Here is a 47,040-nt window from a genome sequence, read left to right on the forward strand (position 1 = left end):
TTGTTGAACCTGCCGAAACTACTCCGTTTTTTGTGTCTTGAAATATTTTTGTTTGTCTTTTTTTAATATTTGTAACAGGTTGTAATAGTCTTGAAAATCTTGAAGAAAAATCACTTACATCATATGGTACTGTATCATCATTAAGCAACGCTAAATTATCATCTATTTTTTTGAGGTTATCATAATTATTTTTAAAAGATTTATCATTGTTGTCATGTTCTTTAGCAAGATCTAATATTTTATCTTTGTTCTCATTTTTTATAACATAATCATTAATTTTTTTTGATCATTCTTTGTAAGCGTCCTCTAGTGGTTTTTCTGAGTTAGTTCTTAATGCTTCTTGAAAATCAAAATCCCTTGGTAATTCATTTCCTAAACCAACAATATTTTTAGATGAATCTCCATCTCTAAAATATGTAACAGTATTTAAATCTTTGATAACATCTTTGTATATTTCATGTTTTGACCAATTGAATTCATCTCTCTGAACATCTTTGGATGCTATTTGCTCTTTATTATACATAAAACGGGCAATCCTCTTTTGCAAGATTGTCATGCTTACATCATCTTTTTCTCCATAATTATTAATATCATTTGAAAACTCTTTACCAGTCTTACTATCAAAAATTGCTTTTTTAGAATCGTAGTTTCAATTATCTCCACCATTAGAACATGCAATGACTAACCCAATAGGTGCCACCATAACAATACTTGCTCCTAATCCTATAACTGACTTTTTCTTATTTATTTTCATACTTCCCCATTTCGTATTGAATTATATCAAAATACTTGTATTAGTATATTCTAAAAATTGTATAATTTAATTATGGAAATGAACAAAACAAAAATATTAAACTTAATAAAAGAATTTATAGAAATATGTGGAAAAGAAAAAGTTTGATTTTCAGCCGGAAAATCATCAATCTTAGGAATGGTAAGGCATGGTGGTTTCATTCCTTGAAATAATAAGTTTGAAGTAATAATAAAACCAGATGGTTATAAAAAGTTAATGAGACTATACCCGGATAATATTGTTGACTCTTCGACTAATAGAAAATATAAAAAACTACAATCAGCATGAGTTAGAAATAATAAAAATATTGATGAGAAACAGCCGTTTATTGAAATTGTCTTGTTGGTTCCAACAACTTTAAAGAAGATAAAACATTATCGTTCAATAAATTCAATGATATACAACTTCCTAACATTTAGAAGGGACAATATCAAACATGCCATTGATGATTTGCACGTCAGGAAACACGAGGGTTTCTTTATTATTAATTCCAGAAGATCAAGTGTTGTAAAATATTGAATACACAATATCACTTTTGAAACAGTTAATTTGAAGCTATTAGAAATCCTTATTCCTGTTTTTAAAGAATATAAAACTTTATTAGTAAATTGATATGGTGATGATTACCTACAAACAACCATACCATCAAAGTATATTGAATATATTTCGCCAACTCGACATGAAAAAGTGATTTTATAATGTCTATTGGTGATGTTGTTAATGGTGAAATTGTAAAAATTGATAAAACTCATTTAATTGTAAAGTTCAATAACAATGAATCTGCTATTTTGCATATTTCTGAAATATCAGATTATTTTGTGAAGTCTATGGAATCAATGTTTGAAGTTGGTGAAACATATAATTTTTTGGTTATTAACACTAAGCACGGCAATAAATTATCATGAAAACAACTAGTTGCAAGATATATTAAGAACCCCTTTAAATTCGAAATCAAAGAAGTGGGTAGTGGATTTAAAAAATTATTAGCAAATACATTGAAGGAGATGGAAAATGATTAAAGTAGATTTATCCCATGCAGTAACTGAGGAGTCAATAAAAAAATATCAAAAGAAAGTTAAAGCATTAGCTTCCAAAATGGAAAATTTAAAATCGGATGGATACCAATATTTAGGGTGAAAAGATCTTCCTGTTAATTATGACAAGTTAGAGATTAATAGAATTAAAAAAGAAGTTAAAAGATTGATAAAAGAAAGAGTAAACATTCTTGTTGTTATAGGTATTGGTGGTTCATATGCTGGTGCTAAAGCTGGAATTGAAATGATTAATGGCGAGTATCCAATCGACCAACAAACAGAGGTTATTTATGTTGGAGAATCTCTTTCATCAACTAATCTTGCTCAAAAATTAGCTTATGTGGAAAATAAGAACTTTGCAATTAATGTAATTTCTAAGTCAGGGACGACAACTGAACCAGCAATCGCATTTAGATTATTTAAAAAGTTACTTGAAGAAAAAGTAGGGCTTAATAATGCTAATAGATTTATTATTGCCACAACTGATGCTAACCACGGATCACTTTTAACAAATGCCAAAGAAAATGAATTAACAACTTTTATTATTCCCAGTAATGTTGGAGGAAGATTTTCTGTTCTAACTCCGGTCGGTTTATTTCCACTTGCTTTTGCTGGAATTAATATTGATAAAGTTATGAATGGAGCTCTTGCTGCTCATAAAAAATATTCTCCAGATACCGTTCTTAAAAATGATGCTTATAGATATGCTGTAGCCAGACAAATTCTAAGTTCTAAATTTTCAATTGAATTATTAGTTCAATATGAACCTCAAATGAAGGCATTTAATGAATGGTGAAAACAATTAGCTGGTGAATCAGAAGGAAAAAATCAAAAAGGCATCTTTCCTGCTTCGGCTGTGTTTTCAACAGACCTGCATTCTCTAGGACAATTTATTCAAGATGGATCTAAAATTTTATTTGAAACAATTATCACATGTGAAATACCAAACATTGATGTTCAAATTATTGAGGAGAAGAAAAATCTTGATAATCTAAATTATTTAATTGATAAGACTGTTCACAATATTAATGAGGTTACATTTAAAGCTACAACTGAAGCTCATGTAATGGTTGGTAAAGTCCCTAATATTCATATCCAAATTGGAAAACTTGATGCTAAACATTTTGGTGAATTAGTTATCTTCTTTGAGAGAGCAGTTGCAATGACAGCATACTTGCAAGGTGTTAATCCATTTAATCAACCCGGTGTTGAAGTATATAAACAAAACATGTTTAGAATGCTCGGAAAGACTAAATAAAAAAATAATTTTATACATAGAAATTTAATGTTTTTTATTTGTAATCAATTATGTGAAAAAAGATCAAAAAATAAAAATAACAATTCTAAAATAGAAGCATCAGAAATTGTAAATCTTGCTAATACATTTTAAAATGCCATTGGATTAGAATTCATGAAAGAGGGAACTGAATGGGTTTGCGTTGGTGCTTTTATGGTATGTTTGATGGCATTCCTGAATATTCCGGAGGAACAACCATTGCTATTTTAGGATTTTTCAGAAGGTTAGTTTTAATTACAAAATCCCTTTTTAGTCTCGATACTAACATATGAAGGAACATAGCAAACTGAAAACATATTATCAGCGTTATTTTAGCGGTAGGATTGGCGATCTCTGCGACATATATTATTAGGTATGAAAGTACGTAAAAAAGTCTCAAATGTAAAAGTTAAAAAATTACAATAGTAATTTTTTATTTATAATAAAAATATGTTTGACACTATTGTAGCAATATCATCTGGCTTAATCAACCAACCTATATCAATTATTAGACTTTCTGGTCCTGAAGCTTTTACCATGGTCAAGAAAATTTTTAAAGGAAAAATAGGAAAAGACAAAACCATAACATATGGTCATATTGTTGATCATAATGTAGAAGTTGATGAGGTATTGGTATCGTGGTTTAAAGCACCAAACACATTCACCGGTGAAGATATTGTAGAAATTAATGCTCATGGTGGGGTTGTTAATTCTAATAATATCCTAAAACTTCTTTTGATAAATGGTGCCAGAATGGCAGAAAGAGGAGAATTTTCAAGAAGAGCATTCCTTAATGGAAAGATGGATATTATAAAGGCAGAAGCGATTCATGATTTGATCTTTGCCAAAACAGATGAGCAAGCAAAGATCTCTGCTTACAAGTTTAAGGGTGAGACATCAGACCTAATCAAAAACTTAAAATTCAAATTATTAACTATCATAGCTACATGCGAAACAAATATTGATTATCCTGAATATGATGATGTCGCCATCCTGACCACCAAAGAGTTAATTCCAGCACTAACTGATGTACAAAATGATATAGAAAACATACTTGATGTTTCCAAATCATCAAGATATATCTTTGATGGTGTAATGGTGGCCATTGTTGGTAAACCAAATGCGGGTAAATCATCCTTGTTAAATGCCCTTTTAAATGAAGATAAGGCTATAGTGAGTAATATTCCAGGAACAACCAGAGATGTTGTAGAGGGTTCTATTCAAATCGGTCAAATATTATTAAACTTTAAAGACACTGCAGGAATTCACACTACAAATGATTCAGTAGAACAAATGGGGATCAAAAAATCATTAAACCAGATTAAGGACGCAGATTTAGTTATTCATGTTATTGATCCGATGGTTAATGAAGATCAAGATGACTTAAAAATAAAAAAAGCTTCTAGTATAAAAACATATATTAGAGTACTTAATAAATCAGATCTTAAAAAAGAAATGGGCATTTCTATATCGGCAAAGAATGGTAATATTAAGGAATTAATTAATGAAATAAAAAAAGTATTTAAGAAAATCGATATTTATGACACAAAGATTATCAATAACACTAGGCAATTATCTTTGATTGAGTCTGCAAATAAGGCGATTAAAAATGCTATTAGTGAATTACAATCAGGTGAAACACCCGATGTTGTAATCATAGATATACAAAGAGCTTGAGAGGATTTATCAAACATTTTAGGCCGAGCAGAACAAGCAGATTTACTTGATAATATGTTTTCTCATTTTTGTTTAGGTAAGTAAATTTTCCTCTCTTAATATCTTTGCTAATTAATTTATTTAAAAAAAATGAATTTTTGTAATTTTTAATTTTATCTCTATATAATATATTTATAAATAAAGGAGAGAACACATGACAGGAACAGTTAAATTTTTCAATGAATCTAAAGGTTTTGGATTTATCGGTGTCGAAGGTAGAGAAGAAGATGTATTCGTACATTTCTCAGCTATCTCAGGCGATGGATTCAGAACACTTAATCAAAATGATCAAGTAGAATTTGAAGTTGAAACAGTTGATGGTAAAGAGAGAGCAACAGACGTTAAAGTTATTGCTTAATCAAATATCAATCATAAAACCCATTTGAGGGTTTTTATTTAATAATTTTACAAAAAATAATTTATGCATTCTAATTTTATGCAGATAAATCGACCTTTTCTTTATAATTTATTTATGAAATTACTTATTGATACCTCATTAAAAACATTATTCATGTCTATTATTGATGGTGGTGAAACATTAACCTTCATAAAAGAGATGGTTAAAAAGAAAGCTGACCGGCTACCGGGCGCATTTAGTGAGTTGCTCTTAAAGGCTCGTATTAAGACTAAAGACATAAAGGAAATATATGTTACAAATGGGCCGGGGTCTTTCATGGGTGTGCGAACAGCTTTAACATTTGTAAGAACAATCGCCCAAATTAATGGCACAAAAATTTTTGTTGCTGACACTCTTTCTTTCATAAGTGGTGGGACAAAAGGCACTTATTACATTGATGCAAGATCCGATAAGTCTTATAAAGGTGTGCTTGATAGCAAAATGTCTATAACATTAATCAGTTTTCGTGATGATTCAGTAGTGGATTACAATGAAATTATCAACAAACCAAACAAGTATCTAGATGTTTTTAAGGAAAGAAATGTTCTAGAAGTAAAACCTAATTACATCAAATCACCAAGAATCGGAAGGGAATAATGAAAATACTTGCAATTGAAAGTTCACATGATGATACTTCCGTTGTTTTATTTGAGGATAAAAAAATTATATTTGATGTTTCCTTTGCCCAAACAGACTTCCACAAGTCATATGGAGGAACTGTTCCTGAGTATGCTGCTAGAAAGCATTGTGACATATTGCCTATTATTCTGGATAGGTTCATCAAAGAGCAAAATTTAAGCGATATTGATCATATTGCCTATACAAATGAACCAGGCTTAATTGGGTCGCTACAAATGGGTCGCTTATTTGCTTATGGTCTTGGATTTTCTTTAAATATACCCGTTAAGCCTATTAATCATATATTTGCCCATATTTATGCAGTGGAGTTTGATCATGAAATTAAATATCCTGCTCTTGCGTTAATAGTTAGCGGAGGGCATACACAACTATGAAATGTTAAGGGTATTAATGACATTAAACTTTTAGGAGAAACAAGAGATGATGCAGCCGGAGAAGCCTTTGATAAAATTTCTCGTAAATTAGGAGCCGGTTTTCCTGGTGGACCAGCTATTTCAAAACTTGCAGAAAAAGGCCTAAATAACATTAATTTTAAAATCCAAATGACATCAGGAAACGATTTTTCTTTTTCTGGTCTAAAAACAAAAGTGATTAATTATATTCATAATCTAGAACAGAAAAATGAACTGATAAATAACGAAAATATTGCATGTTCATTTCAAGATGCTATTGTATCAAATTTAATTGACAAAACAAAGCAAGCCTTCATGAAAGGTGATTACAAATCAATAATTATTGGCGGGGGAGTGTCGGCAAATAATTTATTACGAAGAAGAATCTTGGATGAATTTGCCTCTTTAGCCTTAATTCCATCAAAGAAATTCACAACAGATAATGCGGCTATGATTGCAATCAGAAGTTTCATAAAAGAACAATAACATTATAATAATGCATTGAAAATATTTATAAATTAATTTGAACTTCCAACTAATTTGATGTACAATATTATAATTGATTAAAAAAAGAGATGTATATGGCAATGAAAAAAATAACTATTTTTGGTAGTATTGGTTTAGTTTCTGTTGCAGTTGGAGCCGAATGAGATATTTATAATTTTTTAAACAATTATTGTTGATTCAAAAGAAAGTAAGCGGAAATATCATCATTATAAATTAAATAGCCTTATCTAACCATTTATATTTCTTATAAAAAATATATGTTGGTGGTATTTTAACTAATTTTATTAGTCTGGATATTCAATACAATTGTCAAAATGAAATACCAATATGAGCAACATATGCGTCAATAAGATAAAGCGTTAAAGGAATCCCAAATTCAAATATAACTGAAAAAACTCCATTTGACATGACCGCTTCCTTACCCATACCAGCTGCTTTAAAAGTCAATAACATACTTTTAGAAATTGCTGCAAAAGGATATGTACACGCCACTGCAAGCAATACAAGAGTAGCATGCAATTGTATATCATGTGAAATATTTCCTCACATTAAGGGAATGGGTAAAGCAACTGCAGCTAGAATAGTTCCTTCAACAAGTGCTGTTATGAATGTATACATATTAAGTTTCTTATCATTAATGTACGCTTGCTCTCTATCGCCTTTTCCAATATAGTATCCAACAAAAATCCCTTTTGTTCTCCCAACACCATTGAAAGCCAAATAGAACATCATTAGAATTGGTTGCACAATTGCTAAGACATTCGATGCACCATCGCCATATCATCGTGAATAAATAATCATTACGCCAATTGATGCAAGTGAAAATGTTATATTTTGAATAAATAATCCACTCCTTTTTAATCCAAGCAACAATATTGTTTTATCAATTTGAAATATCTTGAGAGGATTAAAGAACATAACCGGATCAATTTTACTAAATCAAATATAACCCCCAATAGCTATCACTAAGAAACATTCAACTGTGACCGTCGATCATGCAACTCCTACAAGTCCCAGACTAAATACTCGATAAAACAAGTAATTACCAAAAGCATTAATAACAACAATCATTAAAGATAGAGGTATGATAATTTTTTGTTTTTTATTAGCGGTAAGCCACTGCATATAGCTTGAGGAAAGCATGAGTGGAATAATCTTTCAAATAATAACTTTTGTATAGTCTTGAGCTTCCCCTGATGCAGTTGAAGTATTTGCCATGTTAGTTCCTTGAAAGAAACGCATAATCTCATCTGTGGCAAAATATGCACATAGGATAAAAATAGCACTAAAAGCAAATATACCAATAGTTATTATTTTATAAACTGATTTGATTTTTTTATGATTATTAGCACCTTTGTATTGCATTACTAGGAAAGAAAACATGGCAATAAAAGCGCCAATGACAATAACGGCAATACCAGAATATTTATTGCCAAGAGAAACCGCGGCCATTTCAGATGAACCTGGTGTTTGGAAATTTCCCACCATAATTCCATCAATGAGTGACATTAATGAGTCAATAATTGCTAAAACAATAAAAGGTGCTGCAACCTTAAGTATTTTCAGAATAAATTTTTTATCTCAATACTTTACTTTTAAATTCATTAATTAATTATAAGTAAAAAAAACTCAGATTTAAGTTTATTCATTAATAACTTGATAAAGGTCACCATTTATTCAAAGCGTTGATCCGACACTTACTTTTGATCCTCTACCTTCTGGAACTTTCCCATTTATTTTTACACTATTATTTTCTAGAAAATATTTAGCTTCCCCACCTGTCGAAATGACATTTATCTTTTTTAATAGTTGATTGATCTTAATACTTTTATCTCTAATGACTATTTTCATTAGATTGTCTCTTTTATTTTCTTATAAAGATCTGATATTGATGTTCCTTCTCCAGTTGCTAGTATTGTAGATGCTATAAATTTATCAAGAGATGCAATAAGCAATTTTTTCGATTTTATTTCATAAACTTTTTCAATCGAATCAGTAATAATGACTTGATCGATATGTTTTGCTTCATCAAAGTGATCAAAACCCTTAGAGAATATACCATGTGTGGCTGCAACAATAATTTTTTTAGCACCTTTTTCTTTAAGTGATTTAGCAGCCTTAATAATCGTGTTACCTGTATCAATCATATCATCAATAATTACAATGTTCCTGTCTTTTACATCACCCAAAATCCCAATAACTTCAGACTGATTAGCGGCTGTTCTTCTTTTATCAATAATTGCGATTTGAATATCGGGTGAAATAAGTTCTGCTAGTACCCTTGCTCGCACTGTTCCACCATGGTCAGGTGAAACAACTGTAAATTTTCCAGTTTTTTTAATTTCTTTTGCAATTATATATTGTCCTTTTAAATCATCCAGGGGAATATTAAAGAATCCTTGAATCGAAGGATTATGTAAATCAACAGTAATTATTTTGGTTGCTCCAGCAGTTTGAAGTAAATCTGCAATTAACCTTGCACTAATGGGTTGTCTTCCTTTTGCCTTTCTATCTTGACGGGAATATCCATAATATGTCAGAACAACAGTAATGGTTTTGGCAGATGCTCTTTTAAGCGAATCAATGAATATCAATAATTCCATGATGTTACTATTTGTTGGAGTAGATGTTGAAGCAACTATGTATGTATGCATATTTCTTACATAGTCATCTGATTGTACAAGAATTTCACCATCAGCAAATACTGTTCTATTTATTTTAGATAAAGATATACCTAAAATTTTAGAAATTTTGTTACCCAGTTTTTGAGCATTATGTAAAGCAAATAATCTGGTGTTTTTCTGATCCATATCTATATTTTATCATAATGTTTATTTAAGAATAATTTTAATATTTTTATTTTTAATATTTTTAAATAAAATTTTAAATGTTGATCCATCTAATTCTTGTGGTCTAGCATTTATTTTAATATTTGATTCTAAAATAATGCTCTTCAGCAGTTCTGTGTCATCTGATAATATTTTCATATTATTTAATAAAGTTTTTCTTCTTTGACTAAACATTAACCTGAAAAACAAAGCGATTTCCTTGTGGTTTTCTATTATATCGTCTCTTGTCTCAAAAGACATAACTACTGAATTAATTTTTGGGAAAGGAACAAATGATTTAGGATTAACAATTAATTCTCTTTTAATGTTTTTAACATACAAGTTTGCAGTTAAAGTTAGCTTTCCATATTGTTTAGATCCAACTTTAGCGACTAAACGAGATCCAACTTCATCTTGCATCATAATGATGCATTTGTTAAATTTGTGTGCATTATCAAAAACTTTGAATAAAATATGTGATGTAATGTAATAGGGTATATTGGCAACAAGAGTTTTTTGTCCAGATCAATTTAAATTATCTTTCAAGAAATCTCCTTCTATTAAATTAAAATTACTTTTCCTAATTTCGCCTTGAAGAACTCTTATCATATCTCTATCTATTTCATAACAAGTAACAGTATTGGCGTCTTGTAAAAGCATCGTGGTTAACGATCCTAAACCCGGACCAATTTCAACCACATCTTTATTTTTGATTTTACTTAATTTAAGAATTTCATCCAAAACGTTTTGATCAATTAAAAAATTTTGTCCAAATCTCTTTGAAGCACTTACATCATATTTTTTATATAAATTCTTAATTGCGGATAAGTTATTCATAATGAAATTATATATTGAATACCTTTATTGCGTTTTCATAAATATTTTTAACCACTTCATCATCTTTTTCGTTTCTAATGGCTGCGATAAAATCTACAACATATTTAACATTTTTAGGTTCATTGGGCATTTTTCCACGATATGGGGTTGGTGTTAAAAAGGGAGAATCTGTTTCTGACAAAATTTTATTCAACGGAATATTTTTAACAACTTCTTGAACATCCTTTGCGTTTTTGAATGTAACAATCCCGGAAAAAGAGATGTAAGCACCCAGTTTGATAAACTTTTGTGCTCATTCCAAATTTCCTGTGTAAGAGTGCATGATGAATGTTATCCCTTTAAATTCATCACTTGCAATAATGTTATACACTTGCTGAAATGAATCCCGTGCATGAATTTCGATAGGAAGATTGTGATCTTTAGCTTTAATAAGATGTTTTCTAAATGAAGTTACTTGGTTCTCTAATGACGGATTATTATCATGATAAAGATCAATACCTGTTTCACCAATGAATTTAATGTCATTGTAATCAATTTCATCTAGGATGGATGTATCATTTTTATCCACTTCACATGGGTGAATGCCAACACCTGCAAAAACATTTGGATGTTTTTTAGCTACTTCAATCGCGTTAAGTGAATCTTTTTTAGTTGTTCCAGGAACAAAAATATAGGAAATATAATTCATGGTGGCGTTGTCTACCAATTTATTAGTTTCATTTTCTTTAAAAAATTCACTACCGATATGAGCATGAGTGTCGATATATTTCATAAATAAATTATATAAAAAAAGATACTACTTAACAATATCTTTTCATGGTCTTGGATATCCTTGTAGGTGTAGTGATTTTTTAGTATACGTAATCAAATTAACTTCTTTGTCTTTAATGGTTTTAACTGGAACTATCTTTGGTGAAACATTTAGGATTTTAATTATCTTTTTGGCTGCTTTTATTTCTTCTTTAGCCATTGGGCCTTTGATAAATGCATATTCAGAAAATTTCTTCCCGATATGAATCGATGCTTCACAAAGATATCGAAATTCTGCAACTGCCCTTGCTGTAATATAGTCAAAGTAGTTAAACATTTTAGCATCTTCTACTCTTGTCATTTGGACTCTAGCATTTAGTTTTAGTTTGACGCATGTTTCCATTAGAAAAATCATTCTTTTCTCTTGCGGTTCAAACATTATTAGTTCCAATTCAGGGTGACTTATGACAAATGGAATCGAAGGAAATCCAACACCAGCTCCAATATCCAATAGTTTTTTTTCTATAAAATCTTCTGTGTGAGGAAACGCTGCTTCAAGTGTTAAGATAGATTCAAGAATTCCTTCTTTTCATAAAACATCACCTTTGAAACCCGTTAAGTTCATAACCTTATTTTGTGATTCAATAATTTCAACATATTCTTCTAATTTTGCAAAAATTAACTCATCATTAATATGTTCTCTTGTTAACTCTTTGTAGTTCATAATGAAATTATACCTTTATTATTAAAAAAAGATATTTTTACCTTTTTCTAAACGTTATTTTCAGTTTGTTATTTTTTGCTATGTTTTTTAACATCATTAATTATTTCACTTAATGAGGCATCTTTTTCGCTTTTTTTAACGATTTTTTTTGCAGGAAGTCTTTTAAGATTTTCATGAATATAATCTATTTCTTCTTTAACAATTGTTTCTTTTTCTAATAACTCATCAGCAATTAATTTTAACAATTTTTTATTTTCTTTTATGACAGAAAGAGCTTTTGTTTCAGCACCAACCACTAATTCTCTAATGGCATCATCAATTTTTTCAGCAAGTGCATCTGAATAATCTTTACTTGTCTGGTTTGGCCCTAAGAATCCATTTGGATTTATTTTCTCATAAGCAATTGGACCAAGGATTGACATACCAAATTGTGTGACCATTGAACGAGCAATGTTTGTTGCTCTTTCAATATCGTTATGAGCGCCTGTTGACACTTCGCCTTTACCGTAAATTATTTGCTCGGCAGCTCTACCACCCATGTAAGAAATAATTTTAGCTTCAAGTTCTGATTTTTTATAGTTATATGTTTCTTTTCTTGGGGTCATTAATGTATATCCACCTGCATCGCCACGTGGAATGATGGTAATTTTTTGAACTATTTCTGCATCTGATATTTTTAGTCCAATAATAGCATGACCAGCTTCATGGTAAGCAACCATCATCATTTCTTCAGGCGTAATTGTTCTATGTTTTTTAGCTGGACCAGCTACAACTCTATCGATTGCTTCGTCAATTTGCTGAATTGTGATTAAATTAGTTTTTTCTCTAACTGATAATAAAGCAGCTTCATTAACAACATTTTCTAATTGTGCACCTGAGTAACCAGGAGTTCTCTTAGCCACATTTTTAAAATCAACCTCACTATGAATTCTTTTACCTTTGGCATGTAACTCAAGAATCATTTCCCTCTCCAAAATATCAGGATTATTAACTGTAATAACACGGTCAAAGCGACCAGGTCTTAATAGCGCTGGATCTAGAACATCTGTTCTATTTGTAGCGGCAATAATTAGAAGGCCTGAGTTTTCATCCATTCCATCCATTTCCACAAGAATCTGATTAAGCGTTTGCTCTCTTTCATCATTTCCCGAAAGTGAAGATCCACGTTTTCTACCAACGGCATCTAACTCATCAATAAATAGGATAGCTGGAGCAACCTTACGAGCTTCCTTAAACATTTCACGTACCCGTTTAGCCCCCATACCAGCAAACATCTCAACAAAGTTAGAGGCAGATATAAAGTAAAACGGAACATTAGCTTCGCCGGCTGTTGCCTTAGCAAGTAATGTTTTACCTGTGCCTGGAGGACCACCTAACATGATTCCTTTTGGTATTCTTGCTCCTGCAGCTTCATACTTTTTAGGATTTCTTAAAAAGTCAACAACTTCTTCAATTTCTTCCTTAACTTCTTTTTGTCCAGCAACATCTGAAAATCTTTTGTTAGAAATAATTTTCTTGGCAGGGTTTTTACCTGCACCAAAGATGCCTCCACTTCCTCCGCCTTGATTTGCTCTTTTAATAAAGAACATAATACCAAAGATCATTAATAATGTTATTCCAAATGTGCTAATAAAACTTCAAATGGCAGAATTATTTTTTGGGGTTCCTATTGCAGTTAATTTACCTTCATTTGGTTGTCCACCATTTAAAGCCATATTAACAATTTCGTGAATACCACCTTGATTGCTATTTTCATATATTTGACTAATAAAAGTTGGGCTGGCATAAACAACATAACTTTCACTTTCCCCAGAAGAAGGGACTTCTTCAACATAAATTGCTTGTGCTATACTATCAGTTGTGATAGATTTGAAATAATGATCATCTTCCACATTTGTTGAGGAGCCGGTTAATCGTGTTTTAAATTCATTAATGTTTTTAGTTTCTTTTGATTTTTTAAAGACGTCAAAAACTCATAGAGCAAGTATGATAATTACTGCAAAAAATACCACAGTCATTATTAATCTAGTTCAATTAAATCCTTTTTTTGGTTCGTGTGTACCTTGTGCTGGTTGTGACATCTAAGCTCCTTTAATATTACAAGTCTTATTATATTATAAAGATGTTAAAAAAACACCTTTTTTAAACAATAATTCTTTTTTTATGAAATTGCTACAAAACTTGTAAATTCTTGATATAAAGGTTTGAACTATTATGAGTAACTATAATACTTTATTTATTATGTTTGGTCTCTTTAAAATTAATAGTGCTTAGATGAATATTTGTTATGAATAAAGACTTATTCATTGTTTATGAAAATGATTTTTGCATTTGACAATTAGTTAAACCAAAGAAATATTCTTTTTGGATATATTTGTTATCTAGTTGGTCCTATAATTACTGTACTTTTTGCTTGCCAACATAATAATGATTTTTGTGCACCAAAGCATTATATGGCAATGTAACTTCATGGGTTCCTTTTGTTTCTAATTAGTCCGTAACCCAATTGTAAGGCAAGGGGTCTTTCATAATGAAATTTTTAAGTACACTTAGATATACATTGAATAATTGTGTAATATATTTGGAAATTTCATTAATACCTATATAATGAGGGAAGTTGTCTTACCCGGGCGACCGGAAATGAGAAAAATGAAATTTAAAGAATTAAATTTATCCAAAGAACTGCTCGATACACTCGAACTAATTGGATATAGAGAAGCATCACCAATTCAAGAAAAGGCGATCCCTGTTGCTATGTCTGGTAATGATATTATTGGTCAAGCACAAACAGGAACAGGAAAAACTGCGGCATTTGGTATTCCCTTAATTGAAAATACAATTAAAAATAGGAATTTGCAACATATTATTCTTGCACCTTCAAGAGAATTAGCAACTCAAATATATAATGAGTTGCACAAGCTATCAGCTAATAAAGATATTAAGGTGATCGACATTATTGGTGGTATTTCCTACACCATTCAAAAAAGATCATTAAGTAGTGGACCTAATATTATTGTTGCAACACCAGGAAGATTCATCGATAACCTTGATAAAGGCTTAATTGATCTTTCACATGTAACTACATTTACACTTGATGAAGCAGATGAAATGTTGAATTTTGGTTTCTATAAAGAAATCACCAGAATTAAAAAATCATTGCCTGATAAAATTCAAACACTATTTTTTACTGCAACATTTAATCCAAAAATTAAAAAATTGGCGACTGAAATTTTAAATAACCCAGTATCCATTATTATTTCAGAAGGACTATCCTCAACTCAAACAGTTTTGCAAAAACATATTATAGTGACTGAAAGGCAAAAAATTTCAACATTAGTGGCATTATTGCAAATGTTAAAACCTAAGTCCGCGATTATTTTTGGGAGAACAAAAAGAAGGGTTGAAGAATTAACAGCAGCACTTAAAAAAATGAATTTTGATGTAGTAGGAATCCAAGGTGATATGAGACAAAGAGAAAGATCCTTTGCTATGGATGGTTTCAGAAGAGGTAAAGTAAGCATAATCGTCGGAACTGACGTAATTGCTAGGGGAATTGATGTTGATGGGATTGATTATGTCTTCAACTTTGATTTACCAGATGAACTTGAATACTTTACTCATAGAATTGGGAGAACAGGAAGAGCCGGAAGCAAAGGAACATCAATTTCCTTTATCAAGGAAACTGAAAGATCATACTTTAAGCAGATTATGAACACAACTGGTTCAACATCAGAACAATGACCAATACCGTCTGGGAAAGATTTGGCAGAGGTTAAAGAGAAACAACTTGAGGATTCTATGAAAGTTCTTTTGGAGATGGGCAAAAATAAATTCACTGAAACTGGAAAAATGATTTCTGAGTCATTTACCAAAGAGGAACTTGGGATTATTCTTAGTGAAGCCCTTATTGGTTCAAAGGATGTTTCTCAAAGTATAACATTAACACAAGAAGTGAGTAATGCACAAAGAAGAGGGGTAAAAGGCGGAAGGTCTTCCGGAGGAAGAAATAGAGGCGGTGGAAAACGTTCATCATATGGTTCTCAAGGTGGAAACAGAAGAGGTTATGGCGGTGGAAAGAACAATTCATATTCTTCAAATAGATCAAGCACAAGCAGGGCCAATTTAAGTAGACCAAGAAGTCCAAAAAAATAGTTATGAACATAAATATAGCGATTTAATATCTTCGCTATTTTTTATTAGAATTATAAAATTAATGTATATAAAACTATCCATTAAAGCTTTGTAATGATATGGTTTGAACTTACTTTAAACTTTTTAGCGAAATTTCCTGAGTTTTTCTGATTGCTTCCTCAACTTTTTCTTCAATATCAAATGTATCAATAACTGATATAGATTTAATTGCATTACCATCAGATAATTTAATCATTTTGACACCCTTGGCCCCACGCCCTGAATTGGCGACTTGTGTCAATGTTGTTCTAATTGTGATACCTTGCTTTGTAATAATAAGAATATCTTCATTACCTTTAACAACTTCCACAAATTTAAGATATCCTGCTTTTTTAGTATCAATAGATTTAACGCCTTTTGCTCCTCGTTTTGTTTGTCTATAATTAGAGAAATGTGTTTTTTTACCAAATCCATCTTCTCCAACGGATAAGATGTAGTCGCCAGCTAATGAATGAGATGCTCCAACAACTTTTGATTTCAGGTTATCTGACAAATTAATACCTTTAACTCCAGAAGCAGTCCTTCCCATTGGTCTAGCTTCAGTAACATCAAATCTCACAACCTTACCTGTTGATGAACCAATAATAACTTGTTCATCATTAGTTACAATCATCGCCTTAACGAGCATGTCTTCTTCTTTAAGTCCAAGAGCTCTTTTACCGTTTTTATTAATCCTTTCATATTCTAAAATATGTGTTTTTTTAATAATCCCTTTTTTGGTGATAGTTACCAAGAAACTACCATCATCATATGAATCGGTAGTTAGGAGTGAAATAACTTTCTCTCCCTTCTCAATTCCAATTAAGTTTAAAAATGGAATCCCTTTTGACTGTTTAGACATTTCAGGGACCTTATGCGCCCTAATTCGATAAACCTTCCCATAAGATGTAAAGATTAATAAGTCTGTATGTGTTGTTGTAGTAAGAATCTTTTCAACATTATCATCTTCATAAGTTGTCATTGATCTAGAACCAATACCACCTCTGTTTTGCGAAGAATACTCTTCAAGCGGAATCCGCTTCACATATCCATTAGAAGACATTGTGATGGCAATATCTTTTTGGGGAATCAAGTCTTCATCTTGAATAGATCCTATTCCTTCAACAATTTCTGTTTTTCTAGTATCGCCGAATTTTTCTTTAATTTCTTCTAACTCATCAATGATCAGGTCTCTCATTACTTCTCTATTATTTAGAATATATTGCAGTTCCGTGATTGTCTTGTTAAGTTCTTCATGCTCAAGATTCATTTTTTCGATCGCAAGACCTGTCAATCTACCTAACCTCATATCAGTTATTGCTTTAGATTGCACTTGAGATAAACTATATGTATTCATTAACTTTTCTTGAGCCTCTAAATCATTTGAAGCAGATCTAATTGTTTTAATAACAGCATCAATATTCTCAATAGCGATTTTAAGTCCTTCAATGATGTGAGATCTAGCTTCTATTTTTTGGAGATCAAATTCACTTCTTCTTTGGACAATTTCAAATTGATGTTTTAAATAAACTTCTAATGATTGTTTAAGGTTAAGCAATTGTGGCTGACCACTAACTAATGAAAGAGAATTTACAGAAAAATTTGTTTGTAACTGAGTTTTTTTAAATAATTTATTTAAAAGAACTTCAGGCACAACATCTCTTCTAAGCTCAATTACAATCCTAATTCCTTTTCTTGATGTTTCATCTCTTAAATCCGTAATACCTTCAATAACTTTGTCTTTAACTAAGTAGGCAATTTTTTCAATCATATTTGCTTTGTTAACCATGTATGGTATTTCAGTCACAATAATTTTTGATTTACCATTTTTAAGTTCTTCAATTCTGGTTCTTGATCTTGTTTTAACTGATCCTTTGCCAGTCATGTAAGCTGCCTTAATACCATTTGAGCCAAGAATAATCCCTCCAGTAGGAAAATCGGGCCCAGTGACATATTCCATCAACTCTTCAATGGTTATCTCTGGATTTCTTGAAAGTGCAATAGCCCCATTGATTACTTCTGTTAGATTGTGCGGTGGGATATTTGTGGCCATACCAACGGCAATACCAGTTCCACCAGTAACAAGGAGATTGGGAATTCTTGAGGGTAAAACTTCCGGTTCAACTTCTGAACCATCATAATTAGGGATAAAATTAACAGTATTCTTTCTAATTCCTTGAACCATTAGTGAAGCGATTTTAGACATACGAGCTTCGGTGTATCTCATTGCCGCTGCTCCATCGCCATCAATAGAACCAAAATTACCATGTCCATCAACCATTGGATATCTCATTGAGAAATCTTGAGCCATACGAACCATAGCTTCATAAACTGATGAATCGCCATGTGGGTGATACTTGCCAAGTACATCACCAACAATACGAGCTGATTTCTTGTGAGACACAGATGAAGTTAATCCGAGTTCATGCATTCCAAAAAGAATTCTCCGATGAACTGGCTTAAGTCCATCCCTTGCATCTGGGAGTGCACGAGCCACAATGACAGACATTGCATATTCTAAGAAAGATGATCTCATTTCTTTTGATACAGAAATTGGTGAAAGACCTTTTGTAGCATCATCTATTATTTGTGACTTAACTTGATAAGTATCGGCATTTTGAGGAGCTTCTTTTATTTCTTCTTCTTTATCTTTTTCATCTTGTGTTTTTTCTTTGACAAAAACTCTTTCCATTTTCTCTTCTTCAACTAAATACTTATCATTATCATCGGAAGCATTATCGTAAACTAATTTATCCGGATCTTTTTCATTATCATCAAACATTATTTACCACCTTTCATATTTACTAGATATTCTCTGTATTCCACTTGTTCATCGAGCGACAATTGGTTTGGTCAAGTGTTTGTAAAATAATAAAAAAGTGCTACTGGTCAAAAGAATATTATTAGACAAAATAAAATCCATTTTTTCACCATTTTAAATCCATCAAATTTATTTTTTCCATTTATCATTTTATACGTCAATTTCCGCATATTTTGCATTAGTGTTGATAAAATTCCGACGTGGTTCAACATCATCACCCATTAAGATTGAAAATGTTAAGTCAGCTGCAGCTGCATCATTTATTTGAACTTGCAACATCTTTCTTTCTTCAGGATCCATTGTGGTATCTCATAGTTGATCAGGATCCATTTCACCCAAACCTTTATATCTTTGAATCGTAAATTTAGTATCTTCACTTAATGTTTTTAAATAATTATCTTTTTCCGCATCTGAATATGCATAAATTATTTTCTTACCAGTGCTAACTTTATATAAAGGTGGTTGGGCAATATAAATAAAGCCATATTCAATAAGTGGTCTTAGATATCTATAAAAGAATGTTAATAATAATGTTCTAATGTGAGCACCATCAACGTCGGCATCGGTCATAATGATGATTTTATGATATCTCAATTTATTAATATTAAAGTCTTCCCCAACGCTTGTTCCAAGAGCAATTATTAGTGCTCCAATTTCATTATTAGCAAATACCTTATCAATTCTAGCTTTCTCGGTATTGATAACCTTACCTCTAAGTGGTAAGATGGCCTGTGTTTCACGGTCTCTACCAAGCTTAGCAGATCCACCAGCTGAATCACCTTCGACAATATAAACTTCTGATATTTCGGCATTTTTACTTGAACAGTCAGCAAGTTTTCCAGGAAGTGATCCTATATCAAAGACAGACTTTCTTCTGGTTACTTCTCTTGCATTTTGTGCAGCAAATCTTGCTCTTTGGGCAAGAAGAGATTTTTCAATCATTGTTTTAGAAATTAGTGGATTCTCAACTAGAAATCTTTCAAGCATCTCGGAAAGAACTTTATTTGTTGCCATTCTGGCGTCTTTGTTTCCTAATTTTCCTTTTGTTTGACCTTCAAAAACAGGATCCATATGCTTGATTGAAATAATAGCAGTAAGACCTTCTTTAACATCGTCTCTAGATAATTTTTCTTTCTCATCTTTGAATAACTTATTTTCACCAGCATATTGATTAAAGATACGGATGAGAGCATCCATAAATCCTTGTTCATGGGTTCCACCTTCAATAGTAGCTATATTATTAGCATATGAGACAATGTTCGCCTGGAATCCTGTGTTGTATTGAAAGGCTACTTCAGTAATAACATCTCCATCAGTCCCTTTAAAATGTCCTTCAGCATAAATTATTTCTTCATTAATAACCTCTTTAGAGTGATTAAGTTCAGAAACATATTCAACAATACCTCCTTCGAAGTGGTAATCTTCTATTTTGTCTATTCTTTCGTCTTTAACAATAAGTCTTAGACCTTTATTTAAATAAGCTGTTTGTCTTGTTCTATCACAGATAGCTTCAAAATCAAATTCATTTTCATCCATAACTGAGTAGTCAGGGTGAAACTTAATTTTTGTTCCTTGTCTATCTGTTGTTCCAACAATTTTCATCGGTTCCACAGCTTTACCGCCATTTTTAAAGTGTTGGTAATTAAGATTACCATCTCGCTCTACTCAAACTTCTAAACTATCAGAAAGAGCATTAACAACAGAAGCCCCAACACCATGCAGACCACCAGAGACTTTATAAGTATCAGAGTCAAACTTCCCTCCAGCATGTAAAACGGTCAAAACGGTCTCTACAGTTGATTTGCCTGTTTTAGGATGAATAGCAACAGGAATACCACGACCATCATCCTCAACAATAACAGATCCATCAGTTGTGATCGTAATATTAACAACTGATGCAAAACCGGCCATTGCTTCATCAATGGAGTTGTCAACTATTTCTCACACCAAATGATGCAACCCCTTTATTCCTGTAGTACCAATGTACATTCCAGGTCTTTTACGAACAGCTTCTAATCCTTCTAATACCTGGATATTACTAGCATTATATTCTGACATTTCGTCCTTCTTTCTCTTGACTTATATTGTAATGAATTATACTCCATTTTTATGCTTTTTAAGCAAATATACACTTTTTAGACGATTTAAGCTCAATAACTTAAACATTTTATTTAATAACTACTTCTTAAAATAATGGTTATTAAGAAAAATATGCCTTTTAGGGGCATAAACTTAATTTGTTGAAAATGAAAGTTAAATGATCATCATGACATTAATTAAGCTAATGGAAGCTTTTTAGACAATTTAATCATCGGAGAAGTATATAAGTGTTGTCTTAATAATCTATCAGAGACTTGATTAATATTAAATGCAACATCTTTAAAGAAATTTCCATATATAACAGCTGCTTTTATGTGTTTTCCAATTTTACCTTTGATAACAAGATTTCTTAATATTTCAAGTGAAACATCACCCGATATTGGATTCAATTCAAAATGAACCCCTTTAATACTTTTAATAATAAACCCTTTTAAGGTTGATTGAATAATATCATTTTTTGATTTTGTACCTGGGCTATCATAGCATTATGAAAAGAAGCGCCATTCACAACATTATTACCTGCGGACTCAATTATTTAGTTTAGATGCAAGTTTTTCATCCACTAAATAATGTTTTAAAATGCCTTTATCAATGAATTCAGCTTCATGAGCCAAAAGACAATCAGCATCATATGTCTTATACATTCCAATTTCTTGATTAATCGGTTTATTGATGAGCGTTATTTTATTTGACAATATTGCTTTTCCAATTTTATTAGCTCATACTGTTTTTGCTTTACTAAATTTAAATTTTTGTATTGTTTTGCACAACTTTTTTTCAACAAATAACTTAGCGTAATCTGCACCATTAGATAACAATATAGAAATTATTTTCTTTGCTTTTTCCTTATTGAACATGCGTCTCCTTATGTTCATATATGCATTATATATATCATTGGTTGAACAAATGTTAAGAATAATAAATACCGGATTTTAAAAGGTTTATAATCAAATTATGAAATATAAAATAATTATAAGCCCATCCAAAAATATTAATAGAAATGCATCTGCAATTACCAAAGATGGATCAAAACCATTATTTTTAATAAAAGCAAAAGAAGTTTTTCGTCCTATCAGGAAACTTGATCTTGCTCAAACCAAAAAACTGTATGGTTTATCTGACAAGAAAAGCTTAGAAGTTTATGATATGCATCAAAAGCATGGTGAGAATAATTATTACGCAATAGAATACTATGGCGGTCTATTTTATCAACGACTTGATCTTACAGATAAAAGTAGAGAGTGATTACAAGAACATGTTGTCATTGTGGACGCCTTATATGGTCTTTTAAGACCATATGATCGTGTAAGTGAATATAGATTAGATTTTACTATTAAATTCCCGTTTAACTTGAGAGCATTTTGAAAAGAAGATATAAATAAATACTTTGAATGTTATGAAGTTTATAACTTAGCATCTAAAGAATTTTCTTCAATGATTAATAAAAAACTAATTGAAGTGCCTTTATCAGGAGAAGGCAATATTAAAATTCAAAGAGCAGAAGCATTTAATAAATTCAAAAAAGATTAAATATTTACATCCATTTTATGAAATAAAAAGTAGGCTCCATTAATTAAAGCCAACTGATTATTAAATTAACATATGAAGTATGTTGTGTAATTGATGGGTTTGTTGCGTCTTTTTAAGACACACTATTTATTATAGGCATTAACTAAATTTTGAGTATTCTTTACTATAAAATTATAGTTTCAATAAATTTTCATATAGTAGGTGTTGCTTATAATTATTTTAGCATTTAGAGTACTATAGACTTTAGTAATATTTATTGAAATACCAATAGTATTTAATATTTCTATTTTAGCTAATTATATAAACAATAGTTATAAATTAAATATATTGTATATATAAATTAAATATATTGTATAATTTTCATATTAAAATGAAAGGTCAAAATGACAATAACCAGAGGACAAAGATTTATAGGATTTTTAATAAACCTAATCACATTTAATGGTCTTGGAATAGGTAACTTAATATTACTGCTTACATCAGGAAGAACAATTGGTGGGATAGTAGCAGGATATAAATATGAGCATGGAGGAATTGAAATTGTTTTGACGTGGTTGGTACGTATATTAATTAGTTTCTTGATTTTATTCACACTTGGTATATTCTGAATTGTAGATATCGCTACAATGGAAAAAAGAGATGGCAGATTTTATGAAGCATGATCTAATAATAGAAAGATTGCTCTATAAATTAATAAAACCTAAGGGTTTTTTATTTTGAATTGTTATAATTTAAACATGAAATTAATTGTAGGACTTGGTAATCCGGGTGAAAAATATGAAAAAACAAGGCATAACATCGGGTTTAGCGTCATTGATGCCTTTGCTCATCAAAGCAATTTGAAACTTAAAAAACATAAATTTAATGGTATTTTCTATAAATCTGATGATTTTATATTGGCCAAACCAGAAACATATATCAATCTTTCTGGCGACTTTGTTTCTGCAATAGTAAAATTTTATAAGATTCAGATTGAAGACATTTTAATAATTTATGATGATATGGATCATAAAGTAGGAACAGCGGTCATGAAGGGTTCTGGATCTGCTGGAGGACAAAATGGGATGAAGGATATTATTAATAAACTAGGAACCAACCATATCAATAGATTAAAAATAGGAATTGGTCGAAATGACTCTTCAATCAATCATGTTCTTGGTAAATTTTCCGATGTGCAATGGCAAAAAATTAATACTATTGCTCACCAAATTAGTCAAGCTATAAATGATTTTATTGAGTTAGGACCCAGTAAGGCTATGACAAACTTTAACACTTTTTTCAACATCGGATAATAGTGTTATTTTCTTATTTAAAATATGTATAAACTTCTTCATTTTACGTCTAGATAAATCATTTGCTTATTCATAAAATGCAATTGTCATCCATATTGTTCAGGAGAAAAAGGAACACTAGAAAATAAACATAGAATTATAAGAAGATTAATCTCTAAGGGGAAAAAATTAAATAAATATACAAATAAAGATTTATTAATCCTAAATAAATTTGTCAATAACTACTATTCAAGAACATTTAATAGAATATAATGAAGCAGAACCAATAACGGCATTGAAAGACTTTTTTTTCATTACTGAAAATTAGGTCCACTTATCCTTGGACAAAATACTTCATATTCTTCTGCATACTGTTTTTAGCATCTCTATAGTTTAATAATGAAAGTTTACATAAACATGCATCATGTAGAAACACAAAAACATTAATATCGTATAATTTGTTTGTGAAAATTGATGATTTAAAACAAGTTCCAAAAAATCCTGGTGTTTATATTTGAAAGGATAAATTTGATAATGTCCTTTATGTCGGTAAAGCAAAAAGATTAGATATAAGAATGAAGCAATATTTTAAAGGAATGCTTAATTCTTATAAAACTGCTAAGCTTGTTGATAATATTGCTTCATTTAAATATTTCATAACAAAAAACGAAAAAGAAGCGTTGATTTTAGAAAGAAACTTAATTAGTAAGTATTCACCTGAATATAATATTAAATTGTCTGATGATAAAAGATATCCTTATATAGTCGCTTCTTTAGCATCTAAACTTTCAATAAAATTAGCTTATCGTTTGCCAAAAAGCAAGAGTAAAAATACTATTATTTATGGCCCTTTTCCAACTGGATTCAGAGCACGAAGGATGGTTAATCTTCTTACACGTTTGACAACATATGAAAATGGGATTCCAAAAGAAAGCAATGATCCCATTTACTGGAAAAAACAATTTGAATACACTAAAAAATTATTATCATCTGGATCTAAATCTCTATTAAAAACACTTGAAGGCAAAATGACTGAGGCTGCAAACAAGGAACAATACGAAGTTGCTCATGATATTCAAGAATCTATTAAAGCACTTGATTTTTACAAGGACACGCAAAATGTTCAATTAACATCTCTTGTTGATACTGATGTCATTGGATTTCTTGAAAAAGATGGATATCTATCAATTTCCATGCTTTTTTATCGTCAAGGATTGCTTCTTTCTAAGAAGGAAAGAATTATTGAAATCACTTCGTCACTAAATGAAAGCACAAGACAATTTGCTTCCCAATATTATGCATACAACTATATGCCTAAGCAAATAATTTCAAATTTTGATTTTGAATCCGAAATTAATGTTCTCATTCCAATGAAAGGAAGCAAGAAAGAGATTTTAGATCTTGCACTCATTAATGCCAGCAATAATATTGATATAAAACTAAAAGAATTTATTCGCCATGAAGAATTAACAATGGGTGCAGTTGATAAATTAAAAAAATTACTTAATTTAATAAACCTTCATCATATTATTATGATTGACAATTCAAATACTAATAATACTAATCCAGTATCAGCAATTGTCTCCTACAGAAATGGGATTAAACAGAAAAATGAATATAAGAAATACAACTTAGAAATAGGCACACGTCTGGCTGATGTTGATTATATGAAACAGGGAATAACAAGATACTTTAGTAATGAAAAAAATGCCATTCCCGATCTATTAATTGTAGATGGAGGTAAAGCACAAGTTAATGAAATAAAAAAGATATTCACTAATGTTCCTATTATTGGATTGGTTAAAAACAGCCAACATTTAACAGACCATATGATTAACTTAGAAGGTCAAGACATTTCTATTGAAGATCAAAATTTATTCAACTTCTTGAAGGGAATACAAATTGAAGTTGATCGGTTTGCCAAATATCACCATAATTTCCGAAGAAGAAAAAGCATGGAAGGGATTTTAAAGACCATCCCCGGCATTGGCGATGTTACTGAAAGAAAATTGCTTGAACATTTTAAAACATATTCAGCAATTTACAATTCATCATTTGAAGATTTATGCAAAGTGGTTTCAAAAAAAATAGCAAAACTCTTAATTAATAACAAAAATTAGGAAGACTAGAAACATGTATAAGAAAGTAGAAAGTTTTGTGTAACTCCTATGTTGTAAAGTTACAATAAGGAGTTTTTATTATGAAAAAAGAAAAAGAAAAAGAAAAAACTTTCCAAAAAACTTTCCAAAAAAAATAGCAAAACTTTTGGAAGAACATGGTGGTGAAGAATTTAAGGGTAAAACATTTGATGAAATTTTGCTAGAAACTGCAAAGCCAATGCTTGAGAAAATGCTTAATTCAGAAATGGATGAACATTTAGTATATCTTAAAAACAAAATTTAGAACAATATCTACTTTTGTTGGAAAATATATCTTTTCAATAATGGCCACTTATTAATGTTAAATTTGAAAGATTAGATATTTCCTTATTAAAATTAAAAAAATATTCTGTCTCGATTTGCATATCCTTTACCACATATAGCATACTCAAATATACAACTTGTCTCTTAGTTGGATAATTCTAAAAATGATTTTATTATTGTCTTCAATATTGCAACTTTAAATTCTTGATCTGATAATTAAACACTTATCGGTTTCTTTATGATCATCTTAAATAATATGGTTTTGAAATATATGAAAAGGTTGCTTTATGTGTTTTTTTATCAAATGTAATCATGTACTTAGTGCCCAAAAATATCTTTTAGATACATGCCAGTAAATGAATCTTTATTCTTAGCAACTTGTTGAGGTGTTCCGGCCGCAACCACTCTCCCACCATTAATTCCCCCACCAGGTCCTAAGTCGATAATATAATCAGATGTTTTAATGACATCAAGATTATGTTCAATAACTAAAACAGTGTCACCACCATCAACGATTCGATTAAGAACCACTAGTAATTTTTGAACATCAAATTGATGCAACCCAGTTGTGGGTTCATCTAGAATGTACATCGTTTTACCTGTTGGTTTTTTAAGTAAGAAAGTGGCTAATTTTACTCTTTGAGCTTCTCCACCAGATAAGGTTGTAGCACTTTGACCAAGTGTGATATAGTTAAGACCAACATCATCCAAAGCTTGAAGTTTAAATTTAATTTTTGGTCTATTTTCAAAAAACTTAAGCGCTGTGTGAACTCTCATATTCAAAACATCAGCAATTGATTTATTTTTATATTTAGCCTCAAGTGTTTCTCGGTTATACCTTTTGCCATCACAATGATCACACATAACATAAACATTAGGTAAAAAGTGCATTTCGATTTTAATAGAACCTCCGCCGCGGCATTTATCACATCTACCACCATCAACATTAAATGAGAAGCGCCCTCTTTGATATCCTCTTGCTCTTGATAACTGCGTTTGAGTAAAGAGATCTCTAATATCATCAAAGACGCTTGTATATGTTGCTGGATTAGATCTTGGGGTTCTCCCGATTGGTGATTGCGAAATTTGGATTACCTTATCTATATTTTGCATACCAGTAATATTTTTGTGAGCACCTGTTTTTAAAAATGGATTAGTGAGTTGCTTTTGTAAAGACTTTCCCAGAATTTCATTTACTAATGAAGATTTTCCTGATCCAGAAACCCCAGTCACTGCAATTAATTTTCCTAAAGGAAATTTAACACTAATGTTTTGCAAATTATTTTCTGATGCACCTTTAATTTCAATAACCTTTCCATTACCTGATCTATAATTTTTAGGTGTGGAAATAGTATTTCTGCCCGATAGAAAATCACCAGTAATAGAATATTTGTTATCGCTGATTTCTTTCACAGTGCCAGCTGCAACAACTTCACCACCAGCATCACCAGCTTTGGGACCAATATCAATGATGAAATCAGCTGATCTAATAGTCTCTTCATCGTGCTCAACAATAATCAGTGTATTTCCAATTTCTACCATTTTCTTTAATGTTTCAATTAATTTTTTATTGTCTTTTTGATGAAGGCCAATTGATGGTTCGTCCAAAACATACAAAACACCTGTCAGGTTTGATCCTATTTGAGTAGCAAGTCTTATTCTTTGCGACTCTCCCCCTGAAAGAGTTTCGGCTTTACGATCTAGTGTAAGATATTCAAGCCCAACATTAACCAAAAATGATAAACGATCAACCACCTCATTAATAATTAATGTTGAAATTTCAACTTCTTCTTTTGAGAGTTTCAGTTTAATAATAAATTCTAAGGCATCTGTAACAGATAACTGAGTAAATTCATGAATATCAATTTTATTTACTTTGACAGCAAGGGCATGTTCATTTAGACGTTTACCACGGCATACTTTACAAGTAACATCAGACATAAATGTGTCTCTAATTCATTTTCTAATTCTTTCAGAGTTAGAATTTAAATGTCTTCTTTCAATTTTTGTAGCAATACCCTCAATTTTCTCAGTTTTCTTATACATGTTTCCAGATGAAGTAATCAATTTATAGGTTATATCCTCGGTTGCACCTTCCATAATAATCTTGATTTCTTTTTTTGATAGATATTCAATCTTTTTATCAAGATTAATATTGTAGTGATCCATCAATATTTTAAATTGTTGTCAGTCAATGTTCTCAGAACCAACTAAATTTTTAAAGAAGACAATCCCGCCTTCATTAATAGATAATTCTTCATTAGGCATTAATTTTTCAACATCAACATTTAATTTAACACCTAACCCTTTACAAGCCGTACACATTCCAGCTGGTGCATTGAAAGAAAATAATCTTGGCTCAATAAGTGGCATATCAAAATCACCATGAGGACATGAGTGATATTTTGAGTAAGAAGATTCTCCAACTCCAACTACATTAACAATTATTAATCCTTTTCCATATTCAAGGGCCAACTCAATTGCTTCACTAATTCTTGATCTTTCTTCTTCTTTTAAGATAATTCTATCGACAACAATTTCAACATTATGTTTCTTATTTTTGTCCAATTTAATTTCATCTTCTAAAGTCATTAGAGTTCCATTAACTCTGATTCTTAAAAATCCATCACGTTTTAGTTTTTCAAAAAGATTACTGTGAATTCCTTTTTCGGCTCTAACTATGGGAGCAAGAATAATCAACCTTGCACTTTCCTTATTTTTATAAATAGAATTAATAATGTCCTTTGATCTTTGGGCTGATATCTTGATATTATGAACAGGACAAAAAGGGGTACCTATCCTGGCATATAGAAGTCTAATGTAGTCATAAATTTCAGTTACGGTCCCCACAGTTGATCTAGGATTATTATGAGTTGTTTTTTGTTCAATGGAAATGGCTGGTGAAAGACCTTCAATAGAATCCACTAGTGGTTTTTGTGTTCCTCCAAGAAACTGACGAGCATAAGAAGATAAAGAGTCAACGTATCTTCTTCTGCCTTCTTCATAAATGGTGTCAAAAGCAAGTGAAGATTTACCAGATCCCGAGACACCAGTAAAAACAACCATTTTGTCTTTGGGTATTTTAACATCAATGTTCTTCAGGTTGTTTTCTTTAGCACCTTTAACGATTATATATTTAGTAGTTTCTTTCATTATGGAATTATAGTATAAATACAAAAATTAATGTAATTAGCAACTCAACATATATGTGTTATTTTTTAATTCCAAAAACTGACCAAAATGTTTTTGTATCACCATTAGTATCATCCTTTGGCTCTAGTTTTTCTTTTAGTCTTTGGTTTTCATCTTCTAATTCGGAAACTTTAATTCTTAGATCATCAATAGTTAAGTCTTTCACAACTAGTTCACGTTGCTTTAAAGACATGAAAACCCAAATAAATGTTTTAACAATAAAGAGAACTACAACCGAAATAATCATAAGAACAATATTTTTAACTCATTCCCATTTAATATTTAGATTTAAAAATTTACTAATCATAAAGGAGATAAAAATAGTTACCATAAATGACGAAAGAATAAAAACATAGTGCATCATTCTATATTTGATTTTATTAGTATATAAAATATATATTTCACATGCAAAAGCGATAATGATTAAGACAATTCATGATAATAATTTTTCGTCAATATCTAGTCATCCAGGTATAAAGGAAAAAGAAATCGTGAAAAGGGGTGTTATCACAAATCCAAACCATCATTTTCGTAAAATATTATCGTTTTTATTCATATATGTATTATAAGTAGTTTGAGATTATTTTATGTTATTAATTAAGCATGATAAATTTTAAACTTAATAATTTAAAAAAATTATAAAATATCACTTTCCAGTTCTAAAATTAAATCCCTTAAATGAGCAGCTCTTTCATAATCCATATCTTTGGATGCTTTTAACATTTGGGTCCTTAAATCATCAATAAAGGCCTTTTTGGATTCCTTGTTCAATTTCTCACCATTCATAAATTCCTTCAGACTTCCACGTTTACTGTCAGCATCAATTGATTTTGGAATTGGCTTGACAATTGTTTGAGGAATAATGGTATGTTTGATATTACTTTTCTCCTGAATATCTCTTCTTCTTTGTGTTTCATCCATTGCCCCCTTCATTGATTTTGTAATAACATCACCATAGAAGATAACATGACCATCTTTATTTCTAGCAGCCCGACCAATCATTTGAATTAATGATGTTTTTCCCCTCATAAATGATTCTTTATCAGCATCAAGAATCAAAATTAATGAAACTTCAGGAATATCAATTCCTTCTCTTAATAAATTAATTCCAATAACTGTATCATAAATACCTTTTCTTAATTTTCTTAAAATCTCTTCTCTTTCAAATGTTTTATGTTCTGAGTGCATGTACATGACTTTTTCATTTTTTTCTTGCAAAAAACGGGTTAATTCTTCAGCTGTACGTTTAGTTGTAGTCATAATGAAAGTTCTCTGCTTTTTTTTCTTTTGTTTCTGTAAACGATCATAAATATCTTCTACTTGTCCTTTAATCGGAACCACTTCAATAGTGGGATCAAGTAATCCAGTTGGTCGGATGATTTGTGAAACCACGACACCATCAGCTTTATCAACCTCATATGCAGAAGGAGTAGCAGAAATATAGATTTTTTGAAAGCTAAAATCACTTTCAAATTCTTCAAATTTAAGCGGTCTATTATCAAGTGCTGATGGCAATCTAAAGCCGTAATTAACTAGATTTGATTTCCGAGAAAAATCTCCTTTATACATCGCATGCAACTGAGGAATCATCATGTGTGATTCATCTAAAATCATTAAAGCATCATTTGGCATATAGTCAAGAATGGTATATGGTCTTTCACCAACTTTTCTACCATCTAAATGTCTAGAATAATTTTCTATTCCGGAAGTAACCCCAAATTCTTTTAGAGATTCAAGATCGGAATTGGTTCTTTCTTCAAGCCTCTGTGCTTCTAAAAGCTTTCCATTTTCTTTGAAATAAGCTAACCTTGGGATTAACTCTTTTTCGATGTCCACCACAACACGATCAATAGTTTCCTTTTTAGTGGTGTAAGCATTAGCTGGAAAAATAGTCATATCTTGATGTTTCCTTAAAACTTCGCCTGTCAAAACATCAACTCGCATAATTTGTTCAATAACATCACCAAACATATCGATTTTAATGTAATACTCACTTGTTCAACCAGGTGCAAGTTCAATAACATCACCTCTAGCTCTAAAATTACCAGGTTCAAGAGTCACATTATTTCTTGAATAATTTCTTTTCACTAATTCAGCAAAGAAATCCTTTCGATCAATTTTCATTCCTACTTCAATGGGGTAAAATGAAGCTCGATATTCATCTGGAGATAAAGCTCCATAAATGGCCGCTACAGAAGCAACCACAATAGTATCCCTTCTTGTTGAAAGGGCATTAAGTGATGACATGCGCATTGATTCTAGATCTCAATTAGATTTTGATGTTTTATCAATAAATGTATCTGATGAAGGCATATAGGCTTCTGGGCGATAATAATCAAAATTAGAAATAAAATATTCAACTCTATTTTCCGGAAAGAAACTTTTTAGCTCTGAATAGAGTTGTGCTGCTAATGTTTTATTATGAGAAAGTACAATCACGGGACGATTCTGATTTTGAATTACATTTGCAATGGTAAATGTTTTACCAGTGGCCGTTGCACCTAAAAGCACCTGGTGAGTGTCCTTGTTATTGATGCCTTTTATCAACTCTTCTATAGCCTTAGGTTGATCACCTTTTGGGCTAAAACCACTATTTAATTTGAAATTCATAATTAAATTATAGGTTATAAATAAAAATATATCCAGACAATAATTTATACATGGTATTTCTATTAGCATAAATATTTTTGCTAACAAAAGGAATGTAATATTTTAGATAGTTTTAAATGCGTGAGTCACACTGGATGGGGTTAAAATCTTGTATGATTCACATGCTATTCTGTTTTTTTAATAATGATTTTTAAGAATTGAATATGCAACATTGTAAAATTATAAGGAATATTACAGATAAACATTTATGGAAAATCTTCAAACAAAAACAACATTTACACTTAAACATGGAAATGAAGAAACATATTATGAATATAAATCATCTATCTTTTTAATTTGTAATACTGAGTTAATATGCATATAGTGGCATTGTAGCAAAGTAAACAACAGCCAAAGCAAACATAGCAATCATTATTGGGTTTTTTATGCGATCTCAAAATTCTTTTTGGCTTGAATTATGAAGCACACTTGGCAACCCTCTTTTCATTTTAATTGTTGTAATTAATAAACCTGAAAGATCTATCAAATAAAACATGACTACTCCCGCTGCAATTCCTGTTGAAATTGAATATGATAACATCCCAAAAGCAATTGTTACAAACAATATTGGTATTTCCAATGTTTTATTTCAATCGAAAGATTTAAGTTGCCCAATCATAATTGAACCTACAAGGATTAATATTGGGCCAGTGACTGGCATAATCGTTCCTGATTGAGATGCAACTCCCTCTTGTATATGGTTTATCGGAAGAATTGGTGTCATAATGGGTCATAATGCAATTGCCAAAATAAATCCTAGAGAACTTATCACTGATGCAAATCCCGTTCTTGCTCCTTGTGAAATTCCTGCAGTGGATTCTATATAAGAAGTAGTTGTGGAGGTCAACATCAATGATCCCACAATAGTTGATCCTGCATCAACAATGTTTGCTTTTTTTAGCCATTTACCATCTTTCTCAAGACCTGCTTGCTGTTCAACAGCAAATAAAGTTCCAGTAGTATCAAAAAAGTCAATATACAAAAACACAAATATTGCAATATAGATTTTCCCATTGCTAAATGAACTACCAAATGAATTCCACATTCCACGAGATAACTGACCAAACTTACTAAATGAATTGTAATTATTTAATTTAAAAGCCAATGATGCATCTGTAACACCGGATACTTTTAAAATAGCAAGAAGTACAATTCCTGTCATCATCGCAATAATAGCAGCACCTTTGATTTTGGCAAAATGAAGGACAAATACAAGAGCCATAACAACTAGTGCAACAATAACAAAAGGATCTTTTAGATTACCAAGCTTTGTGGCTGTAGATATGCCAAGTGCCCCAGATTCCATCGCTCTAGAACCATCAAAAGCTCCTTCACCAAAGTTAAAGGCATTTCCAAATGGAGAAGCACCTGAAACGATTATTCCTGAATCAACTAAACCAATGTATGCCAAAAACATTCCAATCATTGCTCCAATTCCCAATTTCATGTTTCTTGGTAATATTTTAGCAATGTATTTTCGAGCAGGGGTGATTGCTATAATTGCATACAAGATACCAGAGACTAATGTTGCAATAAGCGCCCCCTCTATTTGCATACCAAGAATGTTTCCAGCAACTGTATAGGCTAAAAAAGCATTAACTCCCATTCCAGGAGCTAAGGCAATAGGAACATTAGCAAATAGCCCCATTGCTAGCGTTCCAATAAATGCTGAAAGGACTGTTCCTAAAAAGAAAACACCAGTATAATCACGTGCTCCGTTAGCATTTGATAATATAGCAGGATTCACAGCTAAAATATACGACATAGCGAGAAATGTTGTTATCCCCCCGACAATTTCTTTTTTAAATGTTGCAGACCGATCTTTAAACTTGAAAAATTTTGAAATATTATCCGTTATTGAACTCAACATAATTTTTTCTCCTTTTCTTAAAAATAAATTATAAATAAACTCATCATTGAATCAATACAATACTTAACTTAAAAAATGCTACAATAAAATAAAATTCCCAGTATTTAATCTTAACTTCCACTTCTCTTTAATCATATCAATATTATTATTTTTAAAATGTTATATTTTGGTATTTTTAAAATGTTATATTTTGCGATAAAGTTCAAAATAAAATACTATTATGTATTTTTGGTGTCTTATCAAAGTAATGCTTTAAAATTTAACTTATTGTCAATTTACAAGTTAATATTTTAATTGCTTTTTATACACGACATAAACTAATCTTATGCATGCGTTTCTAATATTCATCCATTGCCTCATTGGTCATAAAATTTAGTTAAATATATCCCTTCAGCATATTCATATTTTGTTTTAGGATAATCTTCTTTAAAATATTTAGAGTTTTCTAAATTTCTTTGAATTTCATCAAACTGAGTTTCGTTTTCTAACCTCAATATAAAGTCACCGGAATAACCGGTTGCAGGGTAAGTGTCATTGTGTCTTGCAATCATAATATTTATATCATTCATTAGTTCAAGATATGAATAAGTTCATGTTTTTTCATTTCCATCAACCTCTAATTCAGGCTTTAGGAATAATTTTTTTAAAAGCTTTCCTTTAAAAGCTTCGATGTAGGCATTCGATTGTTCTTCAATATTTCCACGTGTTCTTAAATATAATTTTAATTTTGTCATATGATCATTATATTGTAATTACCCCATTTTACCTGAAATGTAATCGTGTGTAATTTTTTCGGCAGGGCTGTTGAATATTTTTTTAGTTTCGCCGCTTTCAATTAGTTCCCCCATATAAAAGAATGCCGTTCTATCAGAAATCCTTAAAGCTTGTTGCATAGAGTGGGTCACAATTACAATTGAAAATTTCTCTTTAAGTTTTGTGATTAACTTTTCGATTTTAGCCGTCGCAATTGGATCTAAACTAGCTGTTGGTTCATCCATTAACAATATCTCAGGATTCATGGCAATTGCTCTTGCAATACATAGCCTTTGTTTTTGACCACCAGATAAACTAAAGGCAGGATCATTCAATCTGTCTTTGGTTTGTTTTCACAAAGCAGCATCTTGCAGTGATTGTTGAACAATTTCGTCTAGTTTTGCTTTATTACTAATTCCTGCTAAACGAGGTCCAAAAGCAACATTTTCATAGATAGACATATCAAAGGGATTTGCAGTTTGAAATATAAGACCAACTCTAGTTCTAAGAACTGTATCCTTAATCGAATGTCTTTTCTTTTTTTTTGGCTTAACTATTTTTGAATGATGATTTGTTTTAATGGTGGTACTTTGCTTTTTCTTCTTGGCTTGTTTCTTTTTAAAATCCTTATAGAATTTTTTATAAAATGGCAAAGGTTCCTTTAAAAGTTGATATCTATTATCAAGCATAATTGATCCGGTCATCTTTGTTCCTTCAACCAAATTATTCATTCTATTAAGACATCTAATGAAAGTTGATTTACCACAACCAGATGGTCCGATCAAAGACATAATCTCATTCTCTTTAATGACTAAATTGATATTTTTTAGAGCATGAGTATTCCCATTAGAATATCAAAAATTTAAATCTTTAACTTTGAAAATATTTCTTCTTTTTTTCATTTTCAACGCCCCTTTCTTATTTTCTTTGTTTTATTTAGTGTTTCTGAAATCATAGTTATGATACCAACTAGGATAATTGCAACTGATGCTAACTTATATGAATTATTCAGTAACTCATCAGCATTACCAGAAGCATATACTTGATAGAATAAAATATCAGTAGTAAGTGTATGCCCGGCATTTAAGAACCCAACATCAATTCCGTTAAACATTCCCAATGTTAAGTAGAGTGGTGCCGTTTCTGCGATAACTCTTCCTGAGGATAACACAATCCCGGTGGAGATGCCTCTAATGGAACCAGGCAAGACCACTTTTCAAATGGTCTCTCACTTTGTCGCACCTAAAGCGTAAGAGGCCTCTCGTAACGAATTACCAACCTTTGAAAATACCTGTTCAATGGCATTTGTGAAAGTTGGTAATATAACCAACATCATTGTCAGTGATCCAGCAATTAAGGAGGTGCCGCCAGGGATGCTACTTAAGCCAAGGGCTTTAAGGAAGAACAATGATCCAAAAATACCAAAGAGGATGGATGGAGTACCTCCTAAAGTTGCCAAGAAGAATCTAACAATATTAGCATAGCGTTTATTACCGGCATATTCTGATAAGAATATTGCAGTTCCTAACGCAAATGGGAAGGTGATAATGATGGAGATAGCAGTCAAGAGAATTGTCCAGACAAGGGGGTTCATAATACTTCCACCAACAACTTGGCCTTGTACATTTTGATATTGAAATTTCCAATCGTCACTTTTCCATTCTGGTAATCCATAGACCAATGTTGATAGAACAATTCATCCAATACTACCAACTACAAAAAATAGTGCTATTGATTCTCAAAATAATTTAATCATGTCTGGAATTTGTGAACGCTTTAATTTTTTATTTTGCAAAAAATATTTGTGATATTCCATGTTATTACGCCTCCCATACAAAATTCTTGATGGTTGTAAATAAACTCTAAATTTTTGGAATATGTAATTATAAGAGTAAAGTAAACACCTTAAGGGTAGAAACAATAATTTTATGATTGCTTTTATTCATGCTAACTTTGTGTTGCAATTTGTGGGAAATATATTTTCTATATAAAAGGGACTTTTAATTACTACCTTTTTCTTCGAAAATATTTTAGTAATGACGGAAATCAAGATAATGATAACTAGCAACATGATCAATCCCGCTGCAAATAATGCACTACGAGTTAATTCAGTTGCACCATCAAGAAACATCATTCTTGATATTTCAACTCCAAGTGTAGCAAATGGCATATTAAGAAATTGAGGAAAAACATCATTAAAACCATTCAAAGATGAAGGAGCAGTTAAAATTATGGAAAGTGCCATCGTTTCACCAATAGCTCGTCCTAACGCAACTATAATAACAATCGCACTTTGTTGTCCAAGACCTTTTTTAACAACTTTATAAATAGATGTTGTCTTTGAATTACCTAATGCAATGGCACCATCTAATTCATCTTTATTAATTAAAAGTAATTGATTATAAAGAAGGGAAATCATTGTGGGAAACAACATAATTGATAGCATTAAAATGGCATTAAGCAATGTTCTAGCTCCATCTGCCCCTAACAAATCTGTAACTCCACTTAATGACTTCAATGCAAAAATACCAAAGATAACTGATGGGATACCAGCTGATATATTAATCATCATTCGCAACCACTTGTTATTTTTCATTCTAAATCTCATGAATATAGCAACCCTAATTGATAATGGGTATGCAATGATGACAGCTAAAACTGATGAAATCAAGGTAATGAGCAATCCACTTCAAATTCCAAATCCACCTTCAGGTGTAAAATCTGATGTAAAGTACATATGGAAAAATCCATATTCTTTGTAAGCCGGTATTGATTGCACAAAGATGAATAGCACCATCGTCACTAAAGCAACAACCGAAAACAGTGCTGTGATAAAAATCAATAATCTTCCAAGAAAATTTTTAGTTAATTTTTTGTTTTGCATTATATTTCCAATCCATGTTTAAAATCACCTTTAGTTGCAAGATGAAGTACATCTTCTTTTTTTAACTCTTCATCTGTTTTGGATAAATTTGCTTGTCACAAAATCTGGTTACTTGTTAAAGGTACAAAATTTAAATTTTTAATGATTTCTTGAACTTCAAGGGAAAATAGGAATCATGCAAACTTTATTGAATCTTTATTTTTGATTGAAAATGACATATTGAATGGCCTGATCCATTTGTATGAACCATTTTTAACATTGTCCATTGTAGGTACTCAATTTGTTCCATCTTTAGTGTTAGTTATAGTCGCCACTTGTGTACCTGAAGATTTTTCATTTTCAAGGGCATATCCTAATGATATATATGTTAAGCCTGATGATTTACCTACAACAACATTCAAGGCCACAGAATTGGCTTCAGGAGTTTGTTGAACTTTTGGTAAGTATTTATGATCCTTATCAGCCTGAGTTCCTGGTGCTATGTTTTTACCAAGTTGGTGTCAAAATCCATCTGCTGTTCCAGAAGCAGATTTACCACCTTGACGACCAAAAGCCAGAGGTACTGCATCAAGTCCAGTTGAAGTCTTTGTTTCGTTTGTCAATAATTTCCCTCATGTGGTATTGGCAGCACTATCAACATCATAAAGTTTTGATAACTCCTGAATATCGATGATAGGGCGCTCATTATTTATAATCTTGATGCTAGAAGGTAATTTAACGCTAATTCCGATTGCGTCTATTGCTCATGTAATTGTTCTGACCTTGTGTTTTTTCCAATTGGCAATCTTATTATCATCTCCTGGTGTTTTAAGCGAAGACATCATACCAAAATAAGAAAGAATCTTCTTTTCAGACTGAGATTCAAGTCCTGCACCAGAACCATTTGCTGTATATTGAATATTATAAATAGTTTTTTTACTAATTTCATTTATCAGTGGTTGGACTGATGATGATCCAACACCAGTTATTTCAATTCCTGATTTTTCTTTAGACAAAGACTTAGAAACAATAATCGCAATAATAGGGGTACTTAATAGGCCAAGGGTTACAACTCCAATTCCAATTTTTTTAAATTTATTCATGTTCACCTCTCCATGGTTATGATACAAAATTGTTTAAATGTAAATTATTATTGTTTGTTAATTAAAATTAATAAAAATTAACGGAAATAAGAAACAAAATAGTTGATGGTAGAATATAAGCCCCAAACAATTTTATAATTCATCTTGTCTTTAAATTATCCTAAAAATATAATTCATCATCTCTTGAAAGTTCAAAGGTTTATAATACTTACAAATAGCAAGATTTCTTTTGAAGATAATTCATCACTCTTTAATAATGGTTCTTCAAGTGCAAAATTTAAATATTGCGTTAAGAGTTGATCATGAATTTATAATTACTTAATAATTATTTTCCTATTCTTAATGAATTCAAATATATCTAAAACGATTTCTTTTGTTTTTTTTGATTTCAAAATGTCATTTCATGTATCTCATCCAACGTAAACCATTTTATTTCTAGTGCTTCTTCATCGTCAATTATAAATTTGTCATTTTCATTTAATTCACATACAAATGTAATAGTAAATGCATTTACAAGATAGTTTGTTTGTATATTTAATTTGGAAATTTGAATAAATGCTTGCAAATTCAAGGTTATCTGCTTTCAAACTAGATTCTTCAAATAACTCTTTTTTTTGCAATATCAATTATATCTTCACCAATGTTCATACCGCCACCAAATGTGCCTCATGTGTTTGTGTCTGATCTTAAGTTGAAGCATTTATTATCCATATATGGAATAATTGTTGCAGAAGGCACCATAATTAAATCATGGGATTTAATTTTATCTCTCATGTACATGACATAATCTTGATTGTTTTTCATAAATTAATTATAAGTTAATTGCTTTAATTATTAGTTCAATTAATGCCAAGGTATACTAATAATAAAATATAGAAGAACTCTAAAAATTGCTAGCGAGACTAAAAAGGAAGATATTTGATTTTAATTATCGGTATTTGTTATGTTATGTCTGCAAATTAAGAGTAAAATGAATTTTATTCAAAAGTTTAATATATTCATATATATTTTAAGTATAATCATTATATGAATAATGTTGAAGATTTAAATCTATCATTCCAGTTTGAAGTCGTTGATTTTAAACGAAGAATCCTAGACATTAAAGTGCTATCTGTTAAAAAAGATATTATGAAAAATAACATCAATAAAATCTTTGAATGATTCATGGAAGATTTGATATTTTTTATAGAAAAATCTGGTTTTCAGAAGAGGTGAGATTTTGGAACTATTTTGCTTGGTGGAATAAATAATTTAGAGTTTGAAGAAGAAAAACGGGAAAATTTCACAAATATGTTCAAGTTAATTACAAATTGGGATATGGTGGTTAAAAATGAAAATAATTAGATCAAATTATAAAACACCATATTTAAATTTTGCACTTGAAGAATTATTATTAAAGAGTGACGAATTATCTTCAGAAGACATCTTACTTATATATCAAAATGAAAACGCTATCATAGTAGGAAGAAATCAAAATACTCATGAGGAAATTAATGATGTCTTTGTTAAAGATAATAAAATAAGCATTGCTAGAAGGTTATCTGGAGGCGGTGCAGTTTATCAGGATGAAGGAAATGTTAATTTTTGTTTCATAACACATGATAAAGAATCATCATATACAAAGTTTTTAGAACCGATTATCGGGTTTCTAAATTCACTGGGTCTTCATGCTGTATTTACCGGAAAAAATGATGTAACAATTGACGATATCAAAATATCTGGGAATGCCCAATATAAATACAAACATAGAATGTTTCACCATGGAACGCTGTTATTTAATTCTGATTTATTTGTTTTAGGTTCAGCACTTAAACCAAACAAATTAAAGTTACAATCCAAATCAATTAAGTCAGCCAGACAAAGAGTATCTAATATTCGAGATTTAATGAATCCAAAAATTAACACAGAAAATTTCATCCAAAAGTTGATAAGTTATTTTCAGGCTAAAAACTATGAACTAATTAATCAAGATATTATTACTGAAGAAGATATTAATCAATTGGCGGAACTTAAATCTTCTCCTAATTGAAATTTTAGCAAAAATCCTGATTTTGAATTTAAAAATACCAAGAGATTTTCCGGTGGGACAATTACATTAAAAATTTCGACAAACAATAACAAAATATCACATATTAAAATTGAGGGTGATTTCTTATCAACTAATGATTTTGAAGATATATATAAATTTTTCATAGGAAAAACATTTGATTTGAAAACTATCAAAAAAATCTTTACGGATATCAATAATTTTTCTGATTATTTTGGGAAAATAACTGCAAATGAACTTTTAACATTATTTAATAAAGGTCAAGATGTATAGTTTTAAAAGAGAACATGAAGAAGGGAAAAGAGACTTACTTTTTATTCATGGGTATGGTGCAACAGGAACATCATTTAATAAATTAAAAAAATATAAAAGAACCTTTAACATCATCACGATAAATTTGCCGTTTAATAAAATGATAAATAATAAAGAATTATCTATTGAAACATATATTGATTATGTTAATAAATTTGTTGATGAAAAGGGTTTAATTGATTTTGATGTTGTTGGTCATTCATTAGGAGGACCAATTGCATTAGGTATAACAAAGGCCAAGAAGAGATTATTAATCGCTCCTTTGAATCCATTTGTTAACAATAAAGAAAAATGATTATTAGCTAGGAACATGGACGATGCAACTAATGCTATGAAAAATATTGTTTATAAATATGAAGATCACTGAAGTGATGATGAAATTAATTCAATGGCCAACACACACATGTTATTTGTTGACAAAAATAACAAATTTATTTCGCAGTTGGTTAAAAAACAACTAATGGATAAAGATTATTATCAAACAGGATTGAGCAAGTTGTTTGCCGAGAAAGATTTTTACGTTATTGGCGGTGAAAATGACCAATACGTTTCAATGGATAGCATGATTGAGACGACAAAGCAATTTAATAAAAAGTTGTTTAAGATAAAAGAATGTGGCCACTCGCCCATTTTTGAAAAACCAGAGAAAATCAGAGATATAATTGAAAGTGTTTTAAAAGTTGAAGTAGATTAATGAGTTGAAATACATGACAATAAATTCAAAAAACATATGGATCTAACACAAGTAAAACGTCATGCATTAGATACTTTACCAACAAATATGCTTGGAATTTTATGGGTCGAAAATGATCTTTGGAACATTTTGAGAGGTTAGGTAATTTTACACAGATGATCCAAAATCTATTGGCGGACACACGGGAATTGATGTTATGCTTCCCATTCATCAAAAAATTCTTGCCCCAGTTAATGGAAAAAATTTAGCAAGTTATTGACTAAATTAGAAAAGCAAAAAATTTGCAGAAAGAATTGGTGGAGTTGTAGTTATGGAAGCGAACATAAAAGACTTAGATATCCTTGAGGAATATAAAAAGTATGTATATTTATCAAATAGAAAAAAAATTTATAAGGTGTCGAAAATGACAATAATGATAGATCACAAAATTAGGTCTAAATTTGATAATAATATCGCAACAAAATCAGAATACAATGCATATATCTGCCTCAGTGGCTTCCAAAAAAAGGTTGCTCTCATTTATGCATTTATTCCAAGATTCACCAAATATTTTGGAGAAAAAAATGTTAAAAGTGTTAAATACTCTACAAAATATAATGATTATAAATTGATAATAAATCCAAGTGTCTCTTATGACAATCCGAAAAAGGTTCATAAGAGGGATTTGATTGGATACAACGGGTCAATTCTTGATAATGGTGGCAGAGTTTCTCATACACATGTAAATATATATTCATCAATAAGCAACTTATTTAGAAGAAGCAAAAGGTATAATCCAAATATTACACAAGTGGATGGTGAGTCTTCTACACACTTTAAAGCAAGAGAAATCAAGAAATTAAAATTTCTTAAGCAACTTTATTTCCAATAAGGAATAGAGATGGTAAAAACTCATTAGAAGTGAAGAAACAAAAAAGTTTGATTATGGGTGAATATATTGACCCAAATAATATCTATTAGTTATATAATGATAAAATAGAAAAAGTAATAATAAGATAATTTTCTGGAAAAGAACAAAATGAATTATAAACACATCGATTTAAATAATTTCCATCAAGACAAATCTAAAATGTATAAAGTTTTAGATAATGATGGTAATCTATTAGATAAAAATTACAAAACAACAGCAACGCAGGAGCTGCTATTAGAAGCATATGGTTTTATGGTTTTATCTAGACAACAAGATACATATGTATCACAACTTCAAAGACAAGGTAGATCACTTACATTTGCCCCTAACTTTGGAGAAGAGGGATTGCAAGTTGCCGTTTCAATGGCTATGGAAAAAGACGATTGATTTATACCTGCTTTTAGAGCAAATGCGACAATGTTACACTTAGGTGTTCCACTGGAAAATCAAATGTATTATTGAAATGGAAATGAAAAAGGTTCAAAAATGCCCGAAGGGGTTAATGTCTTGCCAATTAATATTCCCATAGGAACTCAATGTTCACACGCTGCTGGAATTGCTTATGGATTGAAATTAGCTAAAAAGAAAAATGCATCAGTGTCATTTATCGGTAATGGAGGAACAGCCGAAGGAGAATTTTATGAAGCAATGAATACATCATCAATTCATAAATGGCCAACAGTTTTTTGTGTCAATAATAACCAATGAGCTATTTCAACACCTAATCACCTAGAATCAGGGTCAACAACAATTGCTGCTAAAGCAGTTGCAGTTGGAATTCCGGCTATCAGAGTTGATGGTAATGATGTTTTAGCTTCTTATGAAGTTATGGTGGAAGCACTTGATTATGCCAAAAGCGGTAAGGGGCCAATTTTGGTTGAGTTTATCACTTGAAGACAAGGGCCACATACAAGTTCTGATAATCCAAGAATATACAGAACTGCTGAAATTGAAAAAGAAAATGAAAAAAATGAACCATTTCACAGAATTGAAAAATATTTAATGGACAACAATTTCATTACTAAAGAAGAAAAAGAAAAACTTGAAAAAGAAAAACTTGAGCAAGTTAAACAAGCCTTTAAAACTACAAGTCAAAACCTTGAAGAAACAATTGATGAAATCTTTGATTATACTTATGAAGTTATGCCGCAAGAACTTTTAGAGCAAAAAGAAGAACTACAACAATGACTTATGAAAGCGGGCAAATAATGACTGATAAAATGATGAAAGTAAATAACATTGAAGCACTCAATAATGCTATTAAAGTTATGATGAAAAAAGATGAAAAAGTTGTTTTATGAGGTCAAGATGCAGGATTTGAAGGTGGAGTTTTTAGAGCTACGGCTGGACTACAAGAAGAATTTGGTGAAGATAGAGTTTGAGATGCTCCCATTGCTGAAGCTGCTATGGCAGGAATTGGAGTTGGAGCAGCGGTTTATGGTCTTAGGCCAATAGTGGAAATGCAATTTCAAGGATTTTCCTTACCATCAATTCAACAATTATTTGCTCATGCAGCTCGTTTAAGAAACAGAAGTAGAGGTCGTTTTAGTGTACCTATGGTTGTAAGAATGCCGATGGGCGGAGATATAAGAGCTTTAGAACATCATTCTGAAGCTCTGGAAGCAATGTATGCCCATATTCCTGGACTCAAAGTTATTATGCCTTCAACACCATATGATACTAAAGGCCTTATGATAGCAGCTATCAAAGATAATGATCCAGTTATCTTCCTAGAACCAAAAAAACAATATCGTTCATTTAAGCAAGAAATACCTGAAGGTGAATATGAAGTTGAAATTGGGAAAGCAAGTGTTATTAAAGAAGGAGACTCAATTACAATTGTTACTTATGGTACTCAAGTGCATGATTCTATTGAAGCAATTAAAACATTGCAACAAACAAACTCGGAAATAGATATAGAATTAATTGATTTAAGAACAATAAAACCAATTGATACAGAGACAATTACAAAATCTGTTAAGAAAACTGGGAGATTACTAGTTGTCCATGAAGCTGTTAAATCATTTTCAGTCTCGGCTGAAATTATTGCGAGGGTAAACGAAAGAGCTTTCACAAGTTTAATGGCACCTCCAACAAGATTAACAGGAGCTGATATTACCATTCCTTTAGCAAGAGGAGAAAAGATGTTTGTTGTAACACCAGAAAAAATAATTGCAAAAATAAAGGAACTGGTTTCTTTCCAGTATTAGGTATATATATGTATAAATTTAAATTTGCAGATATCGGTGAAGGTCTCCACGAAGGTGGTGTGGGAGAAATCTACGTTAAAGTCGGAAACAAAATCGAAGAAGGAGATTCACTATTTTCAGTTGAAACAGATAAAGTAACATCGGATATCCCTTCTCCGGTTACTGGTAAAGTGTTAGCTGTTTTAATCAAGCAAGGCGAAACTGTCACTGTTGGCGATGAAATTTTTCACTTTGAAGTTGAAGGTGAAGAAACCACAACAGAAGAGCCACAAGAAAAGGTCGCTGAAGCACCAAAACATGATGTGCCTAAAAAAGAAGAAGCTGATGCTGCATCAGTTGTTGGTGATGTGAAAGTTTCAAATGAAGTCAAAACAAATGATTTTAAAGCCAAAGCAAGTGATCATATTTCTCATGACGGAATCCTAACAACACCTTTAGCCAGAAAAGTTGCTGCTGAAAAAAATATTGATATTTCAACAATTAAAGGATCAGGAATTAATGGTAAAGTGCTAATGAATGATGTACTTAATTACACCTCAAAAACAAATGTTGCATGTAATGTTGCTATTACAAAAACGCCGGGGGGGGAAACAAGATCAAAAGTTACTTCAATGAGATCCGCTGTTGGTAAAGCGATGAAAAATTCTTGAAATAAAGTTGCTTATACAAATCTAGTTATTGAAGTAAATATGACTTCTCTATGAGACCAAAGAAAAGCAATTGTAACAACAAAACAAGCTGTGGAAAAATTGGGCGTTAAAATTTCATTTTTGCCATTTATTGTTAAAGCTACAACTATTGCTCTTGAAGAGTTTCCAATGTTTAATTCTCAATATGATGAAAAAACAAATGAATTAGTAACATATAATGATAAAAACATTGGAATTGCAGTTGATACTCCTCATGGGTTGTTTGTGCCAGTTATTAAACAAGCAGAAACTAAAAATCTAGTTGAAATTGCTAAAGAAATAAATGGCCTTGCAACAAAAGCCAGGGATAAAAAACTTGTAGGTCAAGATATGCAAGGCGGAACATTCACAATTACCAATTACGGTTCTGTGGGAGCACTATATGGAGATCCGGTTATTAACTTCCCGGAAATTGGTATCTTAGGAACTGGCGGAATTGTTGATAGAGTTGTTATGAATAAGTCTGGACAATTTTCTAATGAAAAGATAATGCATTTAACATTAGCAGCTGATCATAGATGAGTTGACGGTGCAGATATTGGTAGAATTTTAGCCAAAATTAAGAGACTATTAGAAAATCCAATCACATTATTAGGAGAATTTCAACATGTATAAATTTAAATTTGCAGATATCGGTGAAGGTCTCCACGAAGGTGGTGTGGGAGAAATTTATGTTAAAGTCGGAGACAAAATTGAAGAGGGTGATTCACTTTTTTCAGTTGAAACAGATAAAGTAACATCGGATATTCCTTCTCCTGTTACTGGGAAAGTCCTAGCTGTTTTAATTAAGCAAGGAGAAACTGTCACTGTTGGTGATGAAATTTTTCACTTTGAAGCTGATGGTGGTGAAACAACAGAAGATGCAAATAAAGAAGTTACCCCTAAAAAAGAAGACAGTGGTGCAGCATCTGTTGTTGGAGAAGTTAAGATTTCAGATGATTTATTTAGCACTAATATGTTTGGAACTAAAAAAGAAGCTGAGAATGTTCAAGTGGAAAGCCCATCAGTTACTAAAAATACATCAATACCTGAATTCGATATAAAATCAATTAAGCCTATTGGAACAGGAGAACAAGTTGATGTTGTTGTTGTTGGTGCTGGTCCAGGTGGTTATACAGCTGCTGAGTTCATCGCAAAACAAGGACTTAAAACAGTCATTATTGAGAAAGAATTTGCTGGCGGTGTTTGTTTAAATGTTGGATGTATTCCTACAAAAACACTTCTAAAATCAGCTAAAGTATTGGAACAAATCAAGGAAGCACAATCTTTTGGAATTGATGTTGACTATAAATCGCTTTCATTGAATTGAGACAAAATGCAAGTCCGTAAAAATGAAGTAAGAATGAAATTAAGACGTGGAATTGAATCACTAATGAAATTCAACAAAGTAGAGTTAATTCTTGATGAAGCAAAAGTTATTGATAAGCATAATGTTAAAGTTGGAAATAGAACTTTTACAACTAAAGTTATTATATTAGCAACAGGATCTTCACCAATTCATCTTCCACTTCCAGGATTTAATTCTCCAGAAGCTAAAAAA

Annotated in this window: 38 protein-coding genes and 3 pseudogenes (1 of these 41 running past the window's edge); 21 read left to right on the forward strand and 20 right to left on the reverse strand. The window is 30.9% G+C overall.

From position 1 onward, the window contains the following. On the reverse strand, positions 1-754 hold the 5' end (the start) of the coding sequence (locus O3I44_RS03430) for a hypothetical protein (protein ID WP_303717114.1). 1,583 nt of this gene lie to the left of the window's left edge; only the first 754 of its 2,337 coding nucleotides appear in the window; its start codon is at positions 752-754; the stop codon falls past the left edge of the window. Between the two features lie 72 nt (positions 755-826). Here O3I44_RS03430 and O3I44_RS03435 point away from each other — a divergent pair, with 72 nt between their 5' ends. From O3I44_RS03435 to tsaD, 7 genes are all read left to right on the forward strand, one after another. Next, positions 827-1,492 carry a LicD family protein gene (locus tag O3I44_RS03435; RefSeq protein ID WP_303717115.1) on the forward strand — a complete coding sequence of 222 codons (666 nt, stop codon included), beginning with the start codon at positions 827-829 and terminating at the stop codon, positions 1,490-1,492. Continuing rightward, positions 1,492-1,812 (forward strand): S1 RNA-binding domain-containing protein, encoded by a 321-nt coding sequence (locus tag O3I44_RS03440; protein WP_303717116.1) that lies wholly within the window; start codon positions 1,492-1,494, stop codon positions 1,810-1,812. The genes O3I44_RS03435 and O3I44_RS03440 overlap by 1 nt, the downstream gene beginning before the upstream one ends. Further along, a complete protein-coding gene (locus tag O3I44_RS03445; RefSeq protein ID WP_303717117.1) occupies positions 1,805-3,085 on the forward strand; it encodes a glucose-6-phosphate isomerase in 1,281 nt (426 codons plus the stop codon). Before O3I44_RS03440 ends, O3I44_RS03445 begins: the two co-directional genes overlap by 8 nt. A 468-nt stretch (positions 3,086-3,553) precedes the next feature. After that, positions 3,554-4,864 (forward strand): tRNA uridine-5-carboxymethylaminomethyl(34) synthesis GTPase MnmE, encoded by a 1,311-nt coding sequence (gene mnmE, locus O3I44_RS03450; RefSeq protein ID WP_303717118.1) that lies wholly within the window; start codon positions 3,554-3,556, stop codon positions 4,862-4,864. Positions 4,865-4,973: 109 nt separating this feature from the next. Continuing rightward, entirely contained in the window at positions 4,974-5,177 is a 204-nt protein-coding gene (locus O3I44_RS03455) for a cold-shock protein (protein WP_303717119.1), read from the forward strand. Positions 5,178-5,291: 114 nt separating this feature from the next. Next, entirely contained in the window at positions 5,292-5,813 is a 522-nt protein-coding gene (gene tsaB / locus O3I44_RS03460) for a tRNA (adenosine(37)-N6)-threonylcarbamoyltransferase complex dimerization subunit type 1 TsaB (protein WP_303717120.1), read from the forward strand. Continuing rightward, entirely contained in the window at positions 5,813-6,733 is a 921-nt protein-coding gene (gene tsaD, locus O3I44_RS03465; RefSeq protein WP_303717121.1) for a tRNA (adenosine(37)-N6)-threonylcarbamoyltransferase complex transferase subunit TsaD, read from the forward strand. The genes tsaB and tsaD overlap by 1 nt, the downstream gene beginning before the upstream one ends. Before the next feature lie 234 nt (positions 6,734-6,967). Here tsaD and O3I44_RS03470 read toward each other — a convergent pair whose 3' ends face one another. From O3I44_RS03470 to ftsH, 7 genes are all read right to left on the reverse strand, one after another. Beyond that, complete coding sequence (locus O3I44_RS03470) at positions 6,968-8,359, reverse strand: MATE family efflux transporter (RefSeq protein WP_303717122.1); 1,392 nt, start codon at positions 8,357-8,359, stop codon at positions 6,968-6,970. A 36-nt stretch (positions 8,360-8,395) separates the two neighbouring features. After that, the gene (locus O3I44_RS03475) at positions 8,396-8,605 is read right to left on the reverse strand and encodes an RNA-binding S4 domain-containing protein (RefSeq protein ID WP_303717123.1); all 210 of its coding nucleotides are present in this window, start codon (positions 8,603-8,605) and stop codon (positions 8,396-8,398) included. Further along, on the reverse strand, positions 8,605-9,564 hold the full coding sequence (locus O3I44_RS03480; RefSeq protein WP_303717124.1) for a ribose-phosphate pyrophosphokinase: 960 nt from the start codon (positions 9,562-9,564) through the stop codon (positions 8,605-8,607). Before O3I44_RS03480 ends, O3I44_RS03475 begins: the two co-directional genes overlap by 1 nt. 21 nt (positions 9,565-9,585) lie before the next feature. After that, positions 9,586-10,419, reverse strand: a complete 834-nt coding sequence (gene rsmA / locus O3I44_RS03485) for a 16S rRNA (adenine(1518)-N(6)/adenine(1519)-N(6))-dimethyltransferase RsmA (protein WP_303717125.1) — start codon at positions 10,417-10,419, stop codon at positions 9,586-9,588. Positions 10,420-10,426: 7 nt separating this feature from the next. Then, positions 10,427-11,191 (reverse strand): TatD family hydrolase, encoded by a 765-nt coding sequence (locus O3I44_RS03490; RefSeq protein ID WP_303717126.1) that lies wholly within the window; start codon positions 11,189-11,191, stop codon positions 10,427-10,429. 24 nt (positions 11,192-11,215) lie between these two features. Further along, positions 11,216-11,893 (reverse strand): 16S rRNA (guanine(527)-N(7))-methyltransferase RsmG, encoded by a 678-nt coding sequence (rsmG, locus tag O3I44_RS03495; RefSeq protein WP_303717127.1) that lies wholly within the window; start codon positions 11,891-11,893, stop codon positions 11,216-11,218. Positions 11,894-11,961: 68 nt separating this feature from the next. Then, entirely contained in the window at positions 11,962-13,974 is a 2,013-nt protein-coding gene (ftsH, locus tag O3I44_RS03500; RefSeq protein WP_303717128.1) for an ATP-dependent zinc metalloprotease FtsH, read from the reverse strand. 568 nt (positions 13,975-14,542) lie between these two features. Here ftsH and O3I44_RS03505 point away from each other — a divergent pair. Further along, complete coding sequence (locus O3I44_RS03505; RefSeq protein ID WP_303717129.1) at positions 14,543-16,045, forward strand: DEAD/DEAH box helicase; 1,503 nt, start codon at positions 14,543-14,545, stop codon at positions 16,043-16,045. A 109-nt stretch (positions 16,046-16,154) separates the two neighbouring features. On the opposite strand, the gene gyrA is transcribed toward O3I44_RS03505, so the two are convergent. The 3 genes and pseudogenes from gyrA to O3I44_RS03520 form a co-directional block, all read right to left on the reverse strand. Beyond that, positions 16,155-18,845, reverse strand: coding sequence for a DNA gyrase subunit A (gene gyrA / locus O3I44_RS03510; RefSeq protein ID WP_303717130.1), 2,691 nt, complete (start codon positions 18,843-18,845; stop codon positions 16,155-16,157). 189 nt (positions 18,846-19,034) lie between these two features. Next, positions 19,035-20,942, reverse strand: a complete 1,908-nt coding sequence (gyrB, locus tag O3I44_RS03515) for a DNA topoisomerase (ATP-hydrolyzing) subunit B (protein WP_303717131.1) — start codon at positions 20,940-20,942, stop codon at positions 19,035-19,037. Positions 20,943-21,160: 218 nt separating this feature from the next. Then, positions 21,161-21,859: pseudogene (locus O3I44_RS03520) on the reverse strand (metallopeptidase TldD-related protein). Positions 21,860-21,938: 79 nt separating this feature from the next. Here O3I44_RS03520 and O3I44_RS03525 point away from each other — a divergent pair. The 5 genes and pseudogenes from O3I44_RS03525 to O3I44_RS03695 all read left to right on the forward strand — a co-directional run. Continuing rightward, complete coding sequence (locus O3I44_RS03525; RefSeq protein WP_303717132.1) at positions 21,939-22,514, forward strand: YaaA family protein; 576 nt, start codon at positions 21,939-21,941, stop codon at positions 22,512-22,514. A gap of 383 nt (positions 22,515-22,897) precedes the next feature. Next, positions 22,898-23,203 carry a hypothetical protein gene (locus O3I44_RS03530; RefSeq protein WP_303717133.1) on the forward strand — a complete coding sequence of 102 codons (306 nt, stop codon included), beginning with the start codon at positions 22,898-22,900 and terminating at the stop codon, positions 23,201-23,203. Between the two features lie 48 nt (positions 23,204-23,251). Next, the gene (gene pth, locus O3I44_RS03535) at positions 23,252-23,806 is read left to right on the forward strand and encodes an aminoacyl-tRNA hydrolase (RefSeq protein WP_303717134.1); all 555 of its coding nucleotides are present in this window, start codon (positions 23,252-23,254) and stop codon (positions 23,804-23,806) included. A gap of 443 nt (positions 23,807-24,249) precedes the next feature. Continuing rightward, positions 24,250-25,905, forward strand: coding sequence for a GIY-YIG nuclease family protein (locus tag O3I44_RS03540; RefSeq protein WP_303717135.1), 1,656 nt, complete (start codon positions 24,250-24,252; stop codon positions 25,903-25,905). Between the two features lie 133 nt (positions 25,906-26,038). Next, positions 26,039-26,185, forward strand: a pseudogene (locus tag O3I44_RS03695) (IS256 family transposase); the annotation flags it as partial. Positions 26,186-26,526: 341 nt separating this feature from the next. Here O3I44_RS03695 and uvrA read toward each other — a convergent pair. From uvrA to O3I44_RS03585, 9 genes are all read right to left on the reverse strand, one after another. Further along, a complete protein-coding gene (uvrA, locus tag O3I44_RS03545; protein ID WP_303717136.1) occupies positions 26,527-29,361 on the reverse strand; it encodes an excinuclease ABC subunit UvrA in 2,835 nt (944 codons plus the stop codon). A gap of 58 nt (positions 29,362-29,419) precedes the next feature. Next, positions 29,420-29,956, reverse strand: a complete 537-nt coding sequence (locus tag O3I44_RS03550) for a hypothetical protein (RefSeq protein WP_303717137.1) — start codon at positions 29,954-29,956, stop codon at positions 29,420-29,422. 80 nt (positions 29,957-30,036) lie between these two features. Next, on the reverse strand, positions 30,037-32,010 hold the full coding sequence (gene uvrB, locus O3I44_RS03555) for an excinuclease ABC subunit UvrB (RefSeq protein WP_373317534.1): 1,974 nt from the start codon (positions 32,008-32,010) through the stop codon (positions 30,037-30,039). 349 nt (positions 32,011-32,359) lie between these two features. Then, the gene (locus tag O3I44_RS03560) at positions 32,360-33,919 is read right to left on the reverse strand and encodes an NCS2 family permease (protein ID WP_303717138.1); all 1,560 of its coding nucleotides are present in this window, start codon (positions 33,917-33,919) and stop codon (positions 32,360-32,362) included. Positions 33,920-34,242: 323 nt separating this feature from the next. Next, positions 34,243-34,653: a hypothetical protein gene (locus O3I44_RS03565; protein WP_303717139.1), complete on the reverse strand. Its 411-nt coding sequence runs from the start codon at positions 34,651-34,653 to the stop codon at positions 34,243-34,245. Between the two features lie 18 nt (positions 34,654-34,671). Further along, on the reverse strand, positions 34,672-35,574 hold the full coding sequence (locus O3I44_RS03570; RefSeq protein WP_303717140.1) for a phosphate ABC transporter ATP-binding protein: 903 nt from the start codon (positions 35,572-35,574) through the stop codon (positions 34,672-34,674). Further along, complete coding sequence (pstA, locus tag O3I44_RS03575) at positions 35,535-37,556, reverse strand: phosphate ABC transporter permease PstA (RefSeq protein ID WP_303717141.1); 2,022 nt, start codon at positions 37,554-37,556, stop codon at positions 35,535-35,537. The genes O3I44_RS03570 and pstA overlap by 40 nt, the downstream gene beginning before the upstream one ends. Then, complete coding sequence (locus tag O3I44_RS03580) at positions 37,556-38,638, reverse strand: PstS family phosphate ABC transporter substrate-binding protein (RefSeq protein ID WP_303717142.1); 1,083 nt, start codon at positions 38,636-38,638, stop codon at positions 37,556-37,558. Before O3I44_RS03580 ends, pstA begins: the two co-directional genes overlap by 1 nt. A gap of 588 nt (positions 38,639-39,226) precedes the next feature. Then, on the reverse strand, positions 39,227-39,442 hold the full coding sequence (locus tag O3I44_RS03585; protein ID WP_303717143.1) for an NUDIX hydrolase: 216 nt from the start codon (positions 39,440-39,442) through the stop codon (positions 39,227-39,229). Between the two features lie 222 nt (positions 39,443-39,664). Here O3I44_RS03585 and O3I44_RS03590 point away from each other — a divergent pair, with 222 nt between their 5' ends. The 8 genes and pseudogenes from O3I44_RS03590 to O3I44_RS03685 all read left to right on the forward strand — a co-directional run. Then, positions 39,665-39,982: a hypothetical protein gene (locus O3I44_RS03590; protein ID WP_303717144.1), complete on the forward strand. Its 318-nt coding sequence runs from the start codon at positions 39,665-39,667 to the stop codon at positions 39,980-39,982. Beyond that, entirely contained in the window at positions 39,969-40,958 is a 990-nt protein-coding gene (lplA, locus tag O3I44_RS03595; protein ID WP_303717145.1) for a lipoate--protein ligase, read from the forward strand. The genes O3I44_RS03590 and lplA overlap by 14 nt, the downstream gene beginning before the upstream one ends. After that, positions 40,951-41,691 carry an alpha/beta fold hydrolase gene (locus O3I44_RS03600; protein ID WP_303717146.1) on the forward strand — a complete coding sequence of 247 codons (741 nt, stop codon included), beginning with the start codon at positions 40,951-40,953 and terminating at the stop codon, positions 41,689-41,691. Before lplA ends, O3I44_RS03600 begins: the two co-directional genes overlap by 8 nt. A gap of 310 nt (positions 41,692-42,001) precedes the next feature. After that, positions 42,002-42,562, forward strand: a complete 561-nt coding sequence (locus tag O3I44_RS03605; protein WP_303717147.1) for a hypothetical protein — start codon at positions 42,002-42,004, stop codon at positions 42,560-42,562. A 147-nt stretch (positions 42,563-42,709) separates the two neighbouring features. Continuing rightward, complete coding sequence (gene pdhA, locus O3I44_RS03610; RefSeq protein WP_303717148.1) at positions 42,710-43,810, forward strand: pyruvate dehydrogenase (acetyl-transferring) E1 component subunit alpha; 1,101 nt, start codon at positions 42,710-42,712, stop codon at positions 43,808-43,810. Further along, complete coding sequence (locus tag O3I44_RS03615; protein ID WP_373317535.1) at positions 43,786-44,811, forward strand: alpha-ketoacid dehydrogenase subunit beta; 1,026 nt, start codon at positions 43,786-43,788, stop codon at positions 44,809-44,811. Before pdhA ends, O3I44_RS03615 begins: the two co-directional genes overlap by 25 nt. Positions 44,812-44,819: 8 nt before the next feature. Further along, complete coding sequence (locus tag O3I44_RS03620; protein ID WP_303717149.1) at positions 44,820-46,115, forward strand: dihydrolipoamide acetyltransferase family protein; 1,296 nt, start codon at positions 44,820-44,822, stop codon at positions 46,113-46,115. Beyond that, positions 46,108-46,270: pseudogene (locus O3I44_RS03685) on the forward strand (biotin/lipoyl-containing protein); the annotation flags it as partial. The gene O3I44_RS03620 and the pseudogene O3I44_RS03685, both read left to right, overlap by 8 nt. Positions 46,271-47,040 lie beyond the last annotated feature (770 nt).

The sequence above is a fragment of the Candidatus Mycoplasma mahonii genome (genome assembly GCF_030550815.1).
Lineage (GTDB): Bacteria > Bacillota_I > Bacilli_A > Mycoplasmatales > Metamycoplasmataceae > Mycoplasma_O > Mycoplasma_O mahonii.